The organism is Acidimicrobiia bacterium, from assembly GCA_040881685.1.
Lineage (GTDB): Bacteria > Actinomycetota > Acidimicrobiia > IMCC26256 > PALSA-555 > SHVJ01.
Window position 1 is genome coordinate 1 of the sequence record JBBECS010000015.1, and the last position, 56,081, is coordinate 56,081.

Sequence of the window (56,081 nt, forward strand, 5' to 3'; positions counted from 1 at the left end):
CGCGAGCACGATCGCGGTGCTCGGGGCGCTCGTGGGGATCCCGCTCGGTGTGGTGCTGGGCAAGATCGCGTGGGGACTCGTCGCCGAGAGCTTGGGGGTCGCCACCGACGCCGCGGTCGGTGCGGTCGCCATTGTCGCGGTGGTGCCAGCCGCGCTCCTCGTTGCCAACGCATTGGCCGTCATCCCGGCGCGTGCTGCGGCGCGCACGCCTCCAGCCGTCGCGTTGCGGGCCGAGTGATGGGATCCTCCCTCTGTCGACTCCGCTGCGCGCACGCACGCGGCCGTCGTGCTGAGGAGCGAGTGTTGGGCGCGGTCTGGTTCCGGTTTTCCGGCAGCGATGCTCCTCGCCAACTTCATCGCTGCGCTCTCTGCCCGCGCGGTCGCTCGCACCAAACCAGCAACCGTCCTGAGATCCGAGTAGTCAGAGCTATCTCGAAGTGACAGGAGTCACCATGTCCAGCACGCCCATTGAACCGCTCGTGATCAGCGGCATCCGCGAGTACACCGACGAGCCGCGTCCCGCGTTGCGTGGGCGCGCCTGGCGTGTCGCGCCCGTCGCCATCGCCGCTGGGGCGCTGGCCATCGTCGCTGCGTCGCTTGAGACGTCGGCGGACATCAGCCCGGGTCGCATCCTGTGCGCGGTGGTGGTCACGTTGTGGTCGGTGTGCGCGCTGTTCGTCGCACGGCGGCGCAGCCACGAGCTGCTCCCGCTGCTCATGGCTTTGGGTGCCCTGGCGGGGGCGCTCGCGCTGGTTGGCGCCGTCGTCCTGGGCCGCGACATCTCGGCGTCCGACGCTGATCTCGCGGCAGCGGTTCGCGCGTTCGGGATTGCACTGCTGCCGGCGATTGGTGCCCACCTCGCGTTCGGCATGCCCGATGGCGCGCTGCGCACGACGGGCCGGCGCGTGATCGTCGTCATGCTGTACGTCGCGGCACTCAGTGTGGGCGCGTTGGCGTTCTCGGACCGACCCGACCTCGACTTCGCACCATTGGTCGGTCTTGCTTCCGTGGCCGTGCTGACGTCGGCGATCGCATTCATCGCCAGGGGACAGCGCGCACCGATGGCCGAGCGCTCGCGCTTCCAGTGGCCGGCGTGGGGTGTGACCGTCGCAGCAGCCGTCGGCCTCGGCGCGGTGGTGCTCAACGCGTTGGTCGACTGGCCCGAGTCGCTCGAAGCGATCGCGGTTGGCGCGACTGCGCTCGTACCCTTCTCGATCGCCATCGCCGCCGCGAGGGACGTGCCGGTGCGCATCGACCGTCTGCTCGTGCACACGATCACCCTCGCCGGACTGTTCGGTTTGGTCGGCGTGTCGTACCTCGTTGTGGTGCTCGGTCTGGGTCGCGATCCAAACGAAGACGAGCGTTCGTTGTTGGGGCTCTCGATGCTCGCAGCAGCCCTCGCAGCATTGCTCTGGGTTCCGACGCGCGAACGGCTCGACGACTTCGCGACTCGAAGGGTCTACGGCGAGCGTCACGCGCCCGACGAGGTGTTGCGTACGTTCGGGAGTCGTCTCACGCGCGCCTTGCCGCTCGACGAGCTGTTGCTCCAGCTCGCGGAGTCGCTGAAGGCGACGATGGCGCTCGAGCGCGCCGAGGTTTGGACTCAGGCCGCGTCCGGGAAGCTCGAGCGCGCCGTGTCGGTGCCCGACCGCGGCCCGGCCGAGCTCGCGCTCGGCGCAGAGGAAGAGACGGTGGTCGCGCGCGCGGGCGTGTCGGGTCCGGCATGGGCACGCGTGTGGCTCCCGTCCTTGGTCGCCGGTGGGTCCGAGGAAGCGGTGATGCGCGTCGCGCCGATCACCAACTCGGGGGAGCTGCTCGGGCTGATGGTGGTACGCCGACCCGATGGTGCGCCCCCATTCGGTGAGGACGACGACCAGGCGCTCACCGAGCTCGCTCGCCAGGTGGGGCTCGCCCTGCACAACGTCACGCTCGACTCGGCGTTGCAGGAGTCGCTCGACGAGGTGCGCCGACAGGCCGATGAGATCAGGGCCTCGCGCGCCCGCATCGTGCAGGCGGGCGACGCGCAGCGGCGCGCCATCGAGCGAGATCTGCACGATGGCGCACAGCAACACCTCGTCGCGCTCGCCGTGAGTGTGCGGCTGGCCCGAACGGTGGCCGACAGCGATCCAGAGCAGGCGAAAGTGATGATGGAGCAGATCGGCATCGACCTTCAGGACGCGGTGCAGGAGCTGCGCAGACTCGCGCACGGCATCTACCCGCCGCTGCTCGCAGAGCGCGGGCTCGGCGAAGCGCTGTCGGCCGCGGCGGGACGTGCGGCGCTGCCCACGGAGATCCGAGCCGACGGCATCGGGCGCTTCGCCCAGCCGATCGAGGCCGCGTTGTACTTCTGCGTGCTCGAAGCGCTGCAGAACGCGGGCAAGCACGCGGGTGACGGCGCGGAAGCGACGGTCACGGTTCGCGAGGACGAAGGCGCGCTGCTGTTCGAGGTGGCCGACGACGGCGCCGGCTTCGACCTCTCGTCGGGTGCACAGCAGGGGCACGGGTTCGTGAACATGAACGACCGGGTGGGAGCCATCGGCGGAACCGTGACGGTCGACTCGGCGCCGTCGAAGGGCACGCGCATCTCGGGTCGCATCCCGATCACGGGGACGACCGTCAGGACCAGTGACCGTCCCAGGTTTCGAGGATGACCTGGGGGCCGAACTCCTCCTTGTTCACGTACCGCGCCGCGCCACAGTCCTTGGCGTCGGCGGGGAGGTCGGCGGCTTGATACGTGGAGAGCAGCATCACGACCGCGCCGGGGTGCGCCGTCATGATCCGGCGGGTGGCCTCGATGCCATTGATGCCCGGCAGGTTGATGTCCATCAGCACGAGGCCGGGGGAGAGCTCATCGGCCATCTCAACGGCTTGCTCGCCGCTCTCGGCCTCGGCGACGACGTCAAAGCCCGGAGTGGCGGTGACCACCGCGCGTGCGGCGCGTCGGAACGGCGCTTGGTCGTCCACGATCAGCACCGCGACAGGGTCCGCCATCACGCAGTCGCTCGCTGCGCCGCAGGGTACCTACGCCGCGGCCGCTCGCTCTCAGTGGCCACGACTGATTCTCCCACCGATACGTCGAACTGGCCCAGGGTGCCCGCACCGACCCGGGGGTGGGGCCAGCATCACCCTGAGAGAAAGAGGAGGACGGCCTTGACGCGACGATGCACGTCGGGCTCCTCGGACAGGCCGAGCTTGGAGAACACCGAGTTGATGTGCTTCTCCACCGCGCGCTCCGAGAGCCCGAGCGCGCCCGCCACGCCGGCGTTGTTCCGCCCCTCGGCCATCGCGCCGAGCACCTCGCGCTCGCGGGGCGTCAGCTGCTCCAGCGGGGAGTCGCGGTGCCGAGAGCGGGCCTCCACGAGGCTCTCGATGACCTTGGGGTCGATGAACGAACCGCCGGTCGCGACCTCGCGGATCGCGCGCACAAGCTGGTCGATGTCGGAGACGCGTTCCTTCAGCAGGTAGCCGCGGCGTGCGGAGCCGTGCTCGAGCAACGCCAGCGCGTAGCCCGGCTCGACGAACTGGCTCAGCACCACGACGCCGACGTCGGGGTGCGAGGCGTGCAGGGCGTCGGCGGCCCGGATGCCCTCGTCGGTGCCGGTTGGTGGCATCCGGATGTCGGTGAGCACCACGTCGGGCACGAGCTCGGCGACGGCCGCGAGCAGCGTCTCGTAGTCCTCGCACGCGCCGACGACCTCGACATCGGGCTCGGTGTCGAGCAGACGGACGACCCCCTCACGCACGAGGTAGCTGTCCTCCGCCACCACCACACGGATGGGCATTTCCGGAGGCTACCGACCGCGGCGCAGGCACCGTGCGCCGCAGGTAGCCGTTCGCCGAAGTGGAGCGGAGCGGCCCGGCGCGAAGCGCCGAGAGCGGGAAGAGTGGGACGCTAGCGTTCACGCCCGTGAAGGCACTTCGTCTCGTCGCGGTCTCGTTCGTCGTCGCCGGCTCGGTGCTCGTCTGTGCCGGGACCGCCAGCGCGGGTTCGAGCGAGGGGATCCGCAACTACGAGGTCGAGATCAAGATCGAACCCACCGGCGCACTGCTGATCACCGAGACGATCGACTACGACTTCGGCGACTTCGCCGTCGACCGTCACGGAATCTTCCGCGACATCCCGGTGCGCTTCGACTACCCGAAGAAGGACAACACCGACCGGGTCTACGAGATCGAGGTTGTCTCGGTCTCAGGGTCGGAGGGGACACCCGACCAGTACGAGACCTCCGAGTTCACCGAGGGCAGCGTCGGGTTCTTCGAGATCAAGATCGGCGACGCCAACACGACGATCGAAGGCGAGCACACCTACGAGATCGTGTACCGGGTCAAGGGTGCACTCAACGGGTTCAGGGACCACGACGAGCTCTACTGGAATGCGATCGGCGACCAGTGGGGGGTGATCGTCGATCACGCCGTGGCCACGGTCGACGCACCCGCCGACATCACGGCGATTCGTTGCTTCCAAGGCGCGTACAGCTCGACGGCGGAGTGCGAGCGGTCCTCCAGCGACGGCTCGACGGCGTCGTTCGCCGAGACCGACCTGTTCCCGTTCAACGCGATGACCGTGGTGATCGCACTTCCGAAGGGCGCGGTTCCGAACCCGAACAAGCAGCGGATCTTCGAAGAACGGTGGACGGTCGGGAAGGCGTTCGACCTCACGCCCACCACGGGCGGCCTCGCCGGTGGTCTGTTCCTGGCCGGCGTCGGTGGCTACGTGCTCGCGTTCCAGCGCTTCGGGCGCGATCGCCGCTACAAGGGCGGCGCCGTCGACCACGCCTTCGGCACCGAGGGCGGTCCCGACGAGGTCACCCCGTTGTTCGGTGCCGACGCGGAGACCCCGGTGGAGTTTGTGCCGCTCGACGACCTGGGGCCCGGGCAGGTCGGGACGCTCGTCGACTTCCATGCCAACCCGCTCGACGTCACCGCGACCATCGTCGACCTCGCGGTGCGCAAGTACCTCCTGATCGAAGAGGTACCCACCGAGTCGAAGTGGCTCAAGAACGACTGGAAGCTCACGCGACTCAAGAAGTCCGATGAGGACCTCAAAGACTACGAGAAAGCGCTCCTGCAGGGTCTCTTCCAGGGGCGCGACGACGGCGACGTCGAGCTCTCGGAGCTCAAGTACAAGTTCGCGGCCCGCATGCAGAAGGTGCAGGCCGCGCTGGACAAGGATGCCAAGGACCAGGGCTGGTTCATCAAGGACCCGAGCAAGGCGTGCGTGAGCATCGGCTGCCTCGGGATGGTGGTCGAGCTTGTCGGCATCGCGGTCACCGGGGTGCTGGCAGCCTTCACCAACCTGGGGTTGCTCGGGATCCCGATCATCATCCTCGGACTCATCATCATGTTCAGTGGCGCCTGGGCACCGGCGCGCAGCGCGAAGGGGTCGGCGATCCTGCGCCGTGTGCACGGCTTCCGTCGGTTCATCGAGGAGTCCGAGAAGCCGCGCGCAGAGTTCGCCGAGAAGAAAAACCTCTTCTCTGAGTACCTCCCGTACGCCATCGTGTTCGGCGCGGTCGACAAGTGGGCCCGCACGTTCCAAGCGCTCGCGGGCGAGCCGCCCGACACGTCGTACTGGTACCGGTCGACCACACCCTTCGAGTACGTAGCGTTCTCGAGTGCCATCAACGGGTTCACCACGACGACCGCGGGCACGCTCACGTCGAGTCCACCCTCCACATCGGGATCCAGCGGGTTCAGCGGCGGTGGTGGCTTCTCCGGTGGTGGCGGTGGCGGCGGCGGCGGAGGCTCCTGGTAATGGCCGGTCCGCTCGCGGGAGTGAAGATCGTCGAGCTGGTTGGCATCGGCCCGGGCCCGTTCGCCGCGATGTTGTTGGCCGACATGGGTGCCGAGGTCGTGCGCGTGCACCGCACGGAGTCGGTGGCGCGGGGCTTCGATCCCGGTGGCGTGCCGGTGCTCGATCGCAATCGCCGCTCTATCGGGGTCGACCTGAAGAACCCCGACGGCATCGAGACCGTGCTGCGACTCGTCGAGCAGGCCGACGCGCTCATCGAGGGGTTCCGTCCCGGCGTCACCGAGCGCCTCGGCGTGGGCCCCGACGATTGCATGGCGCGCAACCCCCGCCTCGTCTACGGCCGCATGACGGGTTGGGGCCAAGACGGCCCGATGGCCAACGCCGCCGGCCACGACATCAACTACATCTCGCTTGCCGGCGCTCTCGCACACTTCGGCCGTGAGGGCCAGAAGCCCACGCCGCCGATCAACCTCATCGGCGACTTCGGTGGGGGCGGCATGTTCCTCGCGTTTGGAACCGTCTGTGGAGTGCTGGAGGCGCGCGGGTCAGGCAAGGGTCAGGTGGTGGACGCGGCCATGGTCGATGGTTCGGCCGTGCTCATGTCGATGATCTGGGGCTTCCGCGTGATGAACGCGTTCGACGAGGAGAACCGCGGCACCAACGTGCTCGACACCGGCTGCCCGTTCTACGACTCGTACGAGACCAAGGACGGCAAGCTCATCTCGCTCGGTTCACTCGAACCGCAGTTCTACGCCGAGCTGATGGAGAAGACGGGCCTCGCATCCGAGGATCTCGGCGAGCAGATGGACCGCGACAAGTGGCCGAAGCTCCGCGAACGGTTCACCGAGCTGTTCAAGACCAAGACGCGCGACGAGTGGAACGCGATCCTCGAAGGCAGCGACGCGTGCTACTCGCCAGTGCTCACCATGACGGAGGCTGCGCAGCACCCGCACATCAAGGCGCGCGACACCGTCGTCGACTTCGAGGGGATCCTCCAGCCCGCACCGGCGCCGCGCTTCTCGCGCACAAAACCCGAGATCACCCGGAGTGCGGCGAAACCCGGGGAGCACACCGACGAGGTGCTCACCGAGTGGGGCTTCACCGGAGACGAGCTCGCCAAGCTCCGGGACGCCGGGGCGATCGCCTGAACCGCTCGTCAAGCGCGAGTTCGGTTCAAACTCCTCTTGACGCTGATCGAAAGCGGCGTGTCACGCCGCGCTGCTATGGGGTGGCGCCCGTAGGGACCAGGTGCTGTCGGTGTTGTCGATGACCTCGTAGCCGCGGTGGGTGATGAGGTCGTGGTGTTCGGGGCACACGTCGCCGAGGACCCGGTAGCTGGTGATTCGGTTGTCGGCGTAGCCGAGGGTGTGGTGGCGTTCGGTGGCGCGAGTGTGGTCGCAGTCGCGGATCTTGCAGACGCCGCCGTCACGTTCGTCGATGGCGATTTTCAACGCCTTGGGGACGTGACGGGTCGTGCTCACGACGCTCTGGACGTCGACACCGTCGGTGATCACCAGCTCCAATAAGCCGTGCGACAGCACCTCTCGGGCGTAGTCGACGGGGACGGGCCCGACGCCGGGGATCTCGCAGACGTCTTCGACCCCGTCGGCGGGACGGTCGAGGAGCTTGTCGAGGCCGACGCGTACGCGCACCACGGGCTTCGTGCTCGCCGGGACCTGCGCGCCGCGGGCCAGGGCGACGAGCGCGTCGAATCTGTACGCGGCCAGGGGTTGGTGCTCTCCCGTCTTCCGGGCGGCTTCGAAGGCTGCGCGGGCGAGTGGTTCGAGTGCTTCGAAGAGATCGGTGACCTCTTCGGTAGGACCCGAGAACGAGCCGTGGGTCGCGAAGCCGCGGGCCCAGCCGGCCAGGTGGCGTTCGTCGCGGGCGATCTTGCGGAGACGGTCCTCGTCGGACGCTGCCGTCACCACACGTTCCTTTGCTGCTCGAAGCTCCCGGAAGCCACGCTTGGTGGCTCGCAGCATCCGGCCTTCTGATGCAGGGTCGACCGACGCGGCTGCGGTGACCTGCGCCGCCTGCGCCAATGACACTTCCCCGGCGCGCAGCTTCTCGGCAGTTGTCGGGAGGTCGACCAGGCGATCGGCGGTGGTGAGCGTCTCGCGGGCGGCGTGCTCCGACGTACCGGTCACGTTGGCGAACCACTGCTCCGGCGACACCGCGTGTGATGCGTTGCGCCAGGCGCCGGTGTCGACCGCGCGCTTGGCATGCAGCATCGTAATCGTCTGGGCGATCTTGACGATGTCGGCACTGACCTGCGCACACGAGACCGCGTCCGCGCCTGCGTAGCAATCGGCATCAAGTGTCGCCGAGTACTCCTGCAGTCCGTCGCGGATGTCGACCAACGCGCTCATGACGTGCAGCATGGCAGGGGGGTGTGACAGTCAAGCCGCCTGTCAAGGAGAAATCTTGAGAAATCTCGAAAATCTCAAAGAAGATCTTCGACGTGAGCATTTGCGGCGCGAGCGTTCACTCTCGGCGTGGACACTCCGGAGCAAGTGCGCGCATCGTCAACGCGAACGCGCACCCTCCACGAGCTCCCTCACCGCGAGCAACATCGCGTCGCGCGCATCGGGAGCGTCCGCGACCACCGTGATGTGTCCCAACTTCCGCCCTGCACGCGGTTTCTTCTGGTAATCGTGGAGCACTGCGGCGCCGACGCGCGCAACCGCGGCAGCGTCGGACATCGTGCCGATGCAGTTGACCATCCCCGCGTACCCGCGCGCCTCTGTGGAGCCGAGGGGCATGCCGAGGATGGCGCGAAGGTGGTTCTCGAATTGGCTGGTGTCGGCGCCTTCGATGGTCCAATGGCCGGAGTTGTGCACTCGGGGCGCCAGCTCGTTCGCCAGGAGTCGACCGTCGTGCTCGAAGAGCTCGACCGCGAGCACGCCGACATATTCGAGGTCGTCGAGCAGGCGGTGGGCGATCGACTCGCCAGCAGCCTGGAGTGCCGGCGCCAGATCGGGCGCCGGCGCCCTGCTCTCGCGCAGGATCCCGTCCGCGTGCACGTTCTGGACGAGGGGATAGCACCGCGAGTCGCCGTCGAGGCCGCGCACAGCCAAGACGGAGAGCTCGCGCGTGAACGGGATGCGCCCTTCGAGGATCAGCGGCACGCCGCCGAGTGAGCCCCATGCCGCATCGACGTCGACCGCGTCGTTCAGTGCAAGTTGGCCCTTGCCGTCGTAGCCGCCGCGGCGCGTCTTGAGGATCGCCGGGAGGCCGATCTCGCGCACCGCCGCGTCGAGCCCGGCGCGGTCATCGATCGCCGCGTGCGGCGCCACCTCGATCCCGAGGCGTTCGAAGGTCTGCTTCTCGACCAGCCGGTCCTGGGCCACGTCGAGTGCCCGCGGGTCGGGGCGCACCGGCGCGTGCTTCGCGGCGGCGCGAGCGGCGTCGGCAGGTACGCCCTCCCACTCGTAGGTGACGACGGTCGCGCCCCGCGCCACCTCATGGACCGCGGCGAGGTCACCGAGCTCGCCGACGACGAGGGGGCCGAGCGATCCGGCGGTGGCGTCGGCCGCCGGGTCCAGGAAACGGAAATCGATTCCGATCGGCTGGCCCGCGAGCGCGAGCATTCGACCCAGCTGTCCGCCTCCGAGCACCGAAACGACCGGGGTTTCCACGGAGGTCGTTGCTATCATGGGAATCGCGACAGCGCCGTCGCCGAGGCCCACCCCCGGTCCCATCACGAGCGAGGACGCTGTGCAGCACTCCACCGGCTTCGGCCGGTCCCACACCATGCTCTCTGGCTTGCGACTCCCGCCGTTCAGCGCGCTCCCACCCGCCAGCGGCCTCTACGACCCGCGGTTCGAGCACGACGCCTGCGGCGTGTCGTTCGTGGTGGACATGACCGGCGCGAAGAGCCGCGACATCGTCGACACCGCGCTCGGTGCGCTCTGCAACCTCGACCACCGCGGCGCCTCGGGAGCCGAGGTGAACACTGGCGACGGTGCCGGGATCCTGGTCCAGGTGCCCGACGCCTTCCTGCGCGCCGTGACCCCGTTCGAGCTGCCGCCTGCCGGCGCCTACGGGGTGGGGTTGGCGTTCCTCCCAGCCGACGACGCCGACGCCGAGAAGACGCGCGCCGCGGTCGAGGACCTGGCTGCGGAGGAACGCCTGCAGGTCATCGGGTGGCGCGTGGTTCCGACCGACGACTCGATGATCGGGCCCACCGCGCGCGACGTCATGCCCAGCTTCTGGCATTGCTTCGTGACCGACCGCGACGGGTCGGTCGGCATCGACCTCGACCGCAAGCTGTTCGTGCTGCGCAAGCGGACCGAGCACGAGATCGGCGATGGTCGCTCCGCCTATTTCCCGTCGTTGTCGAGCCGCACGCTCGTCTACAAGGGGATGCTCACGACACCGCAGTTGGCTGGCTTCTTCCCCGAGCTCGGCGACGAACGCATCGAGTCGGCACTCGCGCTGGTGCACAGCCGCTTCTCCACCAACACCTTCCCTTCGTGGCCGCTCGCGCACCCGTACCGCTACCTCGCGCACAACGGCGAGATCAACACACTGCAGGGGAACCGAAACTGGATGCGGGCCCGAGAGGCGCTCATGGCGACGCCGTTGATGCCGGGCCTCGAGCGCTCCTTCCCGGTCATCACTGACGGGGCGTCCGACACCGCCAGCTTCGACGAGTGCTTGGAGCTGCTGCACCTCGGCGGGCGACCCCTCGCGCATGCCGTGCTCATGATGATCCCTGAGGCGTGGGAGAACCACGCCACGATGACCCCGGCCCGGCGCGCGTTCTACCGGTACCACGCGTCGTTGATGGAGCCGTGGGACGGCCCCGCGTCGATCGCGTTCACCGACGGCACGGTGATCGGCGCCGTGCTGGACCGCAACGGATTGCGCCCGAGCCGCTATTGGGTGACCGACGACAGCCGCGTGATCATGGCAAGCGAGACCGGCGTCGTCGACGTCGATCCCGCCCGCGTGGTCAAGAAGGGTCGCCTCCAGCCGGGGCGCATGTTCCTGGTCGACACTTCCTTGGGGCGCATCGTCGACGACGAAGAGATCAAGGCCGACCTCGCGGCGGAGCATCCGTATGAGGAGTGGCTCGAGCAGGGGCTCGTGCATCTCGAAGATCTCCCCGACCGCGAGCACATCGTGTACTCGCATCAATCTGTGCTCCGGCGCCAGGAGACGTTCGGGTACACCCACGAAGAGCTGAAGCTGCTCGTTGCGCCGATGGCGAAGACGGGTGCGGAGGCAATCGGCTCGATGGGCACCGACACGCCGGTCGCCGTGCTCTCCGAGCGTTCGCGGATGCTGTTCGACTACTTCCAACAGCTGTTCGCGCAGGTCACGAACCCACCGCTCGATGCCATCCGCGAGGAGCTGGTGACGTCGCTGTCGTCGACAGTGGGCGCCGAGGGCAACCTGCTCGACCCCCGACCCGAGTCATGTCACCAGATCGCGCTGCCTTTCCCGATCCTGGACAACGACGAGCTGGCCAAGCTCATCCACATCAACGATGACGGGGAGTGGCCGGAGTTCGCGGCGCGGGTCATCTCGGGCCTGTACCCGGTTGCGGGTGGTGGTGCCGCGCTCCGCGAGGCGCTCGACCGTGTGCGCTCGGAAGCGTCGGCGGCGATCGCCGAGGGTGTCACGATCCTCGTGCTCTCGGACCGCGACTCCGATCGCGAGCTGGCACCGATTCCATCGCTGTTGCTCGTCTCCTCGGTCCATCACCACCTCATCCGTGAGCGCACGCGCACGCAGGTCGCCCTCGTCGCAGAGTCGGGCGATGCGCGCGAGGTGCACCACATGGCGCTGCTCACTGGCTACGGGGCCGGTGCCATCAACCCGTACCTGGCCTTCGAGTCGGTTGAGGATCTCATCGCGCAGGACCTGAACGGGCTCGGCGGTATGGATCCGCACACGGCGATCAAGAACTACATCAAGGCTGCGGGCAAGGGTGTGCTCAAGGTGATGTCGAAGATGGGCATCTCCACGATCGCGTCGTATCGCGGCGCGCAGGTGTTCGAAGCGATCGGCCTCGGCTACGACCTCGTCGACGAGTACTTCACCGGGACCGTCTCACGCCTTGGCGGCATCGGGCTGGACCAGCTTGCCGAGGAGGTTGCTCGTCGGCACCGGCGCGCGTACCCGCCGCGGCCAGAAGAGCTGGCTCACCGTGACCTCGACCTCGGCGGCGAGTACCAGTGGCGTCGGGAAGGAGAGTTCCACCTCTTCAACCCCGACACCGTCTTCAAGCTCCAGCACGCGACGCGAGCAAAGCGCTATGACGTCTACAAGGACTACACGCGCCTGGTGGACGATCAGTCCAAGCGTCTTGCGACGCTGCGCGGCTTGTTCACCCTCCGTGAGGGAGTGCGCCCGCCGGTGCCGATCGAGGAAGTCGAGCCGGCGAACGAGATCATGAAGCGCTTCGCCACTGGCGCGATGTCGTACGGGTCGATCTCGAAAGAGGCGCACGAGAACCTGGCGATCGCCATGAACCGCATCGGCGGGAAGTCGAACACCGGCGAGGGCGGTGAGGACGCCGACCGCTACGTCACCGACCCCAACGGCGACCAGCGGCGTTCAGCGATCCACCAGGTGGCGTCGGGCCGCTTCGGTGTGACGTCGGAGTATCTCGTCAACGCCGACGACCTCCAGATCAAGATGGCCCAGGGTGCGAAGCCGGGTGAAGGCGGCCAGCTCCCCGGCCACAAGGTGTACCCGTGGATCGCGCGCACGCGGTACTCGACGCCCGGCGTAGGGCTCATCAGCCCGCCGCCGCACCACGACATCTACTCCATCGAGGACATCAAGCAGCTCATCCACGATCTGAAGAACTCCAACCCCGAGGCGCGTGTAAACGTGAAGCTCGTTGCCCAGGTGGGTGTGGGCACGGTCGCGGCCGGAGTGGCGAAGGCGCACAGCGACGTCGTGCTCATCTCGGGACACGACGGCGGCACGGGCGCGTCGCCGCTCACGTCGATCAAGCATGCCGGTGCGCCCTGGGAGCTCGGCCTGGCCGAGACCCAGCAGACGCTCATGCGCAACGGTCTGCGCGACCGGATCGTGGTCCAGGTCGACGGGCAGCTGAAGACCGGGCGCGACGTGATCATCGCCGCGCTGCTCGGTGGTGAAGAGTTCGGCTTCGCCACCGCGCCGTTGGTGGTGAGTGGCTGCGTGATGATGCGCGTATGTCATCTCGACACGTGCCCGGTCGGGATCGCCACGCAGAACCCGGAGCTCCGAAAGCGGTTCACGGGTAAGCCCGAGTTCGTCGTGAACTTCTTCGAGTTCATCGCCGAAGAGGTGCGTGAGCACCTCGCGGCGCTCGGTTTCCGCTCGGTCGCCGAGGCGATCGGCCACACCGAGGTCCTCGACGTGAAGGACGCGATCGACCATTGGAAAGCTGACGGCCTCGACCTCTCACCGATCCTTGTCGAAGCCGAGAATCCGTATGAGGGGCAGACTCGCTACTGCGTTCGCGGGCAGGACCACGGGCTCGAGCGCGCGCTCGACCAGCAGCTGATCGAGCTCGCCCAGCCGGCACTCACCAGCGGTCAGCCGGTGGAGATCGAGCTCCCGGTCCGCAACACGAACCGCACGGTGGGCACGCTCCTCGGGTCGGAGGTCACGAGGCGCTGGGGCGGTGAGGGGCTGCCCGACAACACGATTCGTATCCATCTGCGCGGGTCGGCCGGCCAGAGCTTCGGGACGTTCGTTCCCCGGGGGATCACGCTGCGCCTCGAGGGTGACGCCAACGACTACACCGCGAAGGGGTTGTCCGGTGGGATCGTGATCGTGCACCCCGACCGCGAAGCGCTCTTCGCCGCCGAAGACAACATCGTCGCCGGCAACGTGGTGCTGTACGGCGCGACGTCGGGCGAGGCGTACTTCCGCGGCATGGTGGGGGAGCGGTTCTGTGTGCGCAACTCGGGCGCGACCGCGGTCGTCGAAGGCGTGGGAGACCATGGCTGCGAGTACATGACGGGTGGTCGTGTGGTCGTGCTGGGTCCGACGGGGCGCAACTTCGCCGCCGGGATGTCCGGCGGGATCGCGTACGTGTACGACCCCGACGATCGCTTCCCAGCGCTCGTCAACTACGAGATGGTCGAGCTCGAGCCGCTCACCGACGACGAACGCGAGTGGCTGCGCGTGACCGTCGAGCGCCACCGCGAGCTGACCGGCTCCGACGTCGCTGACCGTCTGCTGGCGCAGTGGGAGAGCGAGGTCGAGTCGTTCCGCAAGGTTATGCCGCAGGACTACAAGCGAGTGCTCAACGTCATGACGGAGGCCGCCGAGTCGGGATTCTCCGAGGACGAGACGCTCGCCCGGGTGATGGAAGCCGCGCATGGGTGATCCAAGACATGGGTGACGTGGCGGGCTTCATCAAGTGGGGCCGGATCACGCCCATGCGGCGTCGGGTCGACGTGCGACTGAACGATTGGCACGAGGTGTACGAGCCGTTTTCGCCCGAAGAGCTCGCGAAGCAGGCCGGTCGGTGCATGGACTGCGGTATCCCGTTCTGCAACAACGGGTGCCCGCTCGGCAACCTGATCCCCGACTGGAACGACCTCGTGTACCGCGACCACTGGCGCGACGCGATCGAGCGGCTGCATGCCACGAACAACTTCCCCGAGTTCACCGGTCGCTTGTGCCCGGCGCCGTGCGAGACGTCGTGCGTGCTCGGGATCAATCAGGACCCGGTCACGATCAAGCAGGTCGAGGTGGAGATCGTCGATCGCGCATGGGGCGAGGGCTGGATCGAGCCCGTCACGCCGTCGGTTCGAACCGGCAAGCGCGTGGCGGTTGTCGGGTCGGGTCCGGCCGGGCTCGCAGCTGCACAGCAGCTGACGCGCGCGGGGCACGACGTGGTGGTGTTCGAGCGCGCCGACCGTGTCGGCGGGTTGCTCCGCTACGGCATCCCCGAGTTCAAGCTCGAGAAGCGGCACCTCGACCGGCGCCTCGACCAGATGCGAGCCGAGGGCACGGAGTTCCGAGCCAACGCCAACGTCGGTGCCGATGGTGTGGGCGGAGTGCCGCTGAGCGAGTTGCAGGAGTTCGACGCGACGGTGCTCGCGGGCGGGGCGACGGCCTGGCGCGACCTGCCGATTCCGGGGCGAGACCTCGGCGGCATCCACCAGGCGATGGAGTTCCTGCCGATCGGCAACCGCGTGCAACAGGGCGACCTCGCCGAGCCCACGATCACGGCCGCGGGCAAGCACGCGGTGATCATCGGTGGCGGCGACACCGGTGCCGACTGTCTGGGCACGGTGCACCGTCAGGGTGCGCGCTCAGTGCACCAGTTCGAGATCCTGCCGCGCCCACCAGAGACCAGGGCTCCCACCAACCCGTGGCCCACGTGGTCAAACATCTTCCGTGTGTCATCGGCCCATGAAGAGGGTGGTGACCGCGTCTACAGCGTGAACACAGAGCGGTTCGAGGGCGATGAGCACGGGAACGTGCGCGCGTTGGTGGCGCATGAGGTCGAGATGGTCGACGGCCGCTTCGACAAGATCGAGGGCACTGACTTCGAGCTTCCGTGCGAGCTGGTGCTCCTGGCGATGGGGTTCGTCGGCCCCGAGCGAGCAGGTCTGCTCGATGGTCTCGGCGTCGACCTCGACGAGCGGGGCAATGTGGCCCGCGACGCGTCGTTCATGACGAGCATCTCGGGCGTGTTCGCGTGTGGCGACATGGGCCGCGGTCAGAGCCTGATCGTTTGGGCAATCGCCGAAGGGCGGTCGTGCGCGGCCGGTGTCGATCGCTTTCTCGCCGGGGAGACCTTGCTGCCGGCGCCGATCGAGCCGAGCGCGCGTCCGCTCCTATAGCGCACCGCCGATGACGAGGAGCGGACGGGAGTCGTAGCCGAGGACGGCGGCGACCAGGCGCTTGATCGTCCCCGACCGTTCGCGTTCGTACGCGCGAACCGCGCGGTTGTAGCTCTTCTCATCGGCGATGAGATCCTCGGGAAAGGCCGCGTGGAAGGCCAAGACTGCGGCCGTCACGGTTTCGTTTGCGCTGAGCCGATCCGACCCGTCGATATTGGCTTCCAGTCTGCGGGCCAGCGCTTCGAGCTCGTTCGCCGTCTCGGCTTCCCTCCCGGCGTCGCTGTGCGCCGGCCCCTTGAGTGCCAGGGTGAACCAGCGGCCGAGGACGGTGTCGAGGTCCTGGGTCACGGCGCGCTCACCGGCGCCAGCGTCGTCCATCACCGAGGCCAAGGCTCGGAGAGCCTCGTAGCGCGGCTTGAGCGAGGACCGGAGCGGGGTCCAGCGCGCATCCACCTGGTCGCGCGCATCACCGATCTTGGGACCGATCAGCGCACCGGCAGCGATCACGGCGAGGACCGCCACGACGGCGACGATCACGAGCCAGCGCACGCGTCGCCTCATCGGAGGTTCGACCTTATCGGCGCGGGCGGCGCGATCCGTTGATGCTTACCAACGTGGCGACGCGCGTCGCGCTACGTGGCGTGCGTCACCCACCCGATCCTGGCGCAAGTGTGTACGTGCCCTGATATTCACCTTGAGAGAACGATTTCTCCGCGGTCCCCGACGAGCCGAAGCGACCCGGCAGGTCAGCGGGAGTGAACACCTCCGTCGTGCCGTCCTGGAACGACTGCGCGGTGCTGGAGCTCGCGCAGTCCGCGACGCCGGCCTCGGTGACCTGGAAGTTGGTCGCGCTGAAGCTTAGGGCAAAGTTGCGGTTCGGATCGTCGTCGTACCCGGCTGAGCCGGTCGCCGAACCGGAGATCTGGACGGTGAAGGTCGCCGCGGTGCGGTGATCCGCGATCTTTTGTCCACTGCTCAAGTCATAGCAGCCGCCATCGAACTCGACGGTTCCCGTACCGGTCCCGCTGATCGAGGTGCCATCGACCTTGAACGTCCCCCTCCATTGGACTCTCGTCGTGCTGTCCTGTGAGCCGCGGACGTTCTGGGCCTGGGCGTCGACGAACAGCTGCCACACCGTCGGTCCCTCGATACCACCGGGCGGGTAGATCGGCGTCTTGGAAACGACGACCACGATGATCGTGGTCGGGTCGAATCCCGGCCACTTCGGCCCGCGGTAGATGGGATCGCCGATCTTGGTGGGTTCGAGCAATGGGTTGCCGCACCGGCAGCGGGCCACGAGCTTGCCGTACTCGTCCACGAGCACGGCGGTGCCGGCTTGGAGCACGGATTGCAGGGGAACGGCGCGGCCGTTGACGAACGTGTGGTTCGTGACGCGCGTGTCGTACTGGAGCACGGTCGGGATGAGACTCCGGACATACGTAGGGATGTCGCTGACCGAGATCCCGACGACACGCGCCCACTCGCGTCCCTGCGCCGAGTTGGCGGGATCGACGAGGAACGAGATGAGCTGCTCGCGATCGCACAGCCTGTTGTCGCCGGTGCCTCCGAACGGCGTGTTCCCCGGTGGCGGCGGCACGATGGTGTTCGGCGGGGTCGCGGCCGAGTCAGGCGAGAGCGGCGGGGTGAACGGGTCGTCGCTCACTGCCGCGATCGGCTCGAGCTTGATGGTTCGCTCTTTGGTGCCCTGCGCTTCGTCGCCCCCGCCGGACACCAGCACGGCGCCGCCGGCGCCGAGCAGGAGCGCGATGATGGCGACGATCGCGATCAGCTGGTTGCGGTTCGGTCCCTCATCCGTCGTCGGCCCGCTTCCGGACGGCGGTCCCGACGGTGGACCCTTGGGCGGTCCCCCCGCGGATGGACCCTTCGGCGGCCCCGAGGGCGGGCCCTTCGGTGGCCCGGACGGCGGCGGCCCACTCGGCGTGGTGCTCATCGCAGTTCCCCGCCCCGTCCGGTCATCGCCCGCCCCCCGCGCTGTCGGCCGTAGCCTAGAACCCCACCGCTTCGAAGCTCAATCGCTGCCGAATGCTTCGCGGACTCGCTTCAGGGCGTGTTCGGCGTCGGACGCGTAGTGTCTCGCCCGTGAGCGACGGGGAGTTCACGGCGACGCACCAGGCGCCAGACGCGGGGCTCGAGACGTGGAACGCGCCGGATCCCGCCCAGAAGCCGGACAATCGGATCGAAGCTGCCCTCCCGGTGCACGTGCTCGAAGAGACAACCGGCTGGGCACACGTCCGGTGCAGCAATGGCTGGGAGACCTGGGTCGACGCCGCCAAGCTCGTCGCGCTGGCGACACCAGGCTTCGTGCCCACCCACCAAGTGGTCGCGGCGGGGGTGGATGCGCGCGCGCGGCCCGATATGGAGGAACCGGTCGCAGCGCGACTCGACGGCGGGCTGCCCGTGTCGATCGCCAACACCTGGGGCGGCTGGATGAAGGTGCACTTCGAGAACGGCTGGGAGACTTGGGTCGACCAACGTGGTCTCACCGCCGGTATCGCATCGGCAGTGGCCGGGGTCACCTCGGCGTCGCCGCTCGCGATGTGGCTGCCGATCATTGGTGCCGCGGTCGCGATCCTGGGCGGGTTCCTCGATTGGTTCCCGCAAACGTCGGCGTGGGACCTCGGGTTCGTCGGTCTGTTCACCCACGAGGGTCAGGACCTCGCCAGCAACGACTTCAGCGGCGGACTGGTGCTGCTCCTGAGCGCGGGCGCGGCGCTCCCGCTGCTCACCCGCCGCCCGCTCCCGAGATGGTGGGCGCTCGCAGTCGCCGGGGTCGCGACCAACGTCGCGTTGATGGGCTTCGTCCTCTACTTCGACGTGAAGGTTCCTGGCCTGAGCATCGGCATCGGAATCTTCGTCACGTTGCTCGGTGGCATCGCGATGGCGGTCGGGGCGCTGATAGCGCCGCGCCGCGCAGGCTGAGAGGCCCGTAGACCTACCCGAATGGGTTGCCGCCGGCAACGCCGTGCTCACCGGCCTGAGCTCAGGTGTCAGGAGCTCTTCGTGCCCCTGAAGCTGTAGATGCAGGTACGGCGTTGAAGGCTGTGGGTTTGGGTTCCCTTCACCTCGGTCGGTCGCGGAGCCTGATGGGGGAAGAAATCCCCTGTGAGGGTGAAGGTGATGTCTTCCACCGAGGCCGACAGGTCGAACTTCAGGCGGTTGGAGATGCTGCCGGTGAAGTTGATGCCGTTCACCGTGAGCTCGAGGACCTTGCCCTTGTGGTCGAAGACGACGGTATCCGTGAGGAGCGGATCGCAGTACTGGGGGTCGGGGAGGCTGGCGCCGCCGGCGTACTGGACGTTGAGGGCGTAGGTCCCCGACACGTCGACTCCGGCCGAGGGTGGCTGGGAGCCATCAGCCGAGCCGTCGTCCTTGGTCGCACCCGGGTTCGAGCCTTGCCTCCCGGAGTTGTCGTCCTGCTGTTGCAGACGTCCGAGGAGTTCTTTCGGGTCCACGGCGGTCGCGACCTCACCGTCTGCCGGTTCGTCGTCGGCGAAGAAGGACTGCCAGATCAAGGCGGCAATTGCGACGCCGATCAGCGCGAGCAGGATCAACAGAAACTCGAAGGCGCTCGTGATCGGATGGTCGTGGTACACCACTCCGAAGGCGCGCTTGCCCAGGGCCTGTTGTGCCGTGTTCAGCTCGTCAGCGGCATCAAGGGCAGCGCGCTGTGCCTCTGGCTGCTTGCGCTCGTACTCGCTGACCGCTTCCGCGTGGTCGGACGCGCGGATCGCGTCGCCAAGAGGATCCGAATCGCCAAATCCCATGTGGCGGCCCTAGTCGGGCATGGGTCCCTTGCCCGTGGCGGGCGCCTTCGCGTCGGGCATCGGGCCGGCACCGCTCGAAGGTCCTCCCGCCGTCGCGGGCGTAGGGTCTCCCTTGCGCTGCCGAACCGGACCGAACATCGCCCACAACACGCCCAGGATCACGAAGACCGCGATGATGATGTAGGGCGTGTTGGTGCCCATCGTGACCACCGAGTTGAGCACGAGCAGCACCGCCACTCCGAGGCCACCGAGCAGCCCAGCGAACAATCCGCGGATCGGATATCGCTTCGTTCCGTTCATCAGACCGGCCTCCCCATGGCAGCGAAGAACAGCAACCCCCCGAGACCCACGAAGGCCAGAGAGACGTAGAACGTCGGCGACTTGACCAGCGAGCCGTTGATCTGGACGACGCCTTTCACGACGCACGACGCGCCACCACCCGACGCCGTGATCTCGATCTTGTACTTGCCGAGCAGCGGAGCCAGCCCGCTGAACTGGAAGTGCTCCTTCAGCGGCTCGACGCCATTGCCATCCGGGAGCTCCGCACTGCTCTCGATGTCACCGCCGAAAGCGGGGATCGGGCTGTTCAGGATCTTGACGTCCCACGTTCCGCCGGCGATGCCCGCGTCGACGCCCGCGTAGGTGTACTCGACCCTCCCGTCGACATCGATCTCGAACGGGTCAGCGTCGGTGCCGCCCGCGCCGGGAGCAGCACCGGTGTCGAGTTGCTTGCCCTCGCTGTCGAACGACGTGCCGTCGCCCGAGCATCCCTTTGCGTCCGCGGCCCCCGCCGGCCCGACCATCATCAGCCACGTGCTCAGTACGAAGCCAACGAAACCTGCCACCGCCAGAACTCGTCGCATGTCGCGTCCTCCCCCAAGGTGGACGGGAGGGTACGAGATCGCACGGTGTTTCGTCCAGGAGGGATCCCGGCCGAGAGTCATGGTCGCCGGGTGGCGGTGTCGGGGGTGGCGTGCGTGTCTCTCGTCCCGGTGCCGTCATCGCCGTGCTCTCTGCGGCCTCGGTCACGGGATGGTGGCTCGGTGACCAACGAAGCGCGGCCACCCCACAGGTGCGCGTCCTCGAGGTGATCGACGGCGACACGATCGTCGTCGCATTCGACGACGGGCACACGGACACCGTTCGGATTCTTGGTGTCGATACTCCTGAGACGCACCACCCGACCAAGGGCGTCGAGTGCTTCGGTCCCGAGGCGGCCGCCTACACGGAGCGTCGGTTGGCGGGAAGGACTATGCGGCTCGAGGGCGATGTAGAACCACGCGACCTGTACGACCGTCGGCTCGCGTATGTGACCGTCGATGGTCACCGCTTTGATGACGAGCTGTTGCGCCGCGGCTTCGCGCGACTGCTGGTGATCGAGCCCAACCGGGCTCACGCTCGTGACTTGCTCGCCGCCGAGCTCGAGGCGCGGCGTGCGCGCCGCGGCCTCTGGGCGGAGTGCGGGAGCGAGTGACTCAGCTCGCGTGGCGACGGACGAGGTCCAGCACGGCCTCGGCGTGACGTTCGACTTTGACCGGACCGATCCCGGGGACCGCGAGCAATGCGTCGCGCGTGGCCGGTTTCACCGATGCCACGGCCTTCAGCGTCGTGTCGTGGAAGATCACGTACGCCGGGACGCCTGATGCGTGCGCGAGGTTGCGTCGCCACTCCACGAGTGCGCCGAAGAGTTCTCCGTCGGGTTCGAGCTCGGCGTCGTCGGTGACCGCGCGGGCGAGCTGGGCCCGAGCCCGAGCGAGACCGCTCGCACCGTTGGCAATCGGCGCGGGCGCGCCCCCTGCTGAGCTTGCCGCCTCGATCGGGCTGAGCCACGGGCTCCGCGCTCGGCGGACGGTTCGGAGCCCCATGGTGCGCTCCTTTGCGTACGACAGGTGCAAGCACTGCTCGGCGCGGGTGAGCGCCACGTACAGCAACCGTCGCTCTTCCGCGCGCTCGGCCGGGGTCTCCGCGTGTGCGATGGGTACGTAGCCACGCTCGAGGCCGGTCACGAACACCGTGTGGAACTCGAGGCCCTTGGCTCGGTGGAACGTGAGCAGCTCGACCGTATCGCCGCCGGGCTCGGGTGCTTCACCGCGGAGGGCGGCGGCGAGATAGGCGACGAAGCCGTCGACGGCTCCCGGCCCCGCCTCGACGGCCAGGTACTCGTGCGCGAGGCGGACCAGCGCGTCGACGTGTTCGCGTTGTTGTTCGGGCGCGTCGACGGCATCGGCCTCAAGGTCGATCACATGCTCCGCGAACGATCGGCTCGGCACGGCTTTGGCCGACTCGCGAAGGCGCTGGAGTGCGCTTGCGACCTCGGGACGCTCCAGGAACCGGGCGTCGCCGCGCACCTGGAACGGGATGCCGGCACGCGTGAGCGCCTCTTCGAACACGGCTGACTGCGCGTTCGTGCGGTAGAGCACCGCCAGCGAGGACCACGCCACGTGTGGACCGTGCGCGGTTCGCAGCGCGTCGGCCACACCTGCGGCCTCGGCGGCGTCATCGTCGTACGCCGTGACGGTGGGCGCGGGGCCGCGCGGCGAGACGGCGCGGCGTGCCGGGCGCGGCCGGCCGGCATCGGCCAGGAGCGCTTCTGCCGCGGCGACGATCTCCGGCGAAGAGCGGTAGTTGCAGTCGAGGCGCACCACATGACCCCCGCCGAACCGGCGCGGGAACTCGGTGAGCTGCGTGGCGTCGGCCCCGGCGAAGGCGTAGATCGCTTGGTCGGGGTCGCCGACCACACACAGATCGTGACGATCGCCGAGCCAGCCGCGCAGGAGCCGGGCCTGCGCCGGCGTGATGTCCTGGAACTCGTCCACGAAGAGGTGCCGGAACCGCCATTGCTGTGTGGCGGCGAACTCGGTGTCTTGCTCGAGTGCATCGGCGCAACCCCACACGAGGTCGTCGAAGTCCACGAGGCGCTTCCGGCGCTTCTCGCGCTCGTAGCTCGCGTAGATGTCGGCGACCTCGCTGGCCGGACGCGGCGTGTCACGACCCGAACGGGTCGCGGCCTCGACGAAGCCGTCGGGCGTCACCAAGCGCGCCTTGGCCCATTCGATCTCACCGGCGAGGTCGCGGGCGGCCACCGCCGCGGCCGCGCCGCGCCCACCTACGAGCGGGACGAGCAACCGCGCCTTGCGCGCCAGGACAACCGGCGTGTCACGACCGCGCTCCCCAGCGCGGCGCCGCAACTGCGCCAGAGCAACCGCATGGATCGTCCCCGCAGTGACCCCCTCGACTCCCAACGTCCGGAGTCGAGTCTGGAGCACGCCCGCAGCCTTGCGAGTGAACGTGACCGCAAGCACATGCTCCGGATCGAGCCCGCCGGTCCGCGCCCGCCAAGCAATCCGCCGCGTGAGCACCCGAGTCTTCCCAGCCCCAGCCCCAGCCAAAATCGCCAAAGGCGCAGCCTCAGAAGTAACCGCCCCCCTCTGCCCCTCATCCAGCCCGTCGAGAAGCGCGGCGCGGTCCGGCACGTCCATCGGTCGAAGGTACGACGAGGGTGCGACACCGCCGCGGATGGGCTCTTCGACTCTTCAGCGGGGGCCATGGGATTTGTCCCGCCGCATTTGCGGCACCAAAGCCGCCCCGAGCGAAGCGAGGGAGGCGAGGGGGAGCACGAGGCGGGGCGAACCCCGAGGCCCCGCAACAACGTCCGGCGCGCAACATCCGGCGCGCGGCCTGCCCTTCCCCGTGAACAAAGTTGGGCCCCGAGTAGCCATTGCGCCGGAGCGCTCCGGACTCCTCGGGGCCCATTCCCTTTGCACCAAGTCTCCACGTGGCGTCGCACCCGGGTGGGCGCGCCCGCCGCCGTTGCCGCCTTCCGGGCGGGACACCCGGTCGCCGGTCTCGACATCGGCACCGGCTCGCCGACCCGAAGGCCAGCTCGCCGACCATCGACGCTTCCGACCCGTCTTCCGCTGGGTTCCTCGGGTTGCCCCTCGGAGGTCCGCACCGGTCCCGTGCCGTTCGCGTCGTCGGCATTGGGCACAGTAGGGACGTCCCGTCAACCGGTCAAGAGGAAATTCGCCCCAGAGAGCAGGCGAGCGCCCGGAGGCCCGCCGGGTATCCCGGCGGCGAGCGAGCGCGACCAGCAAAGGGACGTCGAGAAGATTTCGAGAACGCGTTACCGTGCCGCGCGCCATGGTGAAGGTGTCGCGGCCGCGCTTCGAGGAGCTGGTTGCCGACGCGCTCGACGGGATCCCGCGGGAGATCTGGCTCGAGATGGAGAACGTTGCCGTGATCGTGGAGGACTGGCCGCGACCGGATCAGGTTGCGACGCCCGGCGGCACGTTGCTCGGTCTCTACGAGGGTGTCCCCATGACCAAACGGAGCCCGCTCGGGTACAACGGCGCGATGCCGGACCGGATCACCATCTTTCGCGGGCCACTGTGTGCGCGCGCACGAGACGAAGACGACCTCGCCGCCCAGGTCCGTGTCACCGTGCTGCACGAGGTTGGGCACTACTTCGGGATGAGCGACGCGCGTCTGCGCGAGCTCGGGTGGGCTTGAGGGAGCGCTGTGGCTGACCGGTGGCGCAACTGGGCCCGAAATCAGGAGTGCCGACCCGAGGCGGTCGAGCACCCAGCCTCCGAGCTCGAGGTGGTCGAGGCGCTGAGTCGCGCTCGGGCTGCAGGTCAGGCCGTGAAGGTCGTGGGCGCTGGCCACTCGTTCACCGATGCCGCGTGCACCGATGGCCGCTTGCTCTCGCTCGAGCACCTCGATCGCGTGGTGGGGGTCGACGAGGAGGCTGAGACCATCACGGTCGAGGCCGGCATGAGCATCAGCCGGCTCAACCGGGAGCTCGCCGCGCGGGGTCTCGCGCTCCCGAACCTGGGCGACATCGACAAGCAGTCCATCGCTGGCGCCATCGCAACCGGGACGCACGGAACGGGCGGCGGGTTCGGTGCACTCGCCACGTTCGTGAGCGCGATGGAGCTCGTGACGGCTGACGGCGAGGTGCTGCGCTGCTCGGCTTCAGAAGAGCAAGAAGTGCTGCATTGCGCGCGTGTTGGCCTTGGTGCGCTCGGTGTGATCACCAAGGTGACGCTCCAAGGCGTCCCTGCATTCAACCTCCACCACATCGAGCAGCCGCGCCCCCTGGCGAGCGTGCTCGCGGAGCTCGAGGAGGCAGTCGCCGCCAACGACTACTTCGAGTTCTACTGGCTGCCTCACACTGATTCTTGCGCGACGATCGCCAACAACCGGACCGACGAACCGGTACACGAGAAGAGCGCCTACAAGCGGTGGCGCGCGGAGGTGTTCTTCCCGAACGTGTTCTTCGGCGCGCTCGTCGCGGCCGGCAAGGTCGCACCGACGCGCATCCCGAAGCTCGCGGAGGTCGTGGCTGGGAACCTCGGCCGCACGGAGCTGGTGAATCGCAGCGACCGCATCTTCATCAGCACGCGGCTCATCCGGTTCGTGGAGATGGAGTACTCGATCCCTCGCGACCATGCCGTCGAGGCAGTGCTCGCGATTCGGGACCTCATCGAAGACGAGGACCTGCTCGTCTCGTTCCCGATCGAGGTTCGCTTCGTCGCCGCCGACGATGTGCCGCTCAGCATGGCAAACGGTCGCGAGTCGTGCTTCATCGCGGTGCACATGGCGCGCGGTGTGGCGTTCGATGAGTACTTCCGGGGCGTCGAGCGGATCATGACGGGTTTTCGCGGGCGGCCACACTGGGGGAAGCTGCATTTCCAGAGCGCGGCGGAGCTCGGGCCGCGCTACCCGGAGTGGGACCGGTTCCTCACGTGCCGCGCGCGCCTCGATCCCGATGGTCGATTCGCCAATGCGTATCTGGACCGGGTCCTCGGTCCGGTCTAGAGGCGGCGGACCGCGAAGGGGGTCGGTAGAGTCCCGGCCATGGCGTATCCCAAGCACCTCATCAACGAAGGCGAGTCCGTCGCCCTCGACCTCCGCCCGCACTGGTGGTTCTTCTCGAAGCACATCCTCACGGGCATCCCCCTCGTCATCGGGATCGTGCTCGTGACGCGGATCAACGACGACGACGTCAAGGATGTCCTCACCTACGTCGTCGGCGGCGCGGCGATTGTCTGGGCGCTCTGGCTCCTCGTGAAGTTCCTCGCGTGGAGCCGCACTTTCTTCGTGATCACGGACCAACGGGTGATCTTCCGCACCGGCATCCTCACGCGCCACGGCGTGGAGATCCCGCTCGAGCGGATCAACAACATCAACTTCCACCAAGGGATCTGGGAGCGGATCATCGGAGCCGGTGACCTCGAGATCCAGTCCGCCGGAGAGCAGGGCACGAGCCAGTTCTCCGACATCCGTCACCCCGACGGCGTGCAGCAGGAGATCTACCGGCAGATGGAGGGTGACGCGAAGCGCGATGCCGGTCGCGGTGCCGATGCCATCGGCAAGGCAGTCGCCGAGGCGGTCGCGAAAGGCGGGTCGAGCATCCCCGACCAGATCGAGCAGCTCGCCAAGCTCCGCGACAAGGGCACGATCACCGAAGCGGAGTTCGAGAAGAAGAAGGCGCAGCTCCTCGACAAGATGTAGTTGCGCGGGGGTTAGGAGCCGAGATCCACCTGGTGGATCAAGCCACGTTCCTTGCCGCCGTCTTCGATCACCGCGAGGTTGTCGACCGCCAACTCCCAGTCGAATGAGCGGTTCTCCAAGACCTGCATGATCTCGGGCAGGTGCTCACCGGCCCGCGGACCTTGAGCGAGGGTCACGTGCGGGACCCACGCATCGGGCGCGTAGTACGGCAAGCCAACACCGAATCCCGGTGTGCACCTCGCCCAGATCTGCTCGTGAAGCTCGTTGAGCTCGTCCGTGCGCGTCACCGACACGAACACGACCGGCTCGGTGCCCGTAAACACGTCGAAGCCCTTCGTCGGCACCTGGAACGGCGTCCGGTTGGCGCTCACGTCGTCGAGCTCGGGCCCCAGCGCGTCGAGGTCGTACTCATCAGCGACCACGTGGTACGAGAAGTGGATGAAGGGCTTCACGTAGCGAGGCCGCAAGCCGAAGCGTGCCTCGAGCTCCGACCAGATCGAGCGAACCTCATCGGCGTGCTCGTGGTCGATCAATGAGACGAGCGCGTTCACGGGTCGAGGCTACGCCGCGCGGCCGCCGAGGCGCGGGCAACGAACGCGCTGGGTTGGAGTCCAGTGCCCTTCTGGTAGCGCTCGACCGTTCGCGCGAGCACGTTGTCGGCGCGGTTTCGCTGGCACAGCGCCACGACGCAGCCGCCGAAGCCGGCACCGGTGAGCCGGGCGCCGTACGCCCCGTCGTCGACCAGCAGCTCGACGAGCAGATCGAGCTCTGGAGTCGACACCTCGAAGTCGTCGCGCAAGCTCGCATGGCTGGCCAGGAGGATTGGCCCCAGCGAATTGACGTCGCCGGACCGAAGCGCGTCGGCGAACGCGACCACGCGAGTGTTCTCGGTGACCACGTGGCGCGCCCGCGGATCGTCGCGCACCTGCTCGAGCGTCGCGTCGCGGAGGGTCTTGACGCCGAGGTCAGTCGCGGCGCGCTCGCAGGCAGCGCGTCGCTCTCCGTACTCACTCCTGGCGAGGGTTCGCGGCAACCCGGAGTGCACGACGAGGACCGCGAGCTGCGCAGGGAGCGGGATCGGCTCGACGTCAAGGCTCCGACAGTCGATGAGAAGCGCGTGACCTAACTCGCCGAACAACGACGCGAGCTGATCCATGAGCCCGCCAGGCACGCCCGTGGCCCTCACCTCGGCGTCGAGTGCGGCACGGGCCGCGTCGCGCCGGTCGAACTCGAGGCCACCGGCGTCCGCGAGGCCGAGCGTCAGGGCGACCGCGAGTGCTGAGCTCGACGAGAGCCCAGATCCGGCGGGCACGGTCGACGACACCGAGAGCTCCAGGCCCGGAAGACGTGCGCCACGCTCCGTGACGACCTGGACCGCTCCGGCCACGAAGCGGCCCCACGCGGGCTCGATCGTGCTCGGCTCGTCGTGGCCGTCGGCCGCCACGTCGAGCACACCGTCGACGTCGAGCGACTGCGCGCGGACACGGTCTCCCGGGACGGTCTCGACGCTGAGCACACAGACGCGGTCGATCGCCATCGGGAGCACGAACCCCTCGCAGTAATCCGTATGGTCGCCGATCAGGTTCACGCGCCCCGGCGCGCGCCACTTCGTGCTCATGGTGCATACTCGCGCCATGCAGAGGATCAAGAACTCCTGGGAGCTCGGCAAGATCTCATGGTCGGTGCTCAAGTCGGACCGAACGCTCACGTGGTTCCCCGTCCTCTCGGCGGTCGCGGCGCTAATCATCATCGGCGTGTTCGGTGGGCTCGTCGCGGCAACCGGGGTCGACTCGCGCGATGGCGGCGACAGCCTCGAGGGCATCGCCTACGTCTTCATCTTCGTGGGCTACATCGCGCTCGCGTTCGCCACCACATATTTCATGGGCGCGTTGGTGCACGCCGCGAACGAGCGGCTCGATGGGCGCGAGTCGAACTTCGGCGCGTCGATGAGCGCAGCGTCAGCCAAGATCCATCGGATCCTCCCGTGGGCTGTCCTGTCGGCCACGGTGTCCGTCGTGCTCCAAGCCATCGAAGAGCGCCTCGGGTGGTTCGGAGTCTTGATCGCGCGGCTGCTCGGTGCCGCGTGGGCGGTGGTCACGTTCCTCACCGTTCCGGTGATCATGTTGGAGGATCTGGGACCGATCAGCGCGCTCAAGCGGTCGGGTCAGCTCCTCAAGAAGTCGTGGGGTGAGAACCTCGCCGCGCAGGCCGGCTTCGGGCTTCTCGGCATCGTGGCGATGCTTCCCGGCCTGATCGTGCTGGGCCTCGGCATCGCCTCGGGCAGCACCGTGGTCGCAATTGCGCTCGGAATCCCTGCCGTGGCGTGGCTGGTGGCCGTGATGGTCGTGATCTCGGCGATGAGCGGCATCTTCCGCACCGCGCTCTACCGCTTCGCGGTGGACGGCACCGCGCCTCCTGCCTTCGCAGACGCCGACCTCGGCAACGCGTTCGGTGAGAAGCGCCAGCGCGGCGGCGGCTGGCTGAACTAGCCCGTCGTCAGGCGAGCGCGGGCAGCACCTCGGCGGCGAAGCGGTCGAGGCCGTCGAGGTCGAACGGCGCCCGCAGGGCGATCATCACCCAATCGGCACCCGCGTCGGCGTACTCGCCGAGCCGGTCCACGATCTCGTTCGTGCTGCCGGTCAGTGCGCTCGGACGGATCCAGTCGGTCATCCCGCCGAAGCGCTCGCCCAACTCGTCGTCGCTCCAGGCGAGCGTGAGGTTCACCGACTTCTCGATGCTTGCGGGGTCTGTGCCGACGTTCTCGCAGTGGTCGGTGAGCACCTGCACCTTGTGCCGGTACACGTCGGGGGGGATGAATGGCACGTTCCACCCATCGGCGTGCTGTGCCGCGATGCGCAGCGTCACCTTCTCGCCGCCGCCTCCGATCCAGAGCGGGAGCCGATCCTGCCGCGGCTTCGGGTCGCAGCGCGCGTCGCGCAACTCGTAGAACTCGCCGGAGAAGGTCGCCGACTCCTCAGTGAGGAGCAAGCGCATCACCTGGATGGCCTCGTCGGTGCGCCGCAGCCGCACGGGCACGGGTTCGAACTCCATCCCGTACGCGGCGAACTCACCCTGGTGCCAGCCCCCACCGAGACCCATGGTGATGCGACCGTCCGAGAGGTGGTCAAGTGTTACTGCCGCGTTCGCGAGCACCGCAGGGTGCCGGTACGCGACGCAGTACACCAGGCTGCCGCAACGCACGTGCGCCGTCTCGAGCGCGAGTGCCGCGTGCGCCGCGACTGCCTCGAAGCACACCGAACCCGACGATGTTCCCTCCGCCGTCACGGTTGCGTCGGCCGCATAGAAGTGGTCCCAGATCGAGACCCACCCGAACCCCCGCGCGTCAGCGAGTCGCCACAACGCGCGCAGCTCGTCGACCGTCGTGTTCTGGAGGCCTGTGTGCACGCCGAACCTCATGCCGGGAGGCTAGAGGTACCGTTGGACGTGATGCTCGAGATCGATTCCTGGCCGGACCTGCGCGACCCGATCCTCGTCGCCGCGCTCCGAGGATGGGTGGACGCCGGTGAGGCTGGCGCGCTGGCGGCGGGGATGCTCGCGTCGCAGCTGGACGGCGCGCGTGTGTTCGGGAGCTACGACCTGAGTGATCTCGTCGACCTGCAACAGACGCGCCCCACTGTGTCCCTCGTCGACGGCGCGACGCGGCACATCACCTGGCCCGTGGTCGAGCTCACGGCCGGACGCGCCGATCGTGACGTCGTGGTGCTGACCGGCCCGGAGCCGTCATTGCGTTGGCCGTCGTTCGTGGAGGAGCTCACCGACGTTGCCCGTCGCCTGGGTGTCACGCAGGCCTTCACGCTCGGCGGCATGCCTGCCGTCGCGTCGCACCGGTTGCCGGTGAGCGTGCTCGCCACAGCCACGAGCCACTCGCTCGCGCAGGAGGTGGGCGCCATCCGGACCGATTACAGCGGCCCGACCGGCGTGCAGACCGTGCTCCAGCAGTCGCTCGGCGAGGCGGGCATCCCCGCCGTCGGCCTGTGGGCGCAGGTGCCCCACTACGTGTCGGGGAACGCGTCACCGCCCGCGGTGAGGGCGCTGCTCGAGCGGGTCCGCGAGATCGGCGGTGTGCGCGTCGACCTCACCGAGCTCGACGACCAAGCCGAGTCGTACGCCGAGAAAGTCGAGGAAGGGCTGGCCGACCGACCCGACGTCGCAGACCTCGTGCGCGCGATCGAAGCGCAGACTGCCGACGAAGTCTCCGGCGACGACATAGCCGCCGAAATAGAACGCTTCCTGCGCGAGCAGTAGCTCCGAATGAGCTGTGGGTTCTTCCTCTCGTCATACAGAAGAAATGGGTGCGCCCAGGGGTCGGCTTGAGGGCGGCAGGCCGGCGATGGTGGCGGTGGCCGTGGGCCGTCAGGCGTTGAAGTGCCGGAGGGCGGCAGGCCGGGGCAGGGACGGCCCACCGCCCATCCGGCGACGACCCGAGTGGCGCGAGCGACGCGTCACCGGGGCCGAACGCGCGTCGCGCGTCGTGCAGCGGCGCAACGCTCCCTCGTACCCTCCGAGTATGCGCCCGCTCCGGGTGGCCGGTCCAGCCGGACCGGTGGGCATTGCAGGGTCCCGGACAGGTAAAACCTTGGTATGAGTGTCGTGCGCATCAATGCCATCAGTGTCCCCACCGAACGCGCCGAGGAGCTCGAACGCAGGTTCGCCGCTCGGGCGGGGGAGGTGTCGGGTTCGCCCGGGTTCGAGGCTTTCGAGCTCCTGCGGCCCAGCGACGAGCGCGATGTGTACCTCGTGTACACCCGCTGGAGGTCCGAGGAGGACTTCAACGCGTGGGTGAGCAGCCCGGCATTCGAGCACGGTCACCGAGCGCACGCGACCGAGGGGCCGGTCACCAGCCACAGCGAGCTGTGGTCCTTCGAGGTGATCCAGCACGAGGAGGCGAGCGACCGTGGGACGGGTACCCCGGACCGCAGCGAGCCGGGGCCAGAGCGGCCCGGCGCGAAGCGCCGAGAGCGGAATCAGGAGTCGGCCGCGGGCTGAGGGTGCACCCGCCCGCCTGCACCCATGAAGACGCTCCGCGACTTCCACGAGATCTGGGCGTACGCAGCCGTTGGCGCGAACGGCGTCGTGGGGATCGCCGCCCTCGTGGCCTGGCGGGTCGTCGAGGCCCGCGGCCGCTGGCTTTGGATCGCGGTCATCTCGGCCCAGGCCGCGATGATGGTGCAGGTCGTGATCGGAGTGATCCTTCAGAGCGGCAATGACTACCGCGCCGAGGACTTCCATATGTTCTATGGGTTCCTGGCCTTCCTGACCGTCGGGTTCGCCTACCAGTACCGCACACAGATGCGCGGTCGGCGCGAGCTGCTGCTCGGGCTCGCCGAGCTCTTCCTCATGGGCCTTGGCGTCCGGGCCATGCTCCAGACCTGATCGTGAGGTTTCGATGAGTGAGCGCGTGCGCGTGCTGTTGCTCTTCGGAGGGCGGTCGGCCGAGCACGACGTGTCGCGAGCGAGTGCCGTGTCCGTAGCCCGCGCCCTCGACCCAAAGCGCTACGAGGTCGTGCCCGTCGCCATCACGAAGGAGGGGTGCTGGCTGCTCGCGGGTGAAGCGCGTGCTGCGCTCGAAGGAGCCCGAGACGAGCTGCCCGCAGCCTTCCGCGTCGAGGGACTTCCCGTGGCGGAGATCCCCGACCCGGGCTCGCGCGCCCTCGTGCCGCTCGATGCGGGCGCGCTCGACGCCGACCAGCCGATGGAGTTCGATGTGGTGCTCGCGCTCTTGCACGGTCCCTACGGCGAAGACGGAACTGTGCAGGGCCTCTTCGAGCTCGCGGGCGTGCCGTACGTGGGGTCGGGGGTCGTTGGGTCGGCCGTCGCGATGGACAAGGTGATGATGAAGCGCGCGTTCGCAGCCGTCGGGCTTCCCAGCGCACGTTGGCTCGCGTTCCGCGATGGGCATGATCGCGACACGCTCGCGCGAGAGGTCGAGTCGACGCTTGGGTATCCGTGCTTCGTGAAGCCGGCGAACCTGGGATCGTCAGTGGGCGTGTCGAAGGCTGGCAACTCCACGGAGCTCCAAGGCGCGCTCGACGTCGCCCTGGGCTTCGACGAGTGGGCGCTGGTTGAAGAGGCAGTGGTCGGGCGCGAGATCGAGGTGGCCGTGCTCGGCGACGATCCTCCTGAGGCGTCCGTCCCGGGGGAAGTGGTTCCGGCGGATGACTTCTACTCCTACGCCGACAAGTACGAGGACGACGCAGCCAAGCTGCTCGCGCCGGCACCGCTGGAACCGTCACAGGCTGACGACGTGCGTGCGCTCGCCGTTCGGGCGTTCGACGCGTGCCGGTGCGAAGCCATGGCCCGCGTCGACTTCTTCCTCGAGGAGGAAGCTCGCGATGGCGGTCCGGGAAGGGGATTCCTCGTGAACGAGGTGAACACGATCCCCGGGTTCACGACGATCTCGATGTACCCGCGGCTCTGGCAGGAGTCGGGACTGAGCTACTCGGCACTCCTCGACCGACTCATCGACCTCGCATTTGCTCGCCATGAGCGGCGCGTGAACCGCGCCGGTCGACAGCGGGACGACTGAAACGCGCTACAAGTTGACGACTGGGCAGGTGAAGGTGCGCGTGATGCCCTCGACGCCCTGGATCTGGGAGACGACGAGCTTGCCGAGGTCGTCGAGGCTTTCCGCCTTGGTGTGCACGATCACGTCGTACGGGCCGGTGACGTCGTCGGCCGAGACCACGCCTTTGATCTTGCGGACCGACTCGGTCACGTGTGCTGCTTTGCCGACTTCCGTCTGGATCAGCACGTAGGCCGTGATTCCCATGCAGGCTCCCCTCATCTCCGCTCGCGCGTTGACGTTGCGAGCACGCTCGCCGGGAGCGTAGCCGTGACCGCGGCGATCGTCTTCAGCGACCGTGTCGAGGCAGGGCGACGCTTGGGCACCGAGCTCGTTTCCCGGCCCACGCCTGCGGACGCGATCGTGTGTGGCATCCCGCGAGGCGGTGTCGTGGTGGCTGCGGAGGTGGCGCGAGCCCTCGCCCGACCGCTGCGCGCGGTCGTGGCGCGCAAAGTCGGTGCACCCGGTCACGAGGAGCTGGCGGTCGGCGCCGTGGGACCAGACGGTGTCGCCGTGCTCGACGAGGACCTCCTGCGCCGACTCGGCGCTGACCGTGGCTGGATCGAGAACGCGCTCGAGCGCGCGCGTGCAGAAGTCTCAGCTCGCGTTGCCGAGTTTCCTGGCGTCGTGACGGCACCGGCCGTGCGCGGGTGTTCGGTGATCGTCGTGGACGACGGTGTGGCGACCGGTTCGACCGCGGCCGCAGTGGGCCGATGGCTCGGGCACGCCGGGGCTACGCACCGGTTGCTCGCCTTGCCCGTCGGCCCGCCGGACACCCTTGAGCAGCTGCGCGCCGACTACGACGAGGTGCTCGCGCTCGCGGCTCCGGCCGCGTTCATGGCCGTCGGCCAGTTCTACCGAAACTTCACCCAGACGACCGACGACGAGGTCCGGCGACTGTTGGGTGGGTAATGCGGCGCCGGAGGCGCTGGCCAGGGAGAGAGCGACCGCGGCGCACGTATCGTGCGTCGCAGTGAGCGACCGAGTTCAGGTGAGGCGTTCTTCGAGGGCGGCGAGCTCGTCACGCAGCTCGGTGGGGAGCCGGTTGCCGAACGAGGCGAAGTGCTCGTGGATCGTCGGCACCTCCCGACGCCACTCGTCGGCGTCCACCTGGAGCGCCTCCGCCACACGGGCTTGATCGGTGCCGGACAGGCCGTCGAGCGCGAGATCCTCCGCCCGCGGCACGGCGCCGATAGCGGTGTCGGACGCGTCGGCGTCGTCTTCGAGCCGGCGGCAGATCCACTCGAGCACCCGTGAGTTCTCGCCATACCCCGGCCACAGGAACTCACCGTCGGCGTCCTTGCGGAACCAGTTGACGCCGTAGATACGCGGGAGCTTCGACTCGTCTGCCCGTTCGGGCATCGAGAGCCAGTGCTTGAAGTAGTCACCCATGTGGTAGCCGCAGAACGGCAGCATCGCGAACGGGTCACGGCGCAGCTCGCCGAGCGCGCCGAACGCAGCCGCGGTCTGCTCGGAGCCCATGGTTGCGGCCACGAATACACCGTGTCGCCAATCACGCGACTCGAACACGAGGGGCACGGTGGTTGCCCGGCGGCCTCCGAACAGGAAGGCCGAGATCGGGACGCCTTTCACGTCGTCGTACTCGGGAGCGACGATCGGGCATTGGTCGATCGGCACGCAGAATCGCGAGTTGGGGTGTGCGGCGGGCGTGTCGGACTCCGGAGTCCAGTCGTTGCGCTGCCAGTCGGTGAGATGACTCGGCACGGGGCCGTCGATCCCCTCCCACCACACGTCGCCGTCGTCGGTGAGCGCGGTGTTGGTGAACACGGTGTTGCGCTCGATCGTGCGCATGGCGTTCGGGTTCGTCTCGTGGTTCGTTCCGGGCGCCACGCCGAAGAAGCCGTTCTCGGGGTTGATCGCGTAGAGCCGACCGTCGGCGCCGATCTTCATCCATGCGATGTCGTCACCGACGCACTCGGCCTTCCAGCCGGGGACGGTGGGGATGAGCATGGCGAGGTTGGTCTTGCCGCACGCGGACGGGAACGCAGCGCCGATGTAGAAGGTCCGTCTCTTGGGTGACGTGAGCTTCAGGATCAGCATGTGCTCGGCGAGCCAGCCCTCGTCGCGGGCGATCACCGATGCGATCCGCAACGCGAAGCACTTCTTCCCGAGCAGCGCGTTGCCTCCGTAGCCCGACCCGTACGACCAGATCTCCCTGGTCTCCGGGAAGTGCACGATCCACTTGTCGTTGGGGTTACACGGCCAGATGGAATCTTCCTCGCCGGGCTCGAGTGGCGCACCGAGCGAGTGCAAGCAGGGCACGAACGGTCCGTCTTCGCCCAGCACGTCCAGGGCGGGGGTACCGGCGCGGGTCATCGAGCGCATGCTCACGGCCACGTACGGAGAGTCGGTGAGCTCGACGCCGACGTACGACAGTGGCGAGCCCAGCGGGCCCATGCTGAACGGGACCACGTACATCGTCCGTCCCCGCATCGAGCCCTGGAACAGCCCCTGGAGCTTGGCCCGCATCTCGGTGGGGTCCATCCAGTTGTTGGTGGGCCCGGCGTCGACCTCGCGCTCCGAGCAGATGAAGGTGCGGTCCTCCACCCGGGCGACGTCGCTCGGGTCGCTCGTTGCCCAGAACGAACCAGGCCGTTTCTGGGGATCCAGCTCGACGAGCGTGCCCGCCTCGACGAGCTGCTTGCACAGGAGCTCGAACTCCTCGTCGGAGCCGTCCAGCCAGTGGACCGACGTGGGCTCGCACAGCTCAGCCATCGACTCCACCCAGGCGAGCAGGCGGGGATGGGTGGTCGGAGCGTCGATCAGGACCGACACGGCGAGGAGAAGCCTCCTGGGCGAGAAAGGTCCGGGAATCCTACCGGTGTCCCGTCAGGCGGGCCGAAGCCGGTGCCCGGAGCAGACCGGTGGGTAGGTTGCACCCGTGAGCTGGCTGTCGTGGGTGGTGGTGGGGTTCCTCGCCGGCATCGCGGCCAAGGCGGTGACCGGTCAGCACCGGCCCGGATGCCTAGGCACGATCGTGGTCGGGATCGTGGGCGGGCTGCTCGGCGGCGCCATCTTCAAGGCGGCCGGCGACGAGGGCATCAACGACTTCAGCTTCCGGAGCCTGCTCGTCGCCTTCGTCGGGGCGAGCATCCTGCTCTTCGTGTGGAGCGCGCTGAGCAGCCGCGACCGCGCGTAGCGCCGACTGGCCTCAGACCTGGGCGGTGGGGAGGCCCATGTCGGCTTCGGCGCCGATGCGCACGTTGATCACGCGGCCGTCGGCGTCGAGCTCGAAGTTCACGCGCTGGCCCTGGCGCAGCATCCGGAAGATCGACCCGGCGAGCGCACCCGACGCGAGCACGAGCTCAGCCCGGTCGGCGTCGCGCACGACGATCCCCTCGCCGGTCTGCGGGTCGTAGGTGCGGACGACGCCCTGCATCGTCAGGGCTTCTGCACCTTGCCCGCCTTCAGGCAGGAGGTGCAGACGTGCAGGCGCTTCGGGGTGCCGTTCACGACAGCCCGGACCTTCTGCACGTTCGGGTTCCAGCGCCGCTTCGTGCGCCGGTGGGAGTGGCTGAGGCGCATGCCGAACTGCGGCTTCTTGCCGCACACCTCGCAGACCGACGCCATGACAGATTCCTCGCAAACTCGGGGGACAGGAGCGAGCGACCGCGAGTCGGGTATCCCGGCTCGCAGCGAGCGACCCATGTGGGGGCGATGGTAGCAAGCGCTCTGGGCCCCGCTCGGTTGGCGCGCCACTACGATTCCGCTGCGAAATGGGGGACACGGGCACGCTGACCGAGTTGGACGGGGCCGCCCTGGCGCGGGTCGTGGCCACGTACCGCGACGCCTTGCGCAGCCATCAAGAGGAGCTCAACCGGCTCAACGTCTACCCGGTGCCCGATGGCGACACCGGCACGAACATGGCACTCACGATCGAGTCGGTGTGCACCGAGGTCGGCAATCGCACCCGGATGGATGACGTGTGCAAGGCGATGGCCCACGGATCGCTCATGGGTGCCCGCGGCAACTCGGGCGTGATCCTGTCGCAGATCCTGCGCGGGCTCTCCGAGGTGTTCGCCACACTGCCGGCCGTCACCGCCGAGCATCTGACCGCGGGGCTGCGCCAGGCCGCCGACGCGGCGTATCAGGCGGTCATGCGGCCGGTGGAGGGCACGATCCTCACCGTCGTGCGCACCTCGGCCGAGGCGGCCGAGGCCGCGCGTGACGACGGCGCCAAGGCGTTGTCCGGCCTGCTCGAGCGCGTGACTGCCGCGGCGCACGACGCGGTGGCGCGCACTCCCGACCTGTTGCCGGTGCTCAAGGAAGCAGGCGTCGTCGACGCAGGCGGCCACGGCTTCGCGTTGATGCTCGACGCGTTCCTGCACATCGTCGACGGTCGCCCGCTGCCGGAGCCGCAGATCGTCACGAAGCCCGCGGCGATCGCCGCGCATGAGCGTGGCGTCGACGTGTCGTCCTTGCGGTACGAGGTGATGTTCCTGCTCGAGGCCGACGAAGCGACGATCCCCGCGCTCAAGGAGACTTGGAGCGGCCTCGGCGACTCGATCGTGGTGACCGGCGGCGACGGTCTCTGGAGCTGCCACGTCCACACCGACGAGATCGGTGCCGCGATCGAAGCGAGCATCGAGGCGGGCCGACCGTCGAAGATCCGGGTGACCGACCTGATCGACCAAGTCGAGGAGGAACAGTGGGTGCGCGAAGCCCGGGCCCAGGAACCGCTGGGCGAAGCCGTCGAGCCGGTCACGACTGCGGTCGTGGCCGTCGCGGTCGGTGAGGGGCTGCAACGCCTGCTCCGCAGCGTCGGCGTGCACGAGGTGGTTGCCGGTGGTCAGTCGATGAACCCGTCGACCGCGCAGATCCTCGAAGCGGTCGATCGGGCCCGGGCCGATGCGGTGGTCGTGCTCCCCAACAACAAGAACATCGTCGCGGTGGCCCAACAGGTGGACGACCTCACACAGCGCTCGGTCGCGGTCGTGCCCACGCACGCAGTGGTGGAGGCGCTCGCCGCGCTGGTGGCGTACGACCCCGACGCACCGCTGAAAGACAACATCTCGGCGATGACCGACGCAGCGGAACGCGTGCAGGCGGGCGAGATCACCCAAGCCGTGCGCGACAGCGTCGCAGAATGCGGTCCGATCGCCGAGGGCGACTGGATCGCGCTCACGCGCGACGGGATCCAGCTGACGGCTGCGTCGGCGTTCGACGCCGCGGTCGGGCTCCTCGAGCGACTCGTGAACGAAGAGAGCGAGCTCATCACCGTGCTCGTCGGTGCCGACGCCCGCAGCGCCGACACCACCCGCCTTCGAGAGCACGTGGGGCTCGAGCACCCGCACGTCGAGCTCGAGGTCCACGCGGGCGACCAACCCCTCTATCCGTACCTGATCGGGGTTGAGTAGAGCGCAGTGGAACCGTCCTCGGATGAGCGGGACGGTGAAGCGGAGCGACCCATAATGGCGACCTTGTGAATGAGCGCGTCGCGGCGGGGATCACCTTGCGCGAGCTGCGAGACAAGCCTGCGTCCGACCTGCGCGCGGTGGGTTCGAAGTTGGCGACCCGGCTCGAGGCGATGGAACTCATGAGCGTGCTCGACCTGCTCGAGCACTACCCGCGTCGGTATCACGACCGCACCAAGGTCCAGGACATCGCCGAGCTGGCGATCGGCGAGGAGGCGACGGTCACGGGTGAGGTGAAGAAGGTCTCGGTGCGTCGACCGCGCAACCGCCGCCCCTTGGTGGAGATGGAGGTGTTCGACGGCACCTCCTACCTGCGGCTCACGTTCTTCAACCAGGAGTACCGGGCGAAAATCACGGAAGGCACCGAGATCTCGGTCTTCGGCAAGGTCGACCTGTATCGCGGCCGGCGTCAGATGGTGAACCCCGCGCTCGACGTGCTCGGCAATCCCGGCGAGCAGACGACCGGCGTCCTGCTCCCCGTGTACCCCCAGTCGGGGAAGGCGGGTGTGCAGACGTGGGAGCTCCGGAAGGTTGCCGCGGAGCTGCTCCAGCGCGTTCGTGCTCGCGGGTTCGCCGACCCGGTTGATGTGGGCGTGCTTCGAGCGCGCGGCCTCGTCGATCGAACGACCGCCTATTCGGCGATCCACCGCCCTGAGACCTTGGGCGAAGTCGAGGTCGCCAAGGCGCGCCTCACGTTCGACGAGTTCCTCCGCATGCAGGTGGGCCTGGTCGCGCGCAAGCGTGCGCTCGAGCGCGATCGAAGTGGCATCGAGCATCAGGTCGACGGTCCGCTCGTCCCGGCGTTCCACGCCGCGCTCCCGTTCCCGTTGACTGACGACCAGCAGCGCGCGATCGCCGAGATCGGCCAGGACATGGCCGCGCCTGCGCCGATGCACCGGCTGCTCCAAGGCGAGGTGGGATCGGGCAAGACCGTGGTGGCGCTCACCGCGCTCCTGATGGCCGTGCAAGGCGGCTACCAAGGCGCGTTCATGGCGCCGACGGAGGTGCTCGCCGAGCAGCACGACCTCACGTTGCGATCGCTGCTCGACGGCCTGCACGTCCCGGCCGAGGGCAGCCTGCTGGGCGACCGGCCCATCGGCGTCGCCCTGCTCACCAACCGCACCGCGGCCGCCGAACGGCGCCGCATCGCCGACGGCTTGCGCTCGGGAGAGATCGACATCCTCGTCGGCACGCACGCGCTGATCTACGAGGGGGTCGAGTTCGCGCGCCTCGGCGTAGCGGTGGTCGACGAGCAGCACCGGTTCGGCGTCGAGCAACGCGACCTGCTGCGCGGAAAAGGTCCGCGGCGAGCGTCCCAAGGGGCGGCGCCGGGTATCCCGGCGCCTAGCGAGCCTGCCGAATACGGGGGATCCGACGTGCTCGTGATGACAGCGACGCCGATCCCACGGACGGCGGCGATGCTCATCTACGGCGACCTGGACCGCTCCGAGCTGCGCAGTCTCCCGGCCGGCCGTTCGCCGATCACCACCGAGATCGTGGGCCCGATGCCGATGGAGCGCACGCCGGTCTACGAGCGCCTGCGCGCCGAGGTCGACGCCGGCCGCCAGGCCTACGTCGTGTGCCCGCTCGTGGAGGGTTCCGAGAAGCTCGAGGCCAAAGCGGCGACCGAGGAACACGCGCGGCTCGCGGCCGAAGAGCTTGCAGGGTTGCGCCTCGGCCTGCTGCACGGGCAGATGCCGTCGCGAGACAAGGAAGCGATGATGACGCGCTTCCGAGCGCACGAGATCGATGTGCTCGTCGCCACCACCGTGGTCGAGGTCGGAGTTGATGTGCCGAACGCGACCGTGATGATCGTCGAAGATGCTGATCGCTTCGGGCTCCTCCAGCTCCACCAGCTGCGCGGTCGCATCGGTCGCGGCGCGCACCGTTCGTGGTGCTATCTGCTCGCCGATCCGGTCACGAACGAAGCCAAGGCGCGACTCCAGGCGATGGTCAACTCCTCCGACGGCTTCGAGCTCGCGGAGCGCGACCTCGAGATCCGCGGCGAGGGCGCGGTGTTCGGCGAGCGGCAGTCGGGCTGGAGCGACCTCAAGCTCGGTCGCCTCCCGCGCGACGAGCCGATCGTGATGGAGGCCCGCGCCGTGGCCGAGTCCATCCTCGGCGCCGACCCAGAGCTCGAACGACATCCGCAGCTGCGTGAAGAGGTCGAGGATCTGCTCGGCGACGCGGTCGAGTTCCTCTTCAAGAGCTGATGAAAGGACGCTTGCGGGTAGTCGCTGGTGAAGCGGGGGGACTGCGTCTCGTCGCGCCGCCCAACTCGCGCCCGACCACCGACCGCGTGCGCGAGGCGCTCTTCTCCGCGTTGGGACCGGATCCCGTCCAGGATGCCGTCGTGCTCGACCTGTTCGCGGGGAGCGGCGCGCTCGCAATCGAAGCGCTCTCGCGTGGCGCACAGCGAGCGGTCCTCGTCGACGTCGATCGTGATGCCGAGGCGGCATGCGAGCAGAACATCCTGACGACCCGGTTCATGGATCGTGCGCGGGTCGAGCGCACCACCACCGAGCAGTTCCTCAGGCATCCACCCGTCGAATCGCCCTTCAACCTTGTGCTCTGCGATCCGCCCTACGAGCTGCCGGATGCGGAGGTGGCCACGGTGCTCCACTCGTTGCACGCCCCTGAGTGGCTGATGGGCGACGCACTCGTGGTGGTGGAGCGGGCGGCGCCGACCTGGGAGCCGCCCGAGGGGTGGACGACCTCGTGGCAGCGCGGGTACGGCGATACGCTCGTGACGATCGTGCACGTGTCGTCCTGACCCGACGAAGGAGGGATCGGCGTGGCAACGGCGCTCTGCCCGGGCTCCTTCGATCCCGTCACCAACGGGCACCTCGACATCATCGAACGCACGGCGCGGCACTTCGACACGGTGATCGTCGCGGTCATCCGCAACCCGCAGAAGTCCCAGTCGCTCTTCACCCTCGAAGAGCGCCAGGAGATGCTGCACGAGGTGACCGCCCACCTGTCCAACATCAAGATCGAGTTCTTCAAGGGGTTGCTCGTCGAGTTCGCCAAGGACCACGGCGCGTCGGCCATCGTCAAGGGGCTGCGGGCCATCTCCGACTTCGACTACGAGCTCCAGATGGCGCAGATGAACCAGAGCCTGTCGGGCATCGACACCTTCTTCATCTCCACGAGCCCGCAGTACTCGTTCCTCTCGTCGAGCCTCGTGCGCGAGGTGGCGAAGTTCGGTGGCGACGTGTCGAGCATGGTTCCCGCCGTCGTCGCGAAGCGGCTCGACGCCCGCTTCGGGGGGCCCAGCCGCGACAAGGCATGAGCCGAGCATTCGCGCCGCAGGTACCCTGCGGCGCACGAGGCGGGGCCTCAGCGGCCCGGCGCGAAGCGCCAGGAGCGGGAAGGTGAGTGACCCGGGCCTCGGCCTCCCCCGATCATCGATCGCCGGTGCGCGTGGCCTCGAAGACCTCCTGTACGACCTGCGGGAGCTGATCGAGACGGCGCGCATGATGCCGATGTCGGCGTCTGTGCTCGTCAACCGCGACGAAGCGCTCACGCTCATGGAAGACGTGGTGGCGTCGCTCCCTGGTGAGCTGCGCGAAGCCCGCTTCTTGCTCAAGGAGCGCGACGAGTTCCTCGCCGAGGCCCAGCGCGAGGCCGCGGCCCTCATCGACTCGGCGCGGGTGCAAGCCGAGCGCATGGTCGAGCGGACCGAGATCTCGCGCGAGGCCCACCGCACGGCCGAGGAGATCGTCGCCAACGCCGAAGCCGACGCGCGTCGGTTGCGCCACGAAGCCGAGGACTACATCGACGCGCGGCTCGCGGCCTTCGAGGCTGGCCTCGAGCGGACGCTCGCGACGATCCGCAAGGGGCGCCAGCGTCTCCAGGTACCGCTCCCCGCGCCACACAGCGAGGACGACGAGCTCGCTCGCGATGTCTTCGACCAAGACACCTAGATGGTCGCGCTCGGCCCGTTGAGCCCGTTCGGCTGCTCCGACGGTAACTGGGAAAATCTGGAAATCGGCGGTCGCTGCTAGGATCAGATGCCCACCTCGAGCGGGCTCGGTGGAGCCGTCGGACCACCGACGGAGGCGTTGCCTCGGCTCCCCCGCTCGAGCCACCTACGCACGGCCGCGGGCCGGCCGTCAGGCCATGTCCGGATTCCGCATCGATGTCGCCGACCTGCTGTCGCACCCCGGTTCGCGGCGCGAGCTCACCCTGGCCGAGCCCGTCGCCGACTTGGTCGGCTCGGCGGCGCGCGTCGAGGGGCCGGTGCGGCTGGATCTCGCGCTCGAGCGCATCTCCGAGGGCATCGTGGCTCGCGGTATGGTGACCGCCCATTGGCAGGCCGAGTGCAGCCTCTGCCTCGGCGACGTCGAGCGCAGTCTCGAAGCGCACGTCGACGAGCTCTTCGAGCCCACCCCGGTCGAGGGCGAGACCTACCCGATCCAGGGCCACGAGATCGACCTGGAGCAGCTCGTGCGCGACGTGGTGCTGCTCGATCTGCCGCTCGCGCCGCATTGCGAACCGGAGTGTGTGGGGGCGTTGCCCGAGATCAACGACGACGACGACCCCACCGATCCCCGCTGGGCCGCGCTCTCCGAGCTCGAGCTCTGACACCCGCCGCGAAGACCCGACCCGAGGAGCACACCACGCCATGGCCGTCCCGAAGCGCAAGATCCCGAGGGCCAAGACCCATTCGCGCCGGTCTGCGAACCGCAAGCTCGACGCGCCCGCGCGCTCCGTCTGCCCGAACTGTCAGACGGTGAAGCAGCCGCACATCGTGTGCCCGAACTGTGGTTGGTACAAGGGCCGCCAGGCCGTCGAGGTGCAGTAGCTCCGTGTCCACCTGCACGGTCGCCGTCGACGCGATGGGTGGCGACCGAGCCCCGGGCGAGATCGTGGCGGGCGCGTTGCGCGGCGTCGACGAGCTGGGCATCCGAGTGCTGCTCGTCGGCCGCGAAGAAGAGGTCACGCCACTGCTGTCGAACCCGGCGCCGGCGGGTGTGTCGATCCTCGACGCGCGCGACGTGATCGCGATGGACGACGAACCAGCCGGTGCGGTGCGCAAGAAGAAGAACTCGTCTCTCGTGCGCTGCGCGCAGGCGGTGCGCGACGGGTTGGCCGACGCGATGGTGAGCGCAGGCAACACCGGCGCCGCGATGGCCGCCGCATTGCTCCGCATGGGGCGGGTGAAGGGCGTCTCCCGTCCTGCGATCGCGGTGGTGCTGCCGGTGCCCGGGCACGGCCACCAGATCCTCGTCGACGCCGGTGCCACGACGGACGTCTCGCCTGAATGGCTGGTTCAGTTCGCGCTCATGGGCCGTGAATACGCACGGGTGCGGCTCGGTGTGGAGGAACCGACCGTAGGTCTCCTCTCGATCGGCGAGGAGCCGAGCAAGGGTGACGAGCTGCGCAAGCAGGTGCACCCGCTTCTCTCGGCGATGCCCGGCTTCGTCGGCAACGTAGAGGGCCGCGACTTCATGCACGCCGGGACTGACGTGGTGGTCACCGACGGGTTCACCGGCAACGTCGCGCTCAAGAGCCTGGAAGGCGCGCTGCGCTCGCTCGCGAGCCTCGTATTCGGTGTGTTCGAGTCGTCGCCGGCGGCGAAGGCAGCCGGTGACGTGGTCATGCCGATGTTGCTCGAGGCGGCCGAGGCGTACGACCCCGATCTCACGGGTGGCGCGGTCCTGCTCGGCGTGAACGGGGTCTGCGTGATCTCGCACGGCGCCTCGTCGGAGACCGCGATCGTCAAGGCGCTCGGTGTCGCGGCCGATTGCGTTTCCGCAGACGTTCCGCAGCTCGTGCGCAAGGCGGTGGCGAATGCCGGCTGAGACGCACCTCGAGCGTGGCCCGCTTGGTTCCGAGGAAGTGCTCGCGCTGATCCGCGATCAGCTTTCCGAGATCCTCGAGATCGACGAGTCGCTCGTCGTGCGCGAGGCGCGCTTCGCCGAGGATCTCGCGGCCGACTCGCTCGCGCTCATCGAGTTGGTGGAAGCGCTCGAGCAGGAGCTGGGCGAGCGAACGGTGGGGTTCAGCGTGGACGACGAGGACCTCGCCGACCTCGCGACCGTGGGCGACGCGGTGGACTACATCGTTGCTCGGCTCGAGACAGGGAGCGCGGCGCCATGACGCGCGAGGACGAGCTCGTCCGGCTCGAAGGCGCCCTCGGCTACGAGTTCGAGGCGCGAGCCCATCTCGAAGCCGCGCTCGTCCATCGCTCGTACTGCGCTGAGCATGCAGAGGCGAGCCCGAACGAGCGGCTCGAGTTCCTCGGCGATGCCGTGCTCGGCCTGAGTGTCACCGACCACATCTTCGAGGTGTACCCGGAGCTTCCCGAAGGTGAGCTCACGAAGATTCGAGCGTCCGTGGTCAATGCCGAGGTGCTGGCGATCGTCGCCGCCGAGCTCGATCTCGGCAGCGCGTTGCTCTTGGCCAAGGGCGAAGACGCCTCGGGCGGACGTGCGAAGCCGTCGATCCTCGCCGACACCATGGAGGCCGTCATCGCCGCCGTGTACCTGGACGGTGGCCGCGAGTCTGCCGACCGCGTCGTGCTGGGGCTGCTCGGCGAGCGAATTCAAGAGAGTGCCGAAGGCCCTGGTCAGCGCGACGTGAAGACGCGTTTGCAAGAGCTCACCACGCAGCTCCTTGATGTTGTCCCGCGCTACGTCGTCACCGGCGATGGGCCTGACCACTCCAGGAACTTCTACGCCAAGGTGATGTTGCGCCGAGACTGCTACGGCGAGGGCGAAGGTCGCACCAAGAAGGAAGCCGAGAAGGCCGCGGCGCGCGCCGCATGGCAGCGACTGCAAGCGGAACAGTCCGGGGAGATGCCCGCGCTGGCGACCAGCGCAGCGAGAGAAGGAAACGATGCCTGAGCTACCGGAAGTCGAGGTCGTTCGACGAGACCTCGAGCGAGAGATCATCGGCAAGCGCGTGAAGGCCGTCGAGGTGGACGGCATGCGCTCCGTTCGCCGCCATCACAACCGGAAGCAGTTCATCAGCCGGCTCGAGGGCAAGAGGTTCATCAGCGTCGAGCGGCGCGGCAAGTACCTCCTGTGCCGCATCGAGGGGAACGACGTGCTCGTCATCCATCTCGGCATGTCGGGCCAGCTGCTCCGGGCAAAGACCGGGCGAGACGCCAAGGCCAAGCACACCCATGTGACGATCACGTTCACCCAGGGTGGCCAACTGCGCTTCATCGACCCGCGCACGTTCGGTGAGATGTTCGTGACCGAGGTCGACGCGCTCGCGCGGGTCAGCGAGCTGTCCCACCTCGGGATCGACCCGCTCGAGAACGCGATGTCCTGGGAGCAGTTCGGCAGCCTCATCACGAACAAGCACGCCAAGCTCAAGCCGCTGCTCATGGACCAGAAGTTCCTCGCCGGCATCGGCAACATCTACAGCGACGAGATCCTCTGGGGAGCGGGCTTGCGTTGGGATCGCATGAGCGACTCACTCTCCGCGCAGGAGGTGCGCCGCCTCTACCGGGCGATGGTCGAGACGCTCCAGGACGCCGTGAAGTACCGGGGGTCGTCACTCGCCGACATGCAGTACGTCGACCTGCACGGCAAGCCCGGCGAGTACCAGCTCCACCACAAGGTGTACGCGCACGACGGCGACTCGTGCCGTCGCTGTCGCCACGCGATCGTGCGCGAGCGCTACGGCGGTCGCTCCACCTACTACTGCGAGGCATGCCAGGTCTAGAGCCTTGGTCGCACTCGCTCGGCGCCCGGGTTACCCGGTCGCCGCCCTTCGGGCCGGTCGCCGCGTTGACTGAGCCGGATCGTGTTCGCCGGCACGTCTGGGTCGATGGGCGGGTGCAGAACGTGTGGTTCCGTGACGCGTGCCGACGCGAGGCGTTGGCGCAGGGCGTCGACGGCTGGGTCCAGAACCTCGGCGACGGCCGTGTGGAGGCCGTGTTCGAGGGGCCACCCGAGGCCGTCGCCGTGCTCGTCGCCTGGTGCCAGGACGGGCCTCCGCGTGCGCAGGTCAGCCGGGTCGAGGTCCGCGACGAGCTCTTGGGAGCCGAGGACGGGTTCGCGGTGCGCTGACCTGCCCTGACGCCGGGTGCTCGGCATTCACGAAGCCCCTCGGTACGATCCGCTCGTGAACGCGATCGCGAGCCAGAGCGAGCGCTCGCGTCGCAGGTACCCTGCGGCGCAGCGAGCGGGGCCCGAGCGGCCCGGCCCGCAGGGCCGAGAGCGGGACTGATGTTCCTCAAGTCGCTCACGCTGAAGGGCTTCAAGTCGTTCGCCGAGAAGACGACGCTCGACTTCGAGCCCGGCGTCACCGTGGTGGTCGGCCCGAACGGATCGGGCAAGTCCAACCTCGTCGACGCCGTGGCGTGGGTGCTCGGCGCCCAGGGCCCGCGCAGCCTTCGAGGCGGGAAGATGGACGACGTCATCTTCGCGGGCACACCGCAGCGCCAGGCCCTCGGGCGCTGCGAGGTCACGCTCACGATCGACAACACCACCGGCTTGCTCCCGATCGACTTCTCCGAGGTCACGTTCACGCGCACGCTGTTCCGCACCGGTGAGTCGGAGTACGCGCTCAACGGGGTGCCGTGTCGATTGCTCGACTTGCAGGAGCTGCTGTCCGACACCGGAATCGGTCGCCAGCAGCACGTGATCGTCGGTCAAGGACAGCTCGACACGATCTTGAACGCGTCGGCCTTCGACCGCCGCGGCATCGTCGAAGAAGCCGCGGGCATCCTGAAGTACCGCAAGCGCAAGGAGCGCGCCGAGCGGCGGCTCCTCACCACCGAAGGCAACCTGATCCGCCTCAATGACCTGCTGCGCGAGGTCAAGCGCCAGCTCACGCCCCTCCAGCGCCAAGCGGAGGCCGCGCAGAAGCACGGGAGCGTCGTCGGGGAGCTGCGGGCGATCAAGCTCCACTTGGCCGGCCACCAGATCGCTGGTTTCCAGACGCGCCTCGAGCGTCTGAACGACGAGCGGGCTGACCTCGCCACACGAGACGACGAGCTCCGAAGCCGTCTGCGCCAGCTCGACGACTCGGTGCTGGACGCAGAGCACTCGCTCACGGCACTCGGGGGCGATGGCGTCGCCGACTGGGTGGTGCGCGTCGAATCGCTGCGCGAGCGCGGGAGAGGTCTCGCGGCACTCGTCGGCGAGAAGCGTCGCGGTGTCCAGCGGGAGCTGACCGCCGCGGCCGACATGGGCGTCGCGGAGACCCTCGTTGCCGATCAGGTCGGGTTGCGCAACGAGCTCGAGACGCTCGACGCGCAGGTCGATGGGCTCACGCTGCCCGGCACCGATGCGCAGATCGCGGCAGACACGGCCGAGGAGACGCTGAGCGCGGCCGAGGATCGCTGGCGCGTCGCCGAAGGAGATGCGGCGCGCGCCCGCGCCCGCGCCGACGCCATGGAGCAGCAGCTGCGAGCGGCGCGCGCCGATGCCGCCACGGCGGAGCTGGACGCGATCGACGGTGTCGTTGGCCCGGTGATCGATCACCTCGAGATCGAGTCGGGTGCCGAGGCCGCCGTTGCCGCCGCGCTCGGCGAGGCGATGCGCGCCGTGGTCGTGCGCGCCGGCGACGCGGCGAGGTCGGCGGTCGAACGGCTGCATTCGGGCGACGCGCGCGCGCTCGTGCTCGTGGTCGATCCCGACCGCACGCCGTCCCTGCGCAGCGTTGATGCGCCGCCAGGCGCGCGCCCGGTGGTCGACCTCGTCCGCACGCAGGTTCCTGGTCTCGCCGAGGCGCTCGCGCGTCTGCTGGCCCGGTCGGTGCTCGTGGGAGACTGGCGCACCGCGCTTGACCTCGTGCTGGCTCGGCCCGATCTCGTCGCGGTGACCACCGACGGCGACCGGCTCGGTGGTGACGGCGTCTGGAACGTTGGAGGCGCGGCGGCCCCGGTCATTACCCAAGCCGCGCTCGACGAGGCGCTCGCGCGGGCCGCGGCGGCCGACGTCACGCGGGCCGAGGCCCAGCGAACGGTCGAGTCGGCCCGGGCCGCCCTGGCTGCGGCGCGCGCGGCGGAGCTGCGGCGGGCCGCGGTCGAAGAGCGCCGCGCCGTGCTCGCGGCGCGCCTCGGCGAGGTCGAGGCGAGGCTGGCGGCCCGCGACCCCGAGACCAACGCGGTGGCCGAGCGCCAGCGCGTGTCGCTGCTCGAGCGCGACGCCTCGTTCGCAACGCTGACGCGCCGGCTGGCCGACCATCGCGCCGCTGTGGACGCGCTCCACGATCGTGTGCGCGAACGGCGACGCCGGCAGGCCGACGCGGCACGCTCGTCGGCGGAGCAACTCGACTCCCTGCGCACCGAGCGTGCCGAGCTCGAGCGTGGGCTCGGCGAGGTCCGTGAGCGCCAGTCGCGCGCCGAGATCGATGACGCCGAGACGCGGATCAAGCTGGAGAGCTCGGTGGATGTGCTGCGCACCGAGTTCGACGTGGAGCCTGCCGCCGCGCTCGATGCGCCCGCGCCCGCGGTGCCGGAGGGCACCACGCTCGCGGGCCGTGCTCGCGAGCTCGAGCGCGAGGTGCGCTTGATGGGCCCGATCAACCCGCTCGCGCTGGAGGAGCACCGCGCTCTCGAAGAGCGCCACGAGTTCCTCTCCGGGCAGCTCGAAGACGTGCGCTCGAGTCGCAAGGAGCTCACGCGCGTCGTGCGTGCCGTGGACGCTGAGATCGTGAAGGTCTTCGAGCAGGCGTTCGCCGACGTGTCGGAGCACTACATGCGGCTCTTCGCCACGCTGTTCCCCGGCGGCCAGGGTCGACTCCTGCTCACTGATCCCGAGAACCTCCTCGAGACCGGGATCGAGATCGACGCCCGTCCGTTGGGCAAGAACGTCCGGCGGCTGTCGCTGCTGTCGGGTGGCGAGCGTTCACTTGCGGCGCTCGCGTTCCTGTTCGCGGTGTTCCGCGCCCGCCCGTCGCCCTTCTACCTGCTCGACGAGGTCGAGGCCGCGCTCGACGACGTGAACCTGCACCGGTTCCTCGATCTCGTCGACGAGTTTCGCGACGAAGCGCAGCTGGTGATCGTCACGCACCAGAAGCGCACGATGGAGGCTGGCGACATCCTCTATGGCGTCTCGATGCCGCCGGGCGGGTCGACCCGCGTCGTCTCGCAGCGCGTCAGCGACGTCGTCGAAGCCTGAGCGTGTTGCTGGGTGCGCTCCTCACGCAGGCCGCGGGGGAGAAGGTTGCGGCGTGCGGTCCCACCGCTGACCAGTCGTGGCTCTGCTCGACGGTCTACGAGATCACGGGCAACCGCGATGCCGCGGAGCTGGCCGACACGTTGGCGAGCCCGATCCGCATCGTCTTCATCGTCGGGCTCGCGGTGCTTGCAACCTGGTTCTCCCGCCGACTGATCCGGCGGCTCGCGCGGCGGGTGACGACGGCACCGCAGATCGGGCCCCTGTCCGGCGCCCGCCGCGCGCAACGTATCGAGACCATGACGCATGTGACGAGCAGCATCGTCACCGTCCTCATCTCCCTGATCGCGTTGTTCGTCGTGCTCGGCGAGATCGGCGTGGACATTGCGCCGCTGATTGCTGGTGCCGGCGTGATGGGCGTTGCGCTCGGGTTCGGAGCGCAGAGCATCGTGCGGGACTTCCTCTCCGGCTTGTTCATGGTGGGCGAGGACCAGTTCGGCGTGGGTGACGTGATCGATGTCGGCGGCGTCGTCGGGACGGTCGAGGGCTTCACGCTGCGGGTCACGCGGCTGCGCGACATCGAGGGGAGCGTCTGGCACGTGCCGAACGGCGAGATCAAGCGGGTGGGCAACCAGTCCCAGCAGTGGGCGCGCGCCGTGCTCGACCTCGCGGTCGCCTACGACACCGACATCCCGCAGGCCACCACGTTGATCGAAGAGGTGGTCGGCGCGATGTGGCATGACCCCGAGTGGACTCCGCAGATGCTGTCGGAACCTGAGGTGTGGGGTGTCGAGGCGTTCGTGCCCGAGGGTCCCGTCATCCGCACCGTGGTGAAGACCAAGCCGCACGAGCAGTGGAGGATCGCGCGCGAGATGCGCGCTCGCATCCTGGCGGCGTTCGACGAGGCCGGCATCCAGATCCGCCGGTAAGGAGCGGAGCGGAGCCGTGCTCGGATGAGCGGGACGGCGGAGCGAAGCGACCCGGGAATTAGGATCAAACCAGCGATGAAGCGCGGACGTGAACGCAAGAGCCGTCCGAAGCTGCGCGACCGCATGTCTCGCACGCGCGCTGGATTCGGGCGGCTGCGCGGCCGCGGGGCACTCAGCGATGAGCTGTGGGAAGACCTCGAGGAGACGTTGCTCCTCGCCGACGTCGGTCTCCCGACCACCGCCGTGCTCCTCGAGCAGGTGAAGGCGCGCGCCGCGGCCGACAAGGTTCGCGACGCGGATGCGCTCCCGGCGCTGCTGGAGCACGAGATCACCGCGGTCATGAGCCCCGACGCTGACCGCACGCTGCATCGCGCCCCGACCGGGCCGAGCGCTTGGCTCCTCGTGGGGGTCAACGGGGTGGGGAAGACGACGACGATCGCCAAGCTCGCGGCGCAGGAGATCGAGGACGGCAATCGAGTCGTGCTCGCGGCTGCCGACACCTTCCGCGCCGCGGCGGCAGACCAGCTCGCGCATTGGGCCGACGAGCTCGGTGTTCACCTCGTGCGCGCGCAGGAAGGTGCTGACCCTGGGTCGGTCGCGTTCGATGCCGTGGAGGCTGCGGCATCGCGTGGTGCCGACGTGGTTCTTGTGGACACCGCCGGCCGCCTCCACACCAAGGCCAACTTGATGGCCGAGCTCGGGAAGATCGTGCGCGTGGTCGAACGGACGCCTAGTGGGCTGCACGAGGTGCTGCTGGTGTTGGACGCGACGACCGGCCAGAACGGGTTGACGCAGGCGCGCGACTTCACCGAAGCGGTGGGCATCACGGGCGTAGTGCTGACCAAGCTCGACGGCACCGCCAAAGGCGGCATCGTGATCGCGATCGAGCACGAGCTCGGCGTGCCGGTGAAGCTCGTGGGCATCGGCGAAACGCCCGACGATCTCGTGCCGTTCGACCCTGCCGAGTTCGCCGCCGCGCTCGTGCGTGATGACACCGACTCGGGCGGGGAGTGATGTTCGACACCCTCGCCGATCGCTTCGAGGGCATCTTCCGCCAGTTGCGCGGCAAGGGTCGCCTCTCGGATGCCGACGTCGACGCGGTGGCACGCGAGATCCGCCTCGCGCTTCTCGAAGCCGACGTGCACGTGAGCGTGGTCAAGCAGTTCGTTCGTCGCGTGAAGGAGCGCGCCGTTGGCGAAGATGTCACGAAGAGCCTCAGCCCCGGGCAGCAGGTGATCAAGATCGTCCACGAGGAGCTCACCGCGACCCTGGGTGGCGCCGCCGGCAAGCTCCAGGGCGGTTCGCGTTCGCCGTCGGTCGTGATGCTCGCCGGGCTCCAAGGGTCGGGGAAGACCACCGCCGCAGCGAAGCTCGCCCGTCATCTGGAGCGTGACGGTAAGAAGGTGTTGCTCGTGGCGGCCGACCTCCAGCGGCCGGCGGCCGTCGAGCAGCTGCGTGTGTTGGGTGAGCGCGTCGGAGTTCCGGTCTTCGCGGAGCCGACCGACCCGGTGTCCGTCGCTCAGGCTGGTGTGGAGGAGGCGCGTCGCCTGGGATGCGGTGTCGTGGTCCTCGACACGGCCGGTCGCATCCAGGTCGACAGCGAGCTCATGGACGAGCTCGCGCGCATGCGGGACGCGGTCGATCCCGACGACGCGCTGCTCGTGCTCGACGCGATGACCGGCCAGGAAGCCGTGAACGTGGCCGAGACGTTCGCCGCAACGATCGCGCTCACCGGTGTGATCTTGACGAAGCTCGACGGCGACGCGCGTGGCGGGGCTGCGCTCTCGGTGAAGGAGGTGACCGGGCTCCCGATCGTGTTTGCCGGCGTCGGCGAGAAGCTCGACGCCTTCGAGCCGTTTCATCCCGACCGGATGGCGAGCCGCATCCTCGGCATGGGCGACGTGCTCACGCTCATCGAGAAGGCCGAGGCCACGTTCGACGCGGAAGAGGCGGCCAAGACCGAAGAGAAGCTGCGCAAGGGCGAGCTCACGCTCGAGGACTTCCTCGATCAGATGCGCCAGATGAAGAAGATGGGGCCGATTCAGAACATCATCGGGATGCTCCCTGGCATGCCCAAGGAGCTACGCGACGCCGACATCGACGAAGGCGAGCTCGGTCGGGTCGAAGCGATCATCTGCTCGATGACCCCGGCCGAGCGGCGAGACCCGTCGCTCATCAACGGATCACGCCGGAAGCGCATCGCCACCGGCAGCGGCACGACCACCGCGCAGGTCAACGCGGTGCTCAAGCAGTTCAAGGCCGTGCAGCAGATGATGAAGCAGTTCACGCGGCCGGGGAAGAAGGGCCGCCGGGGTGGCATGGCGATGCCAGGAATGCCAGGGATACCCCAGGGACTCTGAATCGCGTATCGTTCAGCGATGCTGATGCTGAGGTTCGCGCTGCGGGTCGTGCTCTTCTTCTTGGCCTTGGGGATCGTCATCGGGATCGCGACACCGGAGACGGGGCCGACCGAAAAGATCGTGCTCGTGTTCATGCTCGTCGGCGTGTTGGCCGCCGGCATCCCCGCCGGCCGCATCGGTGTTCGTCACACGCAGTGGGGCGGGCTCGCCGACTGAGTCGCGACCGGCTGGGAGGCGATCCGGCCATCTTCGCTAGGCTGCCCTCTCTGCGCACACGTGCCTGACGTCTGCGCCTTGATCGATCGAATCCTGTTGGACGTTTTGGAGAGGAAACACCGCTCGTGGCCGTGAAGATCCGCTTGATGCGGGTAGGGAAGACCAAGCAGCCCACCTATCGCGTGGTCGTGGCCGACGAGCGGTCGCCCCGCGATGGGCGGATCATCGAGACGATCGGCCACTACGGCCCCCGGGAAGACCCGTCGTACTTCGACCTCGACAACGAGAAGGCCCTGAAGTGGCTGCGCCAGGGTGCGCAGCCGAGCGAGCAGGTGCAGAAGCTGCTCACCGTCCACGGCGTGTGGGCCACCTTCGAGGCCGAGAAGGGCCGCAAGCCCGACACCAAGCTGAACCGCCGGGGTTTCCTCACCGGCAAGAACGTGACGCCGAAGCGCAAGAAGAAGGAAGTCCCGGAAGCCGCGGCACCTGCGGCCGACGCGCCCGCAGCCGAGGCGCCCGCCGCAGAAGCACCGGAGGCAGAAGCCGCGCCCGTAACCGAAGCCGCGCCAGCTACGGAAGCAGCGCCCAAAGCGGAAGCTGCAGCGCCCGAGCCGGAGGCGGCTGCCGAAGCGCCGGCCGCCGCGGCCGACGAGAGCGCGGAGGACGCGAGCGAATGATCGACGAAGACGACGACAACATCGGCAACCGGATCGACGACAACGAGTTCGAGGACGACGACGACGACCTCGACGACGACGTCGAGATCGGCGCCGAAGGTAACCGCATCACCGGCACGCGCGCACGCGCGGTCGTCGAGCACGTGGCCCGCTCGTTGGCGGACGACCCCGACGCGATTGAGGTCGACCTCTCGGAGCGCCGCGGCGAGGTCATGTTGCTCGTGCACGCCAACCCTGACGACATGGGCAGGCTCATCGGCCGTCGGGGACGGGTCATCCAGGCGATGCGCCAGGTGGCGCGCGCCGCGGGCGCGGCCGAAGGCATCAAGGCGACGGTCGACGTCGCGGAGTAGCGCCGCAACGGGCATGCCCGACGAGGCGCCGGAACGGTTGGAGGTCGGGCGAATCGGCCGACCGCGCGGCTTGCGGGGCGACGTGACGGTCATGCTCGTCACCGACCGCAATGAGCGCATGGAACCGGGCGCGCATCTCTTTGCCGGTGATTACACGATCGTCGTCGAATCATCCCGGCGCCATCGCGCCGGATGGGTCGTGCACTTCGCCGGGGTCGACGACCTCGCTGGCGCGGAAGCACTGCGGGGCCTGGTGCTCTCGGCCGAGCCACTCGACGCCGGTGACGACCCCTGGGTGCACGACCTCATCGGCTGCGAGGTGCGAGACACGGCCGGGCGCGCGCTCGGGACCGTGACCGCGGTGGAGGCCAATCCCGCCCACGACCTGCTGGTGCTCGAGGGCGGAGCGCTCATTCCGATGCCGTTCGTAGTCGAGCACACCCCCGGCCTGGTCGTCATCGATCCGCCCGAAGGTTTGCTCTGATGCGCATCGACGTCTACACGGTGTTCCCCGAGTACCTCGACGGCGCGCTCGCGGCGTCACTGCTCGGCAAGGCGCGTGCCGCGGGCGTCCTCGACGTTCGCTTGCACGACCCGCGCGACTGGGCGACCGACGCGCACCGCAGCGTGGACGACACGCCGTTCGGCGGTGGAGCGGGCATGGTCATGACACCCGAGCCGCTGTTCGCCGCGGTGGAGGCGACCGAGCCGGAGCGGCCGCTGTTCCTGCTCTCGCCGAGCGGTCGTCGCTTCGATCAGCCGTTGGCGCGCAGCCTCGCCGGCGGTGCGGGTTTCTCGCTCGTGTGCGGGCGCTACGAAGGCGTCGACCAGCGCGTCGCCGATCATCTGTGCGACGACGAGCTCTCGGTCGGTGACTATGTGCTCGCCGGCGGCGAAGCCGCGGCGCTCGTCGTGATCGAAGCCGCCGCGCGTCTCGTACCCGGCGTCATTGGGAACGACGAGTCGGCCGAGCACGAGTCGTTCGGTGAACACCAGGGCCTGCTCGAGGAGCCGCAGTACACGCGCCCAGCGGAGTTCCGGGGCTGGTCGGTGCCCGAGGTCCTGCGGTCCGGCGATCACGCGCGGATCGACCGGTGGCGTCATGCCCAGGCCTTGCACCGGACCAAGGCCCGCCGCCCCGACCGCTTCCCCGCGGTGCTCACCCCCGAGGACGAGGCCGCGCTCGAGGAGTTCCCCCAGGAAGACGGCGCCTGAACCCACGGCGCCAAGCGAGCAGGCCCCCGCTACGATGGGTTCCCCGTCCGGCGAGTCTTGGAGATGTCGATGAATGCCACCGACCTGGTCGATGCCGCCCGGGTCCGCACCGACATCCCCGACTTCGCGCCCGGCGACACCCTCAAGGTGAGCGTGCGAGTGGTGGAAGGTAACCGCGAGCGGATCCAGGTGTTCCAGGGTGTGGTGACGCGGCGCAAGGGAAGCGGAGTCCGTGAGACGTTCACGGTTCGCAAGATCAGCTTCGGGGTGGGCGTCGAGCGCACCTTCCCGGTCCACTCGCCGATCCTCGCCAAGATCGAGGTGGCAAACCGCGGCGACGTGCGGCGAGCGAAGCTCTACTACCTGCGCGACCGGATCGGGAAGGCCGCCAAGGTCAAGGAAAAGCGCGTTTGACCCGAGGACCCGCGTCGTCGTGAGCTCCGAAGACCTGGAGCGCTACGAGACCGAGATCGAGCTCCAGCTGTACCGGGAGTATCGCGACGTTCTCCCGATGTTCGCGTACGTCGTCGAGACGGAGCGGCGCTTCTATCTCGCCAACGGCGTCGAGGTGCACACCGAGAACGAGGGTGGTCAGCCGTACTTTTGCATCGAGCTGACCGACGCGTGGGTGTGGGACATGTACCGGCCCGCTCGCTTCGTGGCCAATGTGCGCGTGCTCAGCTTCAAAGACGTGAACATCGAGGAGCTCGCGGGCAAGGACCTCTAGCCGGGTGAGCCGCGATCCTCGCCGGGCGCTCGGTGCGTCGGGAGAGGACCTCGCGGCCCGGTGGTATGCCAAACGTGGCTACCTGCTGCTCGACCGGAACTGGCGCTGCCGCGAGGGTGAGCTCGATCTGGTGCTCTCGGCCAAACGGACCGTTGTGTTCTGCGAGGTCAAGACGCGTCGCAGTGACGCATTCGGTGCGCCGTTCGAGGCGGTCACGCCGACCAAGCAGCGGCGCTTGCGGGGGCTCGCGGCCCGCTGGCTCGACGAGCACCCGCAGCGAGGCGTCGATCTCCGCTTCGACGTGGCGTCGGTGTACGCGCCCCGTGGTGAGGCGCCGCGCGTCGAGGTGATCGAAGCGGCCTTCTAACGCCGTTTCGTGCGAGCCGAGCGTTGCCAGCACGACGTGTGCCAGTGTCGGCGATCGTCGGGTGCGCGGCGTGGAACCACAACGGTGTGCCCTTCGCCGGGTCGGATCTCGTGGTCGCACCCGGGGCAGCGGTAAGCCTTGACCGCTTCGTACGGTTGCACGCGGCGGACGTCGACGCCGTCATCGGCGTCATCGGGGAACTCGTGGTCCGCCACCTCGGCGACTATCCGAAGAACGCCCAGGCCAACAGCGCGGCGATCACCAACAGCCCGG

The 56,081-nt window shown here is 68.6% G+C and carries 60 protein-coding genes; 42 read left to right on the forward strand and 18 right to left on the reverse strand.

Annotated features, from left to right (window positions below):
• Together WEE69_03435 and WEE69_03440 are read left to right on the forward strand one after the other, a co-directional pair.
• On the forward strand, positions 1–238 hold a 238-nt coding region (locus WEE69_03435), incomplete at its 5' end, for a hypothetical protein (protein MEX1144339.1).
• A 214-nt stretch (positions 239–452) separates the two neighbouring features.
• Positions 453–2,651, forward strand: coding sequence for a histidine kinase (locus WEE69_03440; GenBank protein MEX1144340.1), 2,199 nt, complete (start codon positions 453–455; stop codon positions 2,649–2,651).
• On the opposite strand, the gene WEE69_03445 is transcribed toward WEE69_03440, so the two are convergent.
• Together WEE69_03445 and WEE69_03450 are read right to left on the reverse strand one after the other, a co-directional pair.
• Positions 2,617–2,991, reverse strand: coding sequence for a response regulator transcription factor (locus tag WEE69_03445; GenBank protein MEX1144341.1), 375 nt, complete (start codon positions 2,989–2,991; stop codon positions 2,617–2,619). The genes WEE69_03440 and WEE69_03445 overlap by 35 nt on opposite strands.
• A 131-nt stretch (positions 2,992–3,122) precedes the next feature.
• Complete coding sequence (locus WEE69_03450; GenBank protein MEX1144342.1) at positions 3,123–3,782, reverse strand: response regulator transcription factor; 660 nt, start codon at positions 3,780–3,782, stop codon at positions 3,123–3,125.
• A 125-nt stretch (positions 3,783–3,907) separates the two neighbouring features.
• Here WEE69_03450 and WEE69_03455 point away from each other — a divergent pair, with 125 nt between their 5' ends.
• Complete coding sequence (locus WEE69_03455) at positions 3,908–5,755, forward strand: DUF2207 domain-containing protein (GenBank protein MEX1144343.1); 1,848 nt, start codon at positions 3,908–3,910, stop codon at positions 5,753–5,755.
• Positions 5,755–6,900, forward strand: coding sequence for a CaiB/BaiF CoA-transferase family protein (locus WEE69_03460; GenBank protein MEX1144344.1), 1,146 nt, complete (start codon positions 5,755–5,757; stop codon positions 6,898–6,900). The genes WEE69_03455 and WEE69_03460 overlap by 1 nt, the downstream gene beginning before the upstream one ends.
• Before the next feature lie 60 nt (positions 6,901–6,960).
• Here WEE69_03460 and WEE69_03465 read toward each other — a convergent pair whose 3' ends face one another.
• Both WEE69_03465 and WEE69_03470 read right to left on the reverse strand, forming a co-directional pair.
• Entirely contained in the window at positions 6,961–8,121 is a 1,161-nt protein-coding gene (locus tag WEE69_03465) for a hypothetical protein (protein MEX1144345.1), read from the reverse strand.
• 156 nt (positions 8,122–8,277) lie between these two features.
• Complete coding sequence (locus tag WEE69_03470; protein MEX1144346.1) at positions 8,278–9,390, reverse strand: 5-(carboxyamino)imidazole ribonucleotide synthase; 1,113 nt, start codon at positions 9,388–9,390, stop codon at positions 8,278–8,280.
• Between the two features lie 115 nt (positions 9,391–9,505).
• Here WEE69_03470 and gltB point away from each other — a divergent pair, with 115 nt between their 5' ends.
• Complete coding sequence (gltB, locus tag WEE69_03475; protein MEX1144347.1) at positions 9,506–14,092, forward strand: glutamate synthase large subunit; 4,587 nt, start codon at positions 9,506–9,508, stop codon at positions 14,090–14,092.
• Positions 14,093–14,100: 8 nt separating this feature from the next.
• Positions 14,101–15,561, forward strand: a complete 1,461-nt coding sequence (locus tag WEE69_03480) for a glutamate synthase subunit beta (GenBank protein MEX1144348.1) — start codon at positions 14,101–14,103, stop codon at positions 15,559–15,561.
• On the opposite strand, the gene WEE69_03485 is transcribed toward WEE69_03480, so the two are convergent.
• Both WEE69_03485 and WEE69_03490 read right to left on the reverse strand, forming a co-directional pair.
• Positions 15,556–16,098, reverse strand: coding sequence for a hypothetical protein (locus WEE69_03485; protein ID MEX1144349.1), 543 nt, complete (start codon positions 16,096–16,098; stop codon positions 15,556–15,558). The genes WEE69_03480 and WEE69_03485 overlap by 6 nt on opposite strands.
• 109 nt (positions 16,099–16,207) lie before the next feature.
• Positions 16,208–17,512, reverse strand: coding sequence for a DUF6777 domain-containing protein (locus WEE69_03490; protein ID MEX1144350.1), 1,305 nt, complete (start codon positions 17,510–17,512; stop codon positions 16,208–16,210).
• Positions 17,513–17,661: 149 nt separating this feature from the next.
• Between WEE69_03490 and WEE69_03495 the strand changes: the two genes are divergently transcribed.
• A complete protein-coding gene (locus WEE69_03495) occupies positions 17,662–18,501 on the forward strand; it encodes an SH3 domain-containing protein (GenBank protein MEX1144351.1) in 840 nt (279 codons plus the stop codon).
• Between the two features lie 68 nt (positions 18,502–18,569).
• Here the strand turns inward: WEE69_03495 and WEE69_03500 are convergent, their stop codons facing one another.
• The 3 genes from WEE69_03500 to WEE69_03510 are packed head-to-tail and all read right to left on the reverse strand — an operon-like array spanning position 18,570 to position 20,191.
• Entirely contained in the window at positions 18,570–19,346 is a 777-nt protein-coding gene (locus tag WEE69_03500) for a hypothetical protein (protein ID MEX1144352.1), read from the reverse strand.
• Positions 19,347–19,355: 9 nt separating this feature from the next.
• Positions 19,356–19,646, reverse strand: coding sequence for a hypothetical protein (locus WEE69_03505; protein MEX1144353.1), 291 nt, complete (start codon positions 19,644–19,646; stop codon positions 19,356–19,358).
• Positions 19,646–20,191, reverse strand: coding sequence for a hypothetical protein (locus WEE69_03510; protein MEX1144354.1), 546 nt, complete (start codon positions 20,189–20,191; stop codon positions 19,646–19,648). Before WEE69_03510 ends, WEE69_03505 begins: the two co-directional genes overlap by 1 nt.
• Before the next feature lie 128 nt (positions 20,192–20,319).
• Between WEE69_03510 and WEE69_03515 the strand changes: the two genes are divergently transcribed.
• Complete coding sequence (locus tag WEE69_03515; GenBank protein ID MEX1144355.1) at positions 20,320–20,820, forward strand: thermonuclease family protein; 501 nt, start codon at positions 20,320–20,322, stop codon at positions 20,818–20,820.
• A 1-nt stretch (position 20,821) separates the two neighbouring features.
• Here WEE69_03515 and WEE69_03520 read toward each other — a convergent pair whose 3' ends face one another.
• Positions 20,822–22,825, reverse strand: coding sequence for an ATP-dependent DNA helicase UvrD2 (locus WEE69_03520; protein MEX1144356.1), 2,004 nt, complete (start codon positions 22,823–22,825; stop codon positions 20,822–20,824).
• Positions 22,826–23,486: 661 nt separating this feature from the next.
• Here WEE69_03520 and WEE69_03525 point away from each other — a divergent pair.
• The 3 genes from WEE69_03525 to WEE69_03535 are packed head-to-tail and all read left to right on the forward strand — an operon-like array spanning position 23,487 to position 25,862.
• On the forward strand, positions 23,487–23,855 hold the full coding sequence (locus tag WEE69_03525) for a metallopeptidase family protein (GenBank protein MEX1144357.1): 369 nt from the start codon (positions 23,487–23,489) through the stop codon (positions 23,853–23,855).
• A 9-nt stretch (positions 23,856–23,864) separates the two neighbouring features.
• Entirely contained in the window at positions 23,865–25,166 is a 1,302-nt protein-coding gene (locus WEE69_03530; GenBank protein MEX1144358.1) for a D-arabinono-1,4-lactone oxidase, read from the forward strand.
• Positions 25,167–25,205: 39 nt separating this feature from the next.
• Positions 25,206–25,862, forward strand: a complete 657-nt coding sequence (locus WEE69_03535) for a PH domain-containing protein (protein ID MEX1144359.1) — start codon at positions 25,206–25,208, stop codon at positions 25,860–25,862.
• A gap of 11 nt (positions 25,863–25,873) precedes the next feature.
• On the opposite strand, the gene WEE69_03540 is transcribed toward WEE69_03535, so the two are convergent.
• Together WEE69_03540 and galK are read right to left on the reverse strand one after the other, a co-directional pair.
• Positions 25,874–26,413, reverse strand: coding sequence for a 2'-5' RNA ligase family protein (locus tag WEE69_03540; GenBank protein MEX1144360.1), 540 nt, complete (start codon positions 26,411–26,413; stop codon positions 25,874–25,876).
• Positions 26,410–27,480: a galactokinase gene (gene galK, locus WEE69_03545; GenBank protein ID MEX1144361.1), complete on the reverse strand. Its 1,071-nt coding sequence runs from the start codon at positions 27,478–27,480 to the stop codon at positions 26,410–26,412. Before galK ends, WEE69_03540 begins: the two co-directional genes overlap by 4 nt.
• Before the next feature lie 16 nt (positions 27,481–27,496).
• On the opposite strand from galK, the gene WEE69_03550 reads away from it, so the two are divergent.
• Positions 27,497–28,351, forward strand: coding sequence for a DUF6159 family protein (locus WEE69_03550; GenBank protein ID MEX1144362.1), 855 nt, complete (start codon positions 27,497–27,499; stop codon positions 28,349–28,351).
• A gap of 7 nt (positions 28,352–28,358) precedes the next feature.
• On the opposite strand, the gene WEE69_03555 is transcribed toward WEE69_03550, so the two are convergent.
• Positions 28,359–29,279 carry a TIGR03619 family F420-dependent LLM class oxidoreductase gene (locus tag WEE69_03555; GenBank protein MEX1144363.1) on the reverse strand — a complete coding sequence of 307 codons (921 nt, stop codon included), beginning with the start codon at positions 29,277–29,279 and terminating at the stop codon, positions 28,359–28,361.
• A 30-nt stretch (positions 29,280–29,309) separates the two neighbouring features.
• Here WEE69_03555 and WEE69_03560 point away from each other — a divergent pair, with 30 nt between their 5' ends.
• From WEE69_03560 to WEE69_03575, 4 genes are all read left to right on the forward strand, one after another.
• On the forward strand, positions 29,310–30,128 hold the full coding sequence (locus tag WEE69_03560; protein MEX1144364.1) for a PAC2 family protein: 819 nt from the start codon (positions 29,310–29,312) through the stop codon (positions 30,126–30,128).
• A gap of 336 nt (positions 30,129–30,464) precedes the next feature.
• Entirely contained in the window at positions 30,465–30,869 is a 405-nt protein-coding gene (locus tag WEE69_03565; protein MEX1144365.1) for an antibiotic biosynthesis monooxygenase, read from the forward strand.
• Between the two features lie 24 nt (positions 30,870–30,893).
• A complete protein-coding gene (locus WEE69_03570; GenBank protein ID MEX1144366.1) occupies positions 30,894–31,256 on the forward strand; it encodes a hypothetical protein in 363 nt (120 codons plus the stop codon).
• A 13-nt stretch (positions 31,257–31,269) separates the two neighbouring features.
• A complete protein-coding gene (locus WEE69_03575; protein MEX1144367.1) occupies positions 31,270–32,409 on the forward strand; it encodes a D-alanine--D-alanine ligase family protein in 1,140 nt (379 codons plus the stop codon).
• A gap of 6 nt (positions 32,410–32,415) precedes the next feature.
• Here WEE69_03575 and WEE69_03580 read toward each other — a convergent pair whose 3' ends face one another.
• On the reverse strand, positions 32,416–32,652 hold the full coding sequence (locus tag WEE69_03580; protein ID MEX1144368.1) for an Lrp/AsnC ligand binding domain-containing protein: 237 nt from the start codon (positions 32,650–32,652) through the stop codon (positions 32,416–32,418).
• A gap of 63 nt (positions 32,653–32,715) precedes the next feature.
• Between WEE69_03580 and WEE69_03585 the strand changes: the two genes are divergently transcribed.
• Entirely contained in the window at positions 32,716–33,357 is a 642-nt protein-coding gene (locus WEE69_03585; protein ID MEX1144369.1) for a phosphoribosyltransferase family protein, read from the forward strand.
• A gap of 75 nt (positions 33,358–33,432) precedes the next feature.
• Here WEE69_03585 and WEE69_03590 read toward each other — a convergent pair whose 3' ends face one another.
• Complete coding sequence (locus WEE69_03590) at positions 33,433–35,241, reverse strand: phosphoenolpyruvate carboxykinase (GTP) (protein ID MEX1144370.1); 1,809 nt, start codon at positions 35,239–35,241, stop codon at positions 33,433–33,435.
• 106 nt (positions 35,242–35,347) lie between these two features.
• Here WEE69_03590 and WEE69_03595 point away from each other — a divergent pair, with 106 nt between their 5' ends.
• On the forward strand, positions 35,348–35,605 hold the full coding sequence (locus WEE69_03595) for a GlsB/YeaQ/YmgE family stress response membrane protein (GenBank protein ID MEX1144371.1): 258 nt from the start codon (positions 35,348–35,350) through the stop codon (positions 35,603–35,605).
• Positions 35,606–35,617: 12 nt separating this feature from the next.
• Here WEE69_03595 and WEE69_03600 read toward each other — a convergent pair whose 3' ends face one another.
• Together WEE69_03600 and rpmB are read right to left on the reverse strand one after the other, a co-directional pair.
• Entirely contained in the window at positions 35,618–35,845 is a 228-nt protein-coding gene (locus tag WEE69_03600; GenBank protein MEX1144372.1) for a cold-shock protein, read from the reverse strand.
• A gap of 2 nt (positions 35,846–35,847) precedes the next feature.
• Positions 35,848–36,036 (reverse strand): 50S ribosomal protein L28, encoded by a 189-nt coding sequence (gene rpmB / locus WEE69_03605; GenBank protein ID MEX1144373.1) that lies wholly within the window; start codon positions 36,034–36,036, stop codon positions 35,848–35,850.
• Positions 36,037–36,182: 146 nt separating this feature from the next.
• Between rpmB and WEE69_03610 the strand changes: the two genes are divergently transcribed.
• The 24 genes from WEE69_03610 (at position 36,183) to WEE69_03725 (ending at position 55,808) form a co-directional block, all read left to right on the forward strand.
• On the forward strand, positions 36,183–37,823 hold the full coding sequence (locus WEE69_03610; protein MEX1144374.1) for a DAK2 domain-containing protein: 1,641 nt from the start codon (positions 36,183–36,185) through the stop codon (positions 37,821–37,823).
• Positions 37,824–37,888: 65 nt separating this feature from the next.
• Positions 37,889–40,093 carry an ATP-dependent DNA helicase RecG gene (gene recG / locus WEE69_03615; protein MEX1144375.1) on the forward strand — a complete coding sequence of 735 codons (2,205 nt, stop codon included), beginning with the start codon at positions 37,889–37,891 and terminating at the stop codon, positions 40,091–40,093.
• Entirely contained in the window at positions 40,093–40,653 is a 561-nt protein-coding gene (gene rsmD / locus WEE69_03620; protein MEX1144376.1) for a 16S rRNA (guanine(966)-N(2))-methyltransferase RsmD, read from the forward strand. Before recG ends, rsmD begins: the two co-directional genes overlap by 1 nt.
• A gap of 21 nt (positions 40,654–40,674) precedes the next feature.
• Positions 40,675–41,172 carry a pantetheine-phosphate adenylyltransferase gene (coaD, locus tag WEE69_03625; protein ID MEX1144377.1) on the forward strand — a complete coding sequence of 166 codons (498 nt, stop codon included), beginning with the start codon at positions 40,675–40,677 and terminating at the stop codon, positions 41,170–41,172.
• 82 nt (positions 41,173–41,254) lie between these two features.
• Positions 41,255–41,806: an ATP synthase F0 subunit B gene (locus WEE69_03630; protein MEX1144378.1), complete on the forward strand. Its 552-nt coding sequence runs from the start codon at positions 41,255–41,257 to the stop codon at positions 41,804–41,806.
• Between the two features lie 196 nt (positions 41,807–42,002).
• Positions 42,003–42,467 (forward strand): DUF177 domain-containing protein, encoded by a 465-nt coding sequence (locus tag WEE69_03635; GenBank protein ID MEX1144379.1) that lies wholly within the window; start codon positions 42,003–42,005, stop codon positions 42,465–42,467.
• Positions 42,468–42,507: 40 nt separating this feature from the next.
• On the forward strand, positions 42,508–42,687 hold the full coding sequence (gene rpmF, locus WEE69_03640) for a 50S ribosomal protein L32 (protein ID MEX1144380.1): 180 nt from the start codon (positions 42,508–42,510) through the stop codon (positions 42,685–42,687).
• Between the two features lie 4 nt (positions 42,688–42,691).
• Positions 42,692–43,687, forward strand: coding sequence for a phosphate acyltransferase PlsX (gene plsX / locus WEE69_03645; protein MEX1144381.1), 996 nt, complete (start codon positions 42,692–42,694; stop codon positions 43,685–43,687).
• On the forward strand, positions 43,677–43,985 hold the full coding sequence (locus WEE69_03650) for an acyl carrier protein (protein ID MEX1144382.1): 309 nt from the start codon (positions 43,677–43,679) through the stop codon (positions 43,983–43,985). The genes plsX and WEE69_03650 overlap by 11 nt, the downstream gene beginning before the upstream one ends.
• Positions 43,982–44,731: a ribonuclease III gene (gene rnc, locus WEE69_03655; GenBank protein ID MEX1144383.1), complete on the forward strand. Its 750-nt coding sequence runs from the start codon at positions 43,982–43,984 to the stop codon at positions 44,729–44,731. The genes WEE69_03650 and rnc overlap by 4 nt, the downstream gene beginning before the upstream one ends.
• Positions 44,724–45,560 (forward strand): bifunctional DNA-formamidopyrimidine glycosylase/DNA-(apurinic or apyrimidinic site) lyase, encoded by an 837-nt coding sequence (gene mutM / locus WEE69_03660; GenBank protein MEX1144384.1) that lies wholly within the window; start codon positions 44,724–44,726, stop codon positions 45,558–45,560. Before rnc ends, mutM begins: the two co-directional genes overlap by 8 nt.
• Before the next feature lie 65 nt (positions 45,561–45,625).
• Positions 45,626–45,907 carry an acylphosphatase gene (locus WEE69_03665; GenBank protein ID MEX1144385.1) on the forward strand — a complete coding sequence of 94 codons (282 nt, stop codon included), beginning with the start codon at positions 45,626–45,628 and terminating at the stop codon, positions 45,905–45,907.
• A 159-nt stretch (positions 45,908–46,066) separates the two neighbouring features.
• Positions 46,067–48,967, forward strand: a complete 2,901-nt coding sequence (locus WEE69_03670; protein MEX1144386.1) for an AAA family ATPase — start codon at positions 46,067–46,069, stop codon at positions 48,965–48,967.
• 5 nt (positions 48,968–48,972) lie between these two features.
• Positions 48,973–49,893 (forward strand): mechanosensitive ion channel domain-containing protein, encoded by a 921-nt coding sequence (locus WEE69_03675; GenBank protein ID MEX1144387.1) that lies wholly within the window; start codon positions 48,973–48,975, stop codon positions 49,891–49,893.
• Between the two features lie 75 nt (positions 49,894–49,968).
• Entirely contained in the window at positions 49,969–50,907 is a 939-nt protein-coding gene (gene ftsY, locus WEE69_03680; GenBank protein ID MEX1144388.1) for a signal recognition particle-docking protein FtsY, read from the forward strand.
• Entirely contained in the window at positions 50,907–52,253 is a 1,347-nt protein-coding gene (gene ffh, locus WEE69_03685; protein ID MEX1144389.1) for a signal recognition particle protein, read from the forward strand. The genes ftsY and ffh overlap by 1 nt, the downstream gene beginning before the upstream one ends.
• 18 nt (positions 52,254–52,271) lie before the next feature.
• The gene (locus WEE69_03690) at positions 52,272–52,469 is read left to right on the forward strand and encodes a hypothetical protein (protein ID MEX1144390.1); all 198 of its coding nucleotides are present in this window, start codon (positions 52,272–52,274) and stop codon (positions 52,467–52,469) included.
• A 125-nt stretch (positions 52,470–52,594) separates the two neighbouring features.
• A complete protein-coding gene (rpsP, locus tag WEE69_03695) occupies positions 52,595–53,146 on the forward strand; it encodes a 30S ribosomal protein S16 (protein MEX1144391.1) in 552 nt (183 codons plus the stop codon).
• Positions 53,143–53,499 (forward strand): KH domain-containing protein, encoded by a 357-nt coding sequence (locus WEE69_03700; GenBank protein MEX1144392.1) that lies wholly within the window; start codon positions 53,143–53,145, stop codon positions 53,497–53,499. The genes rpsP and WEE69_03700 overlap by 4 nt, the downstream gene beginning before the upstream one ends.
• 13 nt (positions 53,500–53,512) lie before the next feature.
• The gene (rimM, locus tag WEE69_03705) at positions 53,513–53,983 is read left to right on the forward strand and encodes a ribosome maturation factor RimM (protein ID MEX1144393.1); all 471 of its coding nucleotides are present in this window, start codon (positions 53,513–53,515) and stop codon (positions 53,981–53,983) included.
• A complete protein-coding gene (gene trmD / locus WEE69_03710; GenBank protein ID MEX1144394.1) occupies positions 53,983–54,714 on the forward strand; it encodes a tRNA (guanosine(37)-N1)-methyltransferase TrmD in 732 nt (243 codons plus the stop codon). The genes rimM and trmD overlap by 1 nt, the downstream gene beginning before the upstream one ends.
• Before the next feature lie 69 nt (positions 54,715–54,783).
• Positions 54,784–55,128 (forward strand): 50S ribosomal protein L19, encoded by a 345-nt coding sequence (rplS, locus tag WEE69_03715; GenBank protein ID MEX1144395.1) that lies wholly within the window; start codon positions 54,784–54,786, stop codon positions 55,126–55,128.
• 19 nt (positions 55,129–55,147) lie between these two features.
• Positions 55,148–55,441 (forward strand): DUF2469 domain-containing protein, encoded by a 294-nt coding sequence (locus WEE69_03720; protein ID MEX1144396.1) that lies wholly within the window; start codon positions 55,148–55,150, stop codon positions 55,439–55,441.
• 4 nt (positions 55,442–55,445) lie between these two features.
• A complete protein-coding gene (locus tag WEE69_03725) occupies positions 55,446–55,808 on the forward strand; it encodes a YraN family protein (protein MEX1144397.1) in 363 nt (120 codons plus the stop codon).
• Here the strand turns inward: WEE69_03725 and WEE69_03730 are convergent.
• Positions 55,805–56,035, reverse strand: coding sequence for a hypothetical protein (locus tag WEE69_03730; protein MEX1144398.1), 231 nt, complete (start codon positions 56,033–56,035; stop codon positions 55,805–55,807). The two genes, WEE69_03725 and WEE69_03730, sit on opposite strands and share 4 nt — an antisense overlap.
• Positions 56,036–56,081 lie beyond the last annotated feature (46 nt).

Bases quoted from the DNA above. Each gene is read 5' to 3' on its own strand.
- WEE69_03465 (MEX1144345.1), bottom strand. From the start codon at position 8,121: ATGAGCGCGTTGGTCGACATCCGCGACGGACTGCAGGAGTACTCGGCG.
- WEE69_03610 (MEX1144374.1), top strand. From the start codon at position 36,183: ATGGGGGACACGGGCACGCTGACCGAGTTGGACGGGGCCGCCCTGGCG.
- WEE69_03525 (MEX1144357.1), top strand. From the start codon at position 23,487: ATGGTGAAGGTGTCGCGGCCGCGCTTCGAGGAGCTGGTTGCCGACGCG.
- WEE69_03575 (MEX1144367.1), top strand. From the start codon at position 31,270: ATGAGTGAGCGCGTGCGCGTGCTGTTGCTCTTCGGAGGGCGGTCGGCC.
- WEE69_03635 (MEX1144379.1), top strand. From the start codon at position 42,003: ATGTCCGGATTCCGCATCGATGTCGCCGACCTGCTGTCGCACCCCGGT.
- WEE69_03650 (MEX1144382.1), top strand. From the start codon at position 43,677: ATGCCGGCTGAGACGCACCTCGAGCGTGGCCCGCTTGGTTCCGAGGAA.
- WEE69_03500 (MEX1144352.1), bottom strand. From the start codon at position 19,346: ATGGGATTTGGCGATTCGGATCCTCTTGGCGACGCGATCCGCGCGTCC.
- WEE69_03600 (MEX1144372.1), bottom strand. From the start codon at position 35,845: ATGCAGGGCGTCGTCCGCACCTACGACCCGCAGACCGGCGAGGGGATC.
- WEE69_03565 (MEX1144365.1), top strand. From the start codon at position 30,465: ATGAGTGTCGTGCGCATCAATGCCATCAGTGTCCCCACCGAACGCGCC.
- trmD (MEX1144394.1), top strand. From the start codon at position 53,983: ATGCGCATCGACGTCTACACGGTGTTCCCCGAGTACCTCGACGGCGCG.
- WEE69_03555 (MEX1144363.1), bottom strand. From the start codon at position 29,279: ATGAGGTTCGGCGTGCACACAGGCCTCCAGAACACGACGGTCGACGAG.
- ftsY (MEX1144388.1), top strand. From the start codon at position 49,969: ATGAAGCGCGGACGTGAACGCAAGAGCCGTCCGAAGCTGCGCGACCGC.
- WEE69_03550 (MEX1144362.1), top strand. From the start codon at position 27,497: ATGCAGAGGATCAAGAACTCCTGGGAGCTCGGCAAGATCTCATGGTCG.
- rnc (MEX1144383.1), top strand. From the start codon at position 43,982: ATGACGCGCGAGGACGAGCTCGTCCGGCTCGAAGGCGCCCTCGGCTAC.
- WEE69_03670 (MEX1144386.1), top strand. From the start codon at position 46,067: ATGTTCCTCAAGTCGCTCACGCTGAAGGGCTTCAAGTCGTTCGCCGAG.
- rpmB (MEX1144373.1), bottom strand. From the start codon at position 36,036: ATGGCGTCGGTCTGCGAGGTGTGCGGCAAGAAGCCGCAGTTCGGCATG.
- galK (MEX1144361.1), bottom strand. From the start codon at position 27,480: ATGAGCACGAAGTGGCGCGCGCCGGGGCGCGTGAACCTGATCGGCGAC.
- WEE69_03560 (MEX1144364.1), top strand. From the start codon at position 29,310: ATGCTCGAGATCGATTCCTGGCCGGACCTGCGCGACCCGATCCTCGTC.
- WEE69_03450 (MEX1144342.1), bottom strand. From the start codon at position 3,782: ATGCCCATCCGTGTGGTGGTGGCGGAGGACAGCTACCTCGTGCGTGAG.
- WEE69_03460 (MEX1144344.1), top strand. From the start codon at position 5,755: ATGGCCGGTCCGCTCGCGGGAGTGAAGATCGTCGAGCTGGTTGGCATC.
- WEE69_03445 (MEX1144341.1), bottom strand. From the start codon at position 2,991: ATGGCGGACCCTGTCGCGGTGCTGATCGTGGACGACCAAGCGCCGTTC.
- WEE69_03480 (MEX1144348.1), top strand. From the start codon at position 14,101: ATGGGTGACGTGGCGGGCTTCATCAAGTGGGGCCGGATCACGCCCATG.
- rsmD (MEX1144376.1), top strand. From the start codon at position 40,093: ATGAAAGGACGCTTGCGGGTAGTCGCTGGTGAAGCGGGGGGACTGCGT.
- gltB (MEX1144347.1), top strand. From the start codon at position 9,506: ATGCTCTCTGGCTTGCGACTCCCGCCGTTCAGCGCGCTCCCACCCGCC.
- WEE69_03490 (MEX1144350.1), bottom strand. From the start codon at position 17,512: ATGAGCACCACGCCGAGTGGGCCGCCGCCGTCCGGGCCACCGAAGGGC.
- ffh (MEX1144389.1), top strand. From the start codon at position 50,907: ATGTTCGACACCCTCGCCGATCGCTTCGAGGGCATCTTCCGCCAGTTG.
- WEE69_03505 (MEX1144353.1), bottom strand. From the start codon at position 19,646: ATGAACGGAACGAAGCGATATCCGATCCGCGGATTGTTCGCTGGGCTG.
- WEE69_03690 (MEX1144390.1), top strand. From the start codon at position 52,272: ATGCTGATGCTGAGGTTCGCGCTGCGGGTCGTGCTCTTCTTCTTGGCC.
- rpmF (MEX1144380.1), top strand. From the start codon at position 42,508: ATGGCCGTCCCGAAGCGCAAGATCCCGAGGGCCAAGACCCATTCGCGC.
- WEE69_03520 (MEX1144356.1), bottom strand. From the start codon at position 22,825: ATGGACGTGCCGGACCGCGCCGCGCTTCTCGACGGGCTGGATGAGGGG.
- mutM (MEX1144384.1), top strand. From the start codon at position 44,724: ATGCCTGAGCTACCGGAAGTCGAGGTCGTTCGACGAGACCTCGAGCGA.
- WEE69_03535 (MEX1144359.1), top strand. From the start codon at position 25,206: ATGGCGTATCCCAAGCACCTCATCAACGAAGGCGAGTCCGTCGCCCTC.
- WEE69_03580 (MEX1144368.1), bottom strand. From the start codon at position 32,652: ATGGGAATCACGGCCTACGTGCTGATCCAGACGGAAGTCGGCAAAGCA.
- WEE69_03440 (MEX1144340.1), top strand. From the start codon at position 453: ATGTCCAGCACGCCCATTGAACCGCTCGTGATCAGCGGCATCCGCGAG.
- rimM (MEX1144393.1), top strand. From the start codon at position 53,513: ATGCCCGACGAGGCGCCGGAACGGTTGGAGGTCGGGCGAATCGGCCGA.
- WEE69_03700 (MEX1144392.1), top strand. From the start codon at position 53,143: ATGATCGACGAAGACGACGACAACATCGGCAACCGGATCGACGACAAC.
- WEE69_03570 (MEX1144366.1), top strand. From the start codon at position 30,894: ATGAAGACGCTCCGCGACTTCCACGAGATCTGGGCGTACGCAGCCGTT.
- rplS (MEX1144395.1), top strand. From the start codon at position 54,784: ATGAATGCCACCGACCTGGTCGATGCCGCCCGGGTCCGCACCGACATC.